Origin of the sequence: Caloramator sp. CAR-1, from assembly GCF_030546345.1 — a bacterium.
Taxonomy (GTDB): domain Bacteria; phylum Bacillota; class Clostridia; order Clostridiales; family Caloramatoraceae; genus Caloramator; species Caloramator australicus.
Genome location: NZ_JAUONW010000018.1, coordinates 1 through 57,671, shown reverse-complemented (window position 1 = coordinate 57,671; position 57,671 = coordinate 1). Strand labels below are relative to the sequence as shown.

At 32.9% G+C, this 57,671-nt stretch carries 56 protein-coding genes (1 of these 56 running past the window's edge); 9 read left to right on the top strand and 47 right to left on the bottom strand.

All coding sequences use genetic code 11. The features are described from left to right. Both Q3V94_RS06265 and Q3V94_RS06260 read left to right on the top strand, forming a co-directional pair. Positions 1-1,632, top strand: partial view of a [Fe-Fe] hydrogenase large subunit C-terminal domain-containing protein gene (locus Q3V94_RS06265; RefSeq protein ID WP_303526035.1) — the 3' portion only. 78 nt of this gene lie to the left of the window's left edge; only the last 1,632 of its 1,710 coding nucleotides appear in the window; the start codon falls outside the window, past its left edge; its stop codon occupies positions 1,630-1,632. Beyond that, positions 1,629-2,801: a SpoIIE family protein phosphatase gene (locus Q3V94_RS06260; RefSeq protein WP_303526034.1), complete on the top strand. Its 1,173-nt coding sequence runs from the start codon at positions 1,629-1,631 to the stop codon at positions 2,799-2,801. Before Q3V94_RS06265 ends, Q3V94_RS06260 begins: the two co-directional genes overlap by 4 nt. Before the next feature lie 170 nt (positions 2,802-2,971). Here Q3V94_RS06260 and Q3V94_RS06255 read toward each other — a convergent pair whose 3' ends face one another. The 10 genes from Q3V94_RS06255 to Q3V94_RS06210 form a co-directional block, all read right to left on the bottom strand. Next, a complete protein-coding gene (locus tag Q3V94_RS06255; protein WP_008907454.1) occupies positions 2,972-3,205 on the bottom strand; it encodes a DUF3343 domain-containing protein in 234 nt (77 codons plus the stop codon). Between the two features lie 4 nt (positions 3,206-3,209). Beyond that, the gene (locus Q3V94_RS06250; RefSeq protein ID WP_008907455.1) at positions 3,210-3,422 is read right to left on the bottom strand and encodes a sulfurtransferase TusA family protein; all 213 of its coding nucleotides are present in this window, start codon (positions 3,420-3,422) and stop codon (positions 3,210-3,212) included. Further along, complete coding sequence (gene yedE / locus Q3V94_RS06245) at positions 3,412-4,497, bottom strand: YedE family putative selenium transporter (protein ID WP_008907456.1); 1,086 nt, start codon at positions 4,495-4,497, stop codon at positions 3,412-3,414. Before yedE ends, Q3V94_RS06250 begins: the two co-directional genes overlap by 11 nt. 185 nt (positions 4,498-4,682) lie before the next feature. Then, a complete protein-coding gene (locus tag Q3V94_RS06240) occupies positions 4,683-6,404 on the bottom strand; it encodes a S8 family serine peptidase (RefSeq protein WP_008907457.1) in 1,722 nt (573 codons plus the stop codon). 112 nt (positions 6,405-6,516) lie between these two features. Then, positions 6,517-7,266 carry a pyruvate formate-lyase-activating protein gene (gene pflA, locus Q3V94_RS06235; protein WP_008907458.1) on the bottom strand — a complete coding sequence of 250 codons (750 nt, stop codon included), beginning with the start codon at positions 7,264-7,266 and terminating at the stop codon, positions 6,517-6,519. A gap of 3 nt (positions 7,267-7,269) precedes the next feature. Next, positions 7,270-9,495, bottom strand: a complete 2,226-nt coding sequence (pflB, locus tag Q3V94_RS06230) for a formate C-acetyltransferase (RefSeq protein WP_303526031.1) — start codon at positions 9,493-9,495, stop codon at positions 7,270-7,272. A 250-nt stretch (positions 9,496-9,745) separates the two neighbouring features. Further along, positions 9,746-10,954, bottom strand: a complete 1,209-nt coding sequence (locus tag Q3V94_RS06225; RefSeq protein WP_008907460.1) for an ABC transporter permease — start codon at positions 10,952-10,954, stop codon at positions 9,746-9,748. A gap of 11 nt (positions 10,955-10,965) precedes the next feature. Further along, entirely contained in the window at positions 10,966-11,658 is a 693-nt protein-coding gene (locus Q3V94_RS06220) for an ABC transporter ATP-binding protein (protein WP_008907461.1), read from the bottom strand. After that, positions 11,655-12,743 carry an efflux RND transporter periplasmic adaptor subunit gene (locus Q3V94_RS06215; protein WP_303526027.1) on the bottom strand — a complete coding sequence of 363 codons (1,089 nt, stop codon included), beginning with the start codon at positions 12,741-12,743 and terminating at the stop codon, positions 11,655-11,657. Before Q3V94_RS06215 ends, Q3V94_RS06220 begins: the two co-directional genes overlap by 4 nt. Before the next feature lie 10 nt (positions 12,744-12,753). Then, positions 12,754-13,191 carry a MarR family winged helix-turn-helix transcriptional regulator gene (locus tag Q3V94_RS06210; protein WP_008907463.1) on the bottom strand — a complete coding sequence of 146 codons (438 nt, stop codon included), beginning with the start codon at positions 13,189-13,191 and terminating at the stop codon, positions 12,754-12,756. A gap of 247 nt (positions 13,192-13,438) precedes the next feature. Between Q3V94_RS06210 and Q3V94_RS06205 the strand changes: the two genes are divergently transcribed. Further along, complete coding sequence (locus Q3V94_RS06205; protein WP_303526023.1) at positions 13,439-14,500, top strand: (Fe-S)-binding protein; 1,062 nt, start codon at positions 13,439-13,441, stop codon at positions 14,498-14,500. A 19-nt stretch (positions 14,501-14,519) separates the two neighbouring features. Here the strand turns inward: Q3V94_RS06205 and Q3V94_RS06200 are convergent, their stop codons facing one another. From Q3V94_RS06200 to Q3V94_RS06175, 6 genes are all read right to left on the bottom strand, one after another. Further along, entirely contained in the window at positions 14,520-14,687 is a 168-nt protein-coding gene (locus Q3V94_RS06200; protein WP_303526020.1) for a hypothetical protein, read from the bottom strand. Positions 14,688-14,700: 13 nt separating this feature from the next. Continuing rightward, complete coding sequence (locus Q3V94_RS06195) at positions 14,701-15,255, bottom strand: Uma2 family endonuclease (RefSeq protein WP_274767009.1); 555 nt, start codon at positions 15,253-15,255, stop codon at positions 14,701-14,703. Positions 15,256-15,354: 99 nt separating this feature from the next. After that, entirely contained in the window at positions 15,355-16,584 is a 1,230-nt protein-coding gene (locus tag Q3V94_RS06190; RefSeq protein ID WP_303526015.1) for a glucoamylase family protein, read from the bottom strand. A 113-nt stretch (positions 16,585-16,697) separates the two neighbouring features. Then, complete coding sequence (gene ispD, locus Q3V94_RS06185) at positions 16,698-17,375, bottom strand: 2-C-methyl-D-erythritol 4-phosphate cytidylyltransferase (protein ID WP_303526014.1); 678 nt, start codon at positions 17,373-17,375, stop codon at positions 16,698-16,700. Positions 17,376-17,386: 11 nt separating this feature from the next. Next, complete coding sequence (locus Q3V94_RS06180; RefSeq protein WP_303526012.1) at positions 17,387-18,496, bottom strand: PIN/TRAM domain-containing protein; 1,110 nt, start codon at positions 18,494-18,496, stop codon at positions 17,387-17,389. Positions 18,497-18,600: 104 nt separating this feature from the next. After that, positions 18,601-19,074, bottom strand: coding sequence for a CarD family transcriptional regulator (locus tag Q3V94_RS06175; RefSeq protein WP_274767005.1), 474 nt, complete (start codon positions 19,072-19,074; stop codon positions 18,601-18,603). Between the two features lie 208 nt (positions 19,075-19,282). Here Q3V94_RS06175 and Q3V94_RS06170 point away from each other — a divergent pair, with 208 nt between their 5' ends. After that, positions 19,283-19,678, top strand: a complete 396-nt coding sequence (locus tag Q3V94_RS06170; RefSeq protein ID WP_274767004.1) for a DUF1573 domain-containing protein — start codon at positions 19,283-19,285, stop codon at positions 19,676-19,678. A 21-nt stretch (positions 19,679-19,699) separates the two neighbouring features. Here Q3V94_RS06170 and disA read toward each other — a convergent pair whose 3' ends face one another. The 12 genes from disA to fusA form a co-directional block, all read right to left on the bottom strand. Further along, positions 19,700-20,764: a DNA integrity scanning diadenylate cyclase DisA gene (disA, locus tag Q3V94_RS06165; protein ID WP_008907540.1), complete on the bottom strand. Its 1,065-nt coding sequence runs from the start codon at positions 20,762-20,764 to the stop codon at positions 19,700-19,702. A gap of 2 nt (positions 20,765-20,766) precedes the next feature. Beyond that, positions 20,767-22,131, bottom strand: a complete 1,365-nt coding sequence (radA, locus tag Q3V94_RS06160; protein ID WP_008907541.1) for a DNA repair protein RadA — start codon at positions 22,129-22,131, stop codon at positions 20,767-20,769. A gap of 88 nt (positions 22,132-22,219) precedes the next feature. Next, positions 22,220-24,676 (bottom strand): ATP-dependent Clp protease ATP-binding subunit, encoded by a 2,457-nt coding sequence (locus tag Q3V94_RS06155; protein ID WP_008907542.1) that lies wholly within the window; start codon positions 24,674-24,676, stop codon positions 22,220-22,222. A 12-nt stretch (positions 24,677-24,688) separates the two neighbouring features. Next, positions 24,689-25,702: a protein arginine kinase gene (locus Q3V94_RS06150; protein ID WP_008907543.1), complete on the bottom strand. Its 1,014-nt coding sequence runs from the start codon at positions 25,700-25,702 to the stop codon at positions 24,689-24,691. Between the two features lie 12 nt (positions 25,703-25,714). After that, positions 25,715-26,236, bottom strand: coding sequence for a UvrB/UvrC motif-containing protein (locus Q3V94_RS06145; RefSeq protein WP_008907544.1), 522 nt, complete (start codon positions 26,234-26,236; stop codon positions 25,715-25,717). 24 nt (positions 26,237-26,260) lie between these two features. Beyond that, complete coding sequence (locus Q3V94_RS06140; RefSeq protein WP_008907545.1) at positions 26,261-26,716, bottom strand: CtsR family transcriptional regulator; 456 nt, start codon at positions 26,714-26,716, stop codon at positions 26,261-26,263. Between the two features lie 303 nt (positions 26,717-27,019). Continuing rightward, the gene (gene fetB / locus Q3V94_RS06135; RefSeq protein WP_303526010.1) at positions 27,020-27,802 is read right to left on the bottom strand and encodes an iron export ABC transporter permease subunit FetB; all 783 of its coding nucleotides are present in this window, start codon (positions 27,800-27,802) and stop codon (positions 27,020-27,022) included. Further along, on the bottom strand, positions 27,799-28,425 hold the full coding sequence (locus Q3V94_RS06130; RefSeq protein ID WP_303526009.1) for an energy-coupling factor ABC transporter ATP-binding protein: 627 nt from the start codon (positions 28,423-28,425) through the stop codon (positions 27,799-27,801). Before Q3V94_RS06130 ends, fetB begins: the two co-directional genes overlap by 4 nt. Positions 28,426-28,437: 12 nt before the next feature. Then, complete coding sequence (locus Q3V94_RS06125) at positions 28,438-28,746, bottom strand: PadR family transcriptional regulator (protein WP_303526008.1); 309 nt, start codon at positions 28,744-28,746, stop codon at positions 28,438-28,440. A 116-nt stretch (positions 28,747-28,862) separates the two neighbouring features. Further along, positions 28,863-29,015 carry a hypothetical protein gene (locus Q3V94_RS06120; RefSeq protein WP_274767001.1) on the bottom strand — a complete coding sequence of 51 codons (153 nt, stop codon included), beginning with the start codon at positions 29,013-29,015 and terminating at the stop codon, positions 28,863-28,865. A gap of 4 nt (positions 29,016-29,019) precedes the next feature. Then, positions 29,020-29,253, bottom strand: a complete 234-nt coding sequence (locus Q3V94_RS06115) for a hypothetical protein (RefSeq protein ID WP_008907550.1) — start codon at positions 29,251-29,253, stop codon at positions 29,020-29,022. 109 nt (positions 29,254-29,362) lie between these two features. Continuing rightward, a complete protein-coding gene (gene fusA / locus Q3V94_RS06110; protein WP_303526006.1) occupies positions 29,363-31,453 on the bottom strand; it encodes an elongation factor G in 2,091 nt (696 codons plus the stop codon). Between the two features lie 243 nt (positions 31,454-31,696). Here fusA and lepB point away from each other — a divergent pair, with 243 nt between their 5' ends. After that, positions 31,697-32,221, top strand: a complete 525-nt coding sequence (gene lepB, locus Q3V94_RS06105) for a signal peptidase I (RefSeq protein ID WP_008907552.1) — start codon at positions 31,697-31,699, stop codon at positions 32,219-32,221. Positions 32,222-32,235: 14 nt separating this feature from the next. On the opposite strand, the gene phoU is transcribed toward lepB, so the two are convergent. The 6 genes from phoU to Q3V94_RS06075 all read right to left on the bottom strand — a co-directional run bounded on the left by phoU (position 32,236) and on the right by Q3V94_RS06075 (position 38,280). Continuing rightward, positions 32,236-32,889 (bottom strand): phosphate signaling complex protein PhoU, encoded by a 654-nt coding sequence (phoU, locus tag Q3V94_RS06100; RefSeq protein ID WP_303526002.1) that lies wholly within the window; start codon positions 32,887-32,889, stop codon positions 32,236-32,238. A gap of 16 nt (positions 32,890-32,905) precedes the next feature. Beyond that, positions 32,906-33,661, bottom strand: coding sequence for a phosphate ABC transporter ATP-binding protein PstB (gene pstB / locus Q3V94_RS06095; RefSeq protein WP_008907554.1), 756 nt, complete (start codon positions 33,659-33,661; stop codon positions 32,906-32,908). 11 nt (positions 33,662-33,672) lie between these two features. Continuing rightward, positions 33,673-34,539: a phosphate ABC transporter permease PstA gene (gene pstA, locus Q3V94_RS06090; RefSeq protein ID WP_008907555.1), complete on the bottom strand. Its 867-nt coding sequence runs from the start codon at positions 34,537-34,539 to the stop codon at positions 33,673-33,675. After that, positions 34,539-35,444: a phosphate ABC transporter permease subunit PstC gene (pstC, locus tag Q3V94_RS06085; protein WP_303526000.1), complete on the bottom strand. Its 906-nt coding sequence runs from the start codon at positions 35,442-35,444 to the stop codon at positions 34,539-34,541. Before pstC ends, pstA begins: the two co-directional genes overlap by 1 nt. Before the next feature lie 53 nt (positions 35,445-35,497). Continuing rightward, entirely contained in the window at positions 35,498-36,391 is an 894-nt protein-coding gene (locus tag Q3V94_RS06080) for a PstS family phosphate ABC transporter substrate-binding protein (protein ID WP_303525999.1), read from the bottom strand. 116 nt (positions 36,392-36,507) lie between these two features. Next, positions 36,508-38,280 (bottom strand): GGDEF domain-containing protein, encoded by a 1,773-nt coding sequence (locus Q3V94_RS06075; RefSeq protein WP_303525998.1) that lies wholly within the window; start codon positions 38,278-38,280, stop codon positions 36,508-36,510. A 159-nt stretch (positions 38,281-38,439) separates the two neighbouring features. Between Q3V94_RS06075 and Q3V94_RS06070 the strand changes: the two genes are divergently transcribed. Genes Q3V94_RS06070 through Q3V94_RS06060 form a run of 3 tightly spaced genes read left to right on the top strand, consistent with a single transcriptional unit; the run spans position 38,440 to position 42,839 of the window. Continuing rightward, positions 38,440-40,536: a methyl-accepting chemotaxis protein gene (locus Q3V94_RS06070; RefSeq protein WP_303525997.1), complete on the top strand. Its 2,097-nt coding sequence runs from the start codon at positions 38,440-38,442 to the stop codon at positions 40,534-40,536. 58 nt (positions 40,537-40,594) lie between these two features. Further along, complete coding sequence (locus tag Q3V94_RS06065; protein WP_303525995.1) at positions 40,595-42,670, top strand: YcdB/YcdC domain-containing protein; 2,076 nt, start codon at positions 40,595-40,597, stop codon at positions 42,668-42,670. Beyond that, a complete protein-coding gene (locus tag Q3V94_RS06060; RefSeq protein WP_303525993.1) occupies positions 42,657-42,839 on the top strand; it encodes a hypothetical protein in 183 nt (60 codons plus the stop codon). Before Q3V94_RS06065 ends, Q3V94_RS06060 begins: the two co-directional genes overlap by 14 nt. A 205-nt stretch (positions 42,840-43,044) precedes the next feature. On the opposite strand, the gene Q3V94_RS06055 is transcribed toward Q3V94_RS06060, so the two are convergent. The 6 genes from Q3V94_RS06055 to Q3V94_RS06030 form a co-directional block, all read right to left on the bottom strand. Further along, positions 43,045-43,842 carry an ABC transporter permease gene (locus Q3V94_RS06055; protein WP_303525992.1) on the bottom strand — a complete coding sequence of 266 codons (798 nt, stop codon included), beginning with the start codon at positions 43,840-43,842 and terminating at the stop codon, positions 43,045-43,047. Then, a complete protein-coding gene (locus Q3V94_RS06050; protein WP_303525990.1) occupies positions 43,826-44,608 on the bottom strand; it encodes a hypothetical protein in 783 nt (260 codons plus the stop codon). The genes Q3V94_RS06055 and Q3V94_RS06050 overlap by 17 nt, the downstream gene beginning before the upstream one ends. Then, a complete protein-coding gene (locus tag Q3V94_RS06045) occupies positions 44,608-45,567 on the bottom strand; it encodes an ATP-binding cassette domain-containing protein (RefSeq protein WP_303525987.1) in 960 nt (319 codons plus the stop codon). The genes Q3V94_RS06050 and Q3V94_RS06045 overlap by 1 nt, the downstream gene beginning before the upstream one ends. Before the next feature lie 17 nt (positions 45,568-45,584). Then, on the bottom strand, positions 45,585-46,406 hold the full coding sequence (locus tag Q3V94_RS06040) for a GNAT family N-acetyltransferase (RefSeq protein WP_303525986.1): 822 nt from the start codon (positions 46,404-46,406) through the stop codon (positions 45,585-45,587). Positions 46,407-46,601: 195 nt separating this feature from the next. Further along, positions 46,602-47,423 (bottom strand): hypothetical protein, encoded by an 822-nt coding sequence (locus tag Q3V94_RS06035; protein ID WP_303525985.1) that lies wholly within the window; start codon positions 47,421-47,423, stop codon positions 46,602-46,604. Positions 47,424-47,496: 73 nt separating this feature from the next. Then, positions 47,497-49,728, bottom strand: a complete 2,232-nt coding sequence (locus tag Q3V94_RS06030; RefSeq protein ID WP_303525984.1) for a vitamin B12-dependent ribonucleotide reductase — start codon at positions 49,726-49,728, stop codon at positions 47,497-47,499. 265 nt (positions 49,729-49,993) lie between these two features. Here Q3V94_RS06030 and Q3V94_RS06025 point away from each other — a divergent pair, with 265 nt between their 5' ends. After that, positions 49,994-50,608 carry a DNA-3-methyladenine glycosylase gene (locus Q3V94_RS06025; RefSeq protein WP_303525983.1) on the top strand — a complete coding sequence of 205 codons (615 nt, stop codon included), beginning with the start codon at positions 49,994-49,996 and terminating at the stop codon, positions 50,606-50,608. Between the two features lie 37 nt (positions 50,609-50,645). On the opposite strand, the gene Q3V94_RS06020 is transcribed toward Q3V94_RS06025, so the two are convergent. From Q3V94_RS06020 to Q3V94_RS05990, 7 genes are all read right to left on the bottom strand, one after another. Beyond that, positions 50,646-51,410 carry a histidinol phosphate phosphatase gene (locus Q3V94_RS06020; protein ID WP_303525982.1) on the bottom strand — a complete coding sequence of 255 codons (765 nt, stop codon included), beginning with the start codon at positions 51,408-51,410 and terminating at the stop codon, positions 50,646-50,648. Between the two features lie 82 nt (positions 51,411-51,492). Next, the gene (locus Q3V94_RS06015; protein WP_303525980.1) at positions 51,493-52,761 is read right to left on the bottom strand and encodes an SLC13 family permease; all 1,269 of its coding nucleotides are present in this window, start codon (positions 52,759-52,761) and stop codon (positions 51,493-51,495) included. Positions 52,762-52,771: 10 nt separating this feature from the next. Then, positions 52,772-53,164 carry a (deoxy)nucleoside triphosphate pyrophosphohydrolase gene (locus Q3V94_RS06010; RefSeq protein ID WP_303525978.1) on the bottom strand — a complete coding sequence of 131 codons (393 nt, stop codon included), beginning with the start codon at positions 53,162-53,164 and terminating at the stop codon, positions 52,772-52,774. Positions 53,165-53,239: 75 nt separating this feature from the next. Next, complete coding sequence (locus Q3V94_RS06005; protein ID WP_303525976.1) at positions 53,240-54,640, bottom strand: aspartate aminotransferase family protein; 1,401 nt, start codon at positions 54,638-54,640, stop codon at positions 53,240-53,242. Further along, positions 54,630-56,051: an acyl-CoA reductase gene (locus tag Q3V94_RS06000; protein ID WP_303525974.1), complete on the bottom strand. Its 1,422-nt coding sequence runs from the start codon at positions 56,049-56,051 to the stop codon at positions 54,630-54,632. Before Q3V94_RS06000 ends, Q3V94_RS06005 begins: the two co-directional genes overlap by 11 nt. After that, positions 56,051-57,175 carry an acyl-protein synthetase gene (locus Q3V94_RS05995; RefSeq protein ID WP_303525973.1) on the bottom strand — a complete coding sequence of 375 codons (1,125 nt, stop codon included), beginning with the start codon at positions 57,173-57,175 and terminating at the stop codon, positions 56,051-56,053. Before Q3V94_RS05995 ends, Q3V94_RS06000 begins: the two co-directional genes overlap by 1 nt. Before the next feature lie 358 nt (positions 57,176-57,533). Beyond that, positions 57,534-57,671 (bottom strand): zinc ribbon domain-containing protein (locus Q3V94_RS05990; RefSeq protein WP_303526094.1); only part of this gene is annotated, 138 nt, incomplete at its 5' end.

Sequence of the window (57,671 nt, the reverse complement as noted above, 5' to 3'; positions counted from 1 at the left end):
ATATCTTTTAATAATGATCAGGCTCAAGTAATTGAGGATAACTGCATACTTTGCGGAAACTGTCTTAAAGTATGCACTCAGAATGCTAAAAACGTTGCAGATGAAATAGGAAAAGTAAAAGAATTTATAGAAAAAAAGTATCGTGTTTATGCAAGCATTGCACCTTCCTTCCCCTCTGCATTTAAATCCCATAATCCACAAGCGCTGTTTTTTGCCCTTGAAAAACTTGGTTTTTTTCATATAGAAGAAACAGCGATAGGAGCTTTTGCAGTATCAAGAGAATACGAAAAACTTATTAAAAAAAATAATATGAAAAATATTATAACAACAGCATGCCCGGTTGTTGTGTCCCTTGTCGAAAAATATTATCCAAGTGCTATAGAATATCTTGCCCCAGTTGTATCCCCTATGATTGCCCATGCAAAGATGTTAAAGCATACTTATGGAGAAAATATAAAGGTTGTATTTATTGGACCCTGCCTTGCAAAGAAAAAAGAATATATGGATGGAGAGAATGACTATTTAATCGATGGTGTTGTTACCTTCGATGAACTAAAAAAATGGTTTGAAGATGAAGGTATCAATTTGAATGAGTTTCAAGATGAAAATATTAAAAATGATGAAACTCTTATTGAGAGATATTATCCAATAGTTGGGGGTATATTAAAAACTATAGATAAAGAAAGCAGTTACAAATTTTTAAACGTAGATGGTTTGGAAAGCTGCATAGAAACTGTTGATGCAATAGTTAAAGGAAATATTAATGGATATTTTATAGAGATGAACAGCTGTAAGGGTGGATGCATTAACGGTCCATGCAATAATAACAGCAGCTTTATTGAAGCCTATGATGATTTTTTGAATTATGTAGGTAATACAAATACAATAAGCAATTTGAAAGATATTAAAGTTAATGTTGATTTATCAAAGGTTTTTTATAATAAAGAAGTAGAAAATAATATACCTGATGACAAAACCATCAGAAATATATTGAAAAAAATAGGTAAGTTTAAAAAGGAAGATGAACTTAACTGCGGTGCCTGCGGATATTCAAGTTGCAGGGAAAAGGCAATTGCAGTTTATAATAATAAGGCGGACCTTAATATGTGTCTACCTTATATGCGGCAAAAAGCTGAGTCCATATCTAACATAATTATTAACTCTTCTCCTAATGCAATACTTGCTTTAAACAGTGAGCTTTATATTCAGGAGGCTAATAATTCAGTATATAGAATTTTTAATTTAGAAAATATACATTTAGTTAGAAAAAATGTGTTTGAATTCTTTGATTGCCCTGATTTTGCAATTGTAAGGGATACTGGAAAGGACATTTTAAATCAAAAAATTTATTATGATAAGTATGATGTTACTGTAGAACAATCGGTAATATATGCAAAGGACCATGATGTAATCATAGTAATAATGAAGGATATAACAAAAGAAGAAAAAAATCAAGAACAATTGAATAAAGTTAGAAAAGAAACTATTGAAATTGCACAAAGAGTTATTGAAAAACAAATGAGAGTTGCACAAGAAATTGCAAGTCTTCTTGGAGAGACTACAGCAGAGACAAAAGTAGCATTAACTAAACTAAAGGACACAATGGTAGCAAAGATGGGTGAAGACAAATGAACTTTTTTGTAGATGCAGATTATGAGAGTCTTAACAAATATAATGAGGAGCTCTGCGGAGATAAGGTTGAAATCATAAGAAGCAAAGAATCAGTTATTGTAGTTCTTGCTGATGGGCTTGGAAGTGGAGTTAAGGCTAATATACTTTCAACTATGACTAGCAAAATAATAGGAACTATGCTCTCTATGGGCTCAAGTATAGATGAAGCAGTAGAAACTATAGCAAAAACTCTTCCTGTATGCAAGGAAAGAGGTATTGCCTACTCTACCTTTTCTATACTTGAGATATTCAGCAATGGGGACGGGTATATTGTAGAGTTTGACAATCCTTCAATTATAAGGCTTAAAAATGGGAAGTATGCACCTTTTATTAAACATGAAAGAAACATATATGATAAAAAAATATATGAAACCAAATTTAAAATAGATCTAGATGATACATTTATTATGATGAGCGATGGAGCAGTTCATGCAGGAATAGGGCAGATGCTGAACTTAGGATGGCAGTGGGAAAATATTAAAGAATATACAGAAAGAATATATAAAAAGGAACTACCTGCTAAAAACTTTACAAGGTTATTAGTTAATGTCTGTGACAATCTTTATGGACAAAAACCCGGAGATGATACTACAGTTGTTGTTGTAAGAATTAGAAATCCTCAAACCATTAATGTATTAATAGGTCCTCCTGTTGATAAAAATCTGGATGAATATGTTATTAAAAAGTTTATCGATAGCAAAGGTAAAAAGATTGTATGTGGAGGCACTACATCTCAAATAGTCTGCAGGGTTTTAAATAAAGAACTTAAGGTTAATTTTAACTACGTTGATCCTTCGATTCCTCCAGCTGCAGAGATTGATGGTATAGATTTAACATGCGAAGGTGTTCTTACTATGAGTAAAGCAGTTGAACTTGTAAAAATGTATATTTCATCAAAAGATACTTCAACAAATTTGTATTATCTTAATAAAAATGACGCTTCTTCAAAACTATCTAAAATGTTGATAGAAGAGGCTACTAATATACATTTTTTCGTTGGAAGGGCAATTAATCCTGCCCATCAAAATCCTGAATTTCCTCTCGATTTAGGATTAAAATTAAAGCTTGTTGATAATATGGCTGAATATTTAAAGTTTCTTGGAAAAGAAGTTACAGTAGAATATTTTTAAAAATTTATACATTCAAAATTGTTTTATTTATTAATACTAGTCATCTTTTTATTAATAGTGACATTTAAAAACCTCCTTCTTGGTTTATATTTCAATTCCTACCAAGAAAGAGGTTTATAATTTATTCATACAACATAGTTTGTATAAATAAATTAAATTATGGTAAATGTCTAATCCCTGTAAACAAGATTATATTGATTATTATTCCTCTTATAAATTGCATCCACTTCTTCTATTATAAAACCTGTTATATCTTCTTCATATTCAAAGGCTGCTGAGATGCCACAACTTGAACTTAAAACCCTTGGAGTTGGCATAAGCTTTACATCTATGCCTTTGTCCCTTAGAAACCTTTGAAACTTAAATGCTCCGTTTTGTGTGTAGAAAGTTACTATATATTGCATCTTGTCACCTACTTAAAGTTAAAAGTATTCCCTCATCATTTTCTACAACTTCAACATTATATCCGCTATTTTTAGCAAATCTTTTTATGTTTTCCCTTGCTGTTGCATTGTCAACCAAAACCTTAACTCCATCAGGCGAAGCTTCAATGGCCTTCTTTGTCAAAAGAACAGGCTCTGGGCAGGATCTTCCCCTTGCATCAACTAAATTACCCTTCAACTTTAACTCCCCCTTTAACTTTAACATTAACTTCCCTTTCTATGTTAAAGTATCCTATAAGTGCAACTATTATAAACCCTATAATAACCGCAATTTTCCCGTTTGGAGTAGGTCCATCTGGAGTTGAAGCAAGCTTAAAGTTATGGGCAAAGGCTGCTCCAACAAGCATTCCAAGAACTGTAATAGCAGAATCTATATTGCCTTCTCCTGCTAATATAAGTTGTCTTAATGGGCATCCACCAAGTAAAACTGATCCAAAACCTGCAAGTCCCATTCCAAGGAAGTTCCATAAAGCATCATTATGGGCAACAGGCTGCTTTACAAAACCTAATGTAAACTTTCCAATAGCAATATTGCCCAATAGTGCAGCAACAAAGATTGCAATAAATCCTGAAATTAAATACCAGTCTTTAAATAATATAAGGTCCCTTATTCCTCCAACCATACACATTCTTGTTCTTTGGGCAAACCCTCCAACTATAAGTCCAGCAACCAAAGCTAAAAATATTGGTGCATGCATAGAGCCTGGTCCCTTTTGACTAAAGAATATAAAGGTTGGCGCTGCTAAAAGCAATACTAATAAACCTATGTTAATTGCTGGTAATAAAAATCCTTCTGCTTTGTTTAAAGTATATGTTCTTTTTAATGTAAATCCTTTGTTTAAGAATATTATTCCAATATATATGCCTGCTGCAAAGCCTATAAGACCAACAACTGCATTTAAGTCTCCCCCTGCGATTCTTAAAACCATCCTTAATGGGCAACCTAAAAACATTAACGCACCTATCATAACTATAAAACCAAGAACAAATCTTACAAGTGGTGACGAGCCTCCCCTTGCATTAAATTCCTTTTTCCCATAGGACATCAAGAAGGCTCCTAAAACAATCCCTATAATTTCTGGTCTTATATACTGAACAAGTTCTGCCCTATGAAGTCCAAGCCCTCCCGCGATATCCCTTATAAAGCAGGCAATACAGATACCCATATTTACTGGATTGCCAAACTTTACAAGTAATACTGCTAAAAGTCCCACAATAAGACCATTGATAATGATTAACCTTTTATCCTGCATAACCATCCCCCTTTTTTATATTTTCAATTTAATTATATGGTAATAGATAAAACATTAAAAATCGTTAATTTTTATGAATATTAAGATAATTATTTATTTTATTGATAAAGTCTCAAATTGTTTGTAAAAATAAAATTTGTCCCCTTAGAGTTTTGTGCCTCTAAGGGGACAATAATTTTTACGTTTTATTTCCAACTTAAATTAAACCAATAATTACCTGAACCTTTATATGAGTATACTTTTATCTTGTAGGTTCCCGTTTTAGTGGGTAAATATCTAATTTGTTCTTGTCTTGCTGTTCCTTCTGATTTTGCTACAAGAGTTCCATTTGGATCATATAGATAAATATCAAAATCTATGCTTGTGGTATAATTTGAAATGATAAATGTTATTCCAACAGGCTTAGTTGTATCAGTTACATTAAATTGCCACCAATCAGTATTACCAGTTCCTGTTAAGCTGTCCTGAACAAATGTAAATCCAATGTTATCTGAGAAACTTCCACTAAAGCCTCCCGCCTGCTTTATACAATTATAAGGCAGTGCAATACCGTAGCCAAAATCTATATCTTTCCCAGATGGTCCAAAATCCTTTAAGTTTGAACTGGAATAAAGAATATTCTTAACTTGCGAATCTGTGAGTGAATAATTAGCATCTAGCATTAATGCTATAACCCCAGATATAAATGGCGTTGCCATCGATGTTCCACTATAGGTTACATAACTACTTGTTGTTCCTGCCTTTGCAGCCGTTATATTGCTTCCCGGTGCAGTTATATCAGGCTTTATTCGTCCATCTGCTGTCGGTCCTCTATTTGAAAATTCGGATAATACCCATCCCTTTTCTCCTGGATCATATACTGAACCTACAGTAATAGCATTTGCTGCAGCTGCAGGGGAACCTATAGTATAAGTTCCAGGCCCTTCATTACCAGCTGCAACAACCATTATGATTCCATTATTGACTGCATTATTTACTGCAACAGAAAGGCTATCCGTTCCATCAGAAGAGCCTGCTGCACCAAGGCTCATGTTCCCAATTCTTATATTATAGGTGTTTTTATTTTGTATCATCCAATTTATTCCTGATATAATACCACTTGTTGTTCCTGAACCAGAGGAATTTAAAACTTTAATACCTACCAGTGCTGCACCTGGTGCAACTCCCTTATAATTTGCATTACCCTCTCCTGTTCCCGCTGCAATACTTGCAACATGTGTTCCATGTCCATTATCATCATAAGGAGTAGTTCTCCCATTTATTACATCATACCAACCTATAACCTTTCCTCCATCTAAATCGACATGATTTGCATAAATGCCAGAGTCTATAATTGCTATAACTACATCGTTTTTAGAATAAGATGTTTTATTCCCATCTCTATCTCCATCAACTCCAAAATCAACTCGTGCATTATTAACTCCAGTCCATTGGGAAGAAGTATCAAGATATGCTTTTACTTCTCTATCTAGTTCTATCCTCTCAACAAATGGTATTTTTGAAAGCGCTTTAACTTGTGCCTTTGTCATTACAGCAGAAAATCCATTTAGAGCATGCTGCCATCTATCCTTCTCTTTAAACTTACCTACTTTATTCGCAATTTCATTTAGAACTTTATCTGAAGGATGCTCCTTTAATCTAACAATTACTGAAACTTCATCTGTTTCATTTAATTTAACCAAATCATCAAGGTCATCAGATATTTTGTTTCCATCCTTGTCTCCAAAAAATGGAGTTTTTTCGTTTAAATTAGTATTATCAATTTGTTTATCTACAATTTCTCCTGATTGTAACTCAACGGGTGTGCTTTGAATTACTTCACCTTCAGTTGCCTTTACAAAACTAGGTAAAAATAACATAAGCAAAAAAATTACCGTCAATAATGCTGATATCCTTCTTTTTTTCATCCAAACACTCCTTTATTAAAATTTATTCCAATTTACAATATATGTAAGTCAAAATGCATTTAGACCAACTTTCTTTTAAACAAAAAAAAGCTATGGCAAAGGCCATAGCAAATCACATAGCAATCTTATCAACAATTGCATGCTGTGTGGTCAAGTTTTGATTTAGAATCTCATATAATCTTTCCAATCTATCTTTATCAAGGGGAGGAACATTTTCTAATCTATATTTAATATTCATTTCCTTATACTTGTTAACACCGTGAACATGATAAGGCAAAAGCTCAATCTTTTCTACATTAGGGATTGTATTTATGAATTTTGCAAGTTTTTTGATGTGCTCCTCGCCATCCGTTATTCCTGGAACTACTACATGTCTTATCCAAAGCTTTGTTCCATCTCTTTTGACAGCATTTAAAAATTCAAAAAATCCGTGCCTATCTGCTCCTGTAAGCTTTTTGTGTTCTATATCGTCTATGTGCTTAACATCAAGGAGCACAAGGTCTGTCCATTTTAATATTTCATCATATTTTCCTATTCCATAACCTGATGTATCAAGGGCAGTATGAATTCCCTCCTGTTTACATCTTTTAAAAAAATCTATTACAAATTCCGGCTGCAGGAGGGGATCTCCTCCAGAGAGGGTAACCCCTCCCTTTGACCTTTGAAAATATATTTTATACCTTTTTACTTTATTTATAAGCTCATCAACGGTCATTTCTTGTCCGCCCTTTATATCCCATGTATCTGGGTTATGGCAGTAGGCACATCTTAATTTACACCCTTGCATAAACACTACAACCCTAATACCAGGTCCATCGACTAATCCCATTGTCTCTATAGAATGAACTCTTGCCTTTATCATAAGTTACACCCTTTCATGAAAGGTTCTCTTAATTACTTCAAGCTGCTGCTCCCTTGTTAATCTTGCAAAGTTTACAGCATATCCCGAAACTCTAATTGTAAGAGATGGATATTTTTCAGGATGTTCCATAGCATCCTCAAGCATTTCTCTATTTAACACATTAACATTTAAGTGGTGGGCACCTTGTCCAAAGTATCCATCCATTATAGCAACAAGATTGCTAATTCTATCCTCCATATTCTTTCCAAGGGCATCTGGAAGGATTGAGAAGGTATTTGAAACTCCATCCATGCATGATGAATATGGTATCTTTGCGACTGAGTTTAGTGAAGCCAAAGCACCGTTTATATCCCTTCCATGCATTGGGTTTGCCCCTGGTGCAAATGGTTCGCCCTGCTTTCTTCCATCAGGAGTTGAACCAGTTTTTTTACCATAAACTACATTTGAAGTTATAGTTAATACAGATAAAGTATGGATTGCATCCCTATATGTCTTGTGCTTTCTTAATTCATTTATAAACTTTTCAACAATTTCAACTGCAATTTTATCAACTCTGTCATCGTCATTGCCGAATTTTGGATAGTCACCTTCTATTTCAAAATCGACAGCAACTCCATCTTCCCTTATTGGTTTTACCCTTGCATATTTTATTGCACTTAATGAATCAACTGCAACTGAAAGCCCTGCAATTCCAAAGGCCATAAGCCTTTCAACATTTGTATCATGTAGTGCAAGCTGCAAAGATTCATAGGCATATTTATCGTGCATGTAGTGAATTACATTCATTGTATTTACATAAAGTTCTGCAAGCCAAGCCATCATTTTTTCAAATTTTTGCATTACATCATCATAATTTAAATATTCACCCTCAGGAAGTTCTACCTTGGGTCCAACTTGTTCTTTTAAGACTTCATCCTTTCCACCATTTATTGCATATAAAAGTGCCTTTGCAAGATTTGCTCTTGCTCCAAAGAACTGCATTTGCTTTCCTACCTTCATTGCAGACACGCAGCAAGCTATAGCGTAATCATCGCCAAATATAGGTCTCATTACATCATCATTTTCATACTGAACAGAATCCGTCTTTATTGAAATCTCAGCACAGAACTTTTTAAAGTTTTCAGGAAGATCAACTGACCATAAAACAGTCATATTTGGTTCTGGTGCAGGTCCTAAATTTATCAATGTATTGAGGAATCTAAAGCTCGTCTTTGTAACTAAAGTTCTTCCATCAAGGCCCATCCCTCCGATTGCTTCTGTAACCCAAGTAGGATCCCCTGCAAATAGTTCGTTGTATTCAGGTGTTCTTAAGTGTCTTGCTAGTCTTAGCTTAATAACAAATTGGTCAATTAGCTCCTGAGCTTCTTCTTCTGTTATTGCCCCGTTTCTTAAATCTCTTTCAATATATATATCAAGGAATGTCGAAACTCTTCCTAAGGACATTGCAGCTCCGTTTTGCTGCTTTATTGCTGCAAGATATGCAAAATATAGCCATTGAACAGCCTCTTTAGCATCCTTTGCAGGTCTTGATATATCATATCCGTAGGATTGAGCCATTTCTTTTAATTCTTCCAATGCCTTAATTTGTTCCGTTAATTCTTCTCTAAGTCTTATAACATCATCCGTCATTGCACCATTTAAATTTCTTTTATCTTCCTTTTTCTTTTCAATTAAAAAGTCCGCACCATATAAGGGTAGTCTTCTGTAATCCCCTATAATTCTTCCTCTACCATAGGCATCTGGAAGCCCTGTTATTACTCCTGTTTTTCTAGCAAGCTTCATCTCATCTGTATAAGCATCAAAAACACCTTGATTGTGGGTTTTTCTATATTTGGTAAATATTTCAACCATATTTGGATTAACTTCATAACCATAGACCCTTGCAGCATTAACTGCCATTCTAATTCCACCCCATGGATTTACAATTCTCTTAAGGGGTGCATCAGTTTGAAAGCCTACTATAACTTCATTTTCCTTATCTAAGTAGCCAGGTTTATATGCATTTATTCCTGAAACTGTATCAGTATCTAAATCGATTATCCCCTTTTTGATCTCTTCTAAAAGAAGCTGCTTTGCCTTGTCCCAAACTTTGTTAGTTCTTTCCGTCGGTCCTACAAGGAAGGATGAATCTCCCTCGTAAGGGGTGTAGTTCTTTTGAATAAAATCCCTAACATCTATATCTTCAGTCCATTTGCCTGCAACAAATCCATTCCATTCTGCAAACCTCATAATAAAACCTCCTATTAAATAATAATTCTTATCCGCATTCTTATTATATTATATTTTTTATTCTGTTGCAATACTTTTTTCTTTGATTTTCAACATTTTGTATTGCTGTTATATTATTTTAATTCATCTGTTATACTATTAACAAGTTAAAATATTCTAAATAATCTGATTATACTCAATAATAAAAAACACCTTAAATGTTAGAATTTAATTCTAACATTTAAGGTGAATGTCTTCTTATATGAAAATTTTATTCATACCTTAACGCCTCAATTGGATCAAGCTTTGATGCTTTATTTGCTGGATATATTCCAAAAAATATTCCAACGGCGCTTGAGAAGGAAAATGCAATAAGAACTGTTGTAATACTAACCTTTGGTGCAATGTTTAAAAAGCTTCCAATAGCAAAGGCTGCAAGTATTCCAAGCATCATACCGATTATTCCCCCTATTAGGGATATTATGAGGGACTCTATTAAAAACTGAATAAGTATATCCCTTCTTCTTGCACCTATTGCCTTTCTTATTCCTATCTCCCTCGTCCTTTCTGTTACTGATACCAGCATTATGTTCATAACTCCTATTCCACCCACTAATAAAGAAATCCCTGCAATTGCTCCAATTACTGCAGTAAATATTCCAAGTATCCTGTTAACCTGGTCAAGCTGTTTAACTAAATTTTCTGCTTTATATTTGTCCTTATTATGGTGAACCGATTCTAAAAGCCTTATAATATTTTTAGCAACTAAATCGCTATCCTTTGTGTTTTCAAGCAGAACCTCTATTTGATTTATGTTAAAAGTCTTTTCAAATATAGATTCTGAAACAGTTATGGGAATGTAGCAAAATATAGGCATATTTTCTGCAAAGCTTGCGGCAAGTGCTCCGTTTTCGTTTTTGTAAACTCCCACTATAAGTGCCCTTATTAGCTTTTCGTTGTTACCAATTTTAATCGTCTTACCAACGCAATCCTCGTAACCGAACAATTTCTTTGCACTTATGTTGTCGATAACCACAACAGCTTTTTTGGCTAAAACATCCTTTTCCGAAAGGAATCTTCCATAAAGTATATCAAGCTTATATATCTTATTAAAATCACTATTGGTTCCCATAAACACTGCCCTTTTTTGGCTTTTTTCCGTTTTTATAAGCCCAATCTGCTGAAAAAATGGAGCAGCATTTTTAACTTCCTTAATTCTTGTCTTAACAAGCTCAACATCTTTTGTGGTAAAATAATCTTTTTTAGTAAGGGACTTATTATTATCTACCTTTATTTCAACTATATTTACACCAATCTTTTCAAACTCACCAGTTATTGCACTTTGTCCACCTTGACCGATTGATACGATTGTAATAACGCTGGAAATGCCAATTATTATCCCAAGCATTGTAAGAAAAGATCTTAATTTATTGGCAAAAATTGACCCTATTGCAACCTTAAAGCTCTCATATATGTTCATAATACCACCACCTAATAGACAACCCTATTTTGAACTAATTTATCCTCAACTATCCTTCCATCCCTTATTCTAACTTCCCTCTTAGTATGCTGTGCAATATCCCTTTCGTGGGTAACCATTATAATAGTCGCCCCTTCATCATTTAAACTTTGAAATATCTTCATAACTTCAATACTGGATTGAGTGTCAAGATTCCCTGTAGGCTCATCCGCCATTATTATAGAAGGATTTAGGACAATTGCCCTTGCTATCGCAACCCTTTGCTTTTGTCCTCCTGAAAGTTCATTCGGTTTATGATGCAGTCTATCGGAAAGTCCTACCTTATCAAGAGCCTCCTTTGCCATCTTTATCCTTTTGGAATAGGAAATTCCTGCATATATCAAAGGAAGCTCAACGTTTTCTAAAGCAGATAATCTAGGCAAAAGGTTAAAGGCTTGAAAAACAAAACCTATTTCCCTATTTCTTATCCTCGCAAGCTCATCATCGCTTAAAGAGGATACATCAACATCCTTTAAAAAATACTTTCCCTTTGTTGGTCTATCTAAGCATCCTAAAATATTCATAAGGGTGGATTTACCGGAACCTGATGGTCCAACTATTGATATATATTCTCCCTTTTTCACCTCAAGGTTTACTTCCCTTAAGGCCTCAAACTCAATTTTGCCAGTTGAATATACTTTAACTAAATTTTCAAGCCTTATCATTCTTTCACTTCCTTTTCAAAAACCTTTGCACCATTTGTAAGGGTTGAAGGTGGATTTAAGATAACTTTATTCCCTTCTTTAAGTCCCTCTACAACTTCAACTTCAACATCTGATGTAAATCCAGTTTTTATCTTTACTTTATTTGCTATTCCGTTTTCCACAACATATACATATTCATTCCCATATTTATCTGTAATTACAGCTTCAGCAGGAACCTTTAATGCATTATCCTTTCTTCCAAGAATTATATCAACATCAACATCAAATCCTGACTTTAAGTTTTCATCCTGGTTTAATATCTTTACATAAGCTTTAATTACTGTATCTACTCCCTGCATTGATTGGACCTTTGTTGCAACAGGACTTATATAATCTAATGTCCCCTTATATGATTTATCATAAAATTTTACAATCACCTGTTGACCCTTTTTAAGATTTACAATATCATATTGATTTACATTTAAAGCAACATTTAAACTGCTTACATCTTCAACAGTTACAATAAGGCCTTGAGCCATCGCACCTTCCTTTGCATTTAAAAATGTTACAACTCCGTCTATATCACTTACTATAAATTTTTGCTGTTTCTTTATATTTTCTTTTATACTTAAAACATTTAATCTTGCTATTTCAACCTGTTTTTCTTGAATTTTAATTTGGTTGTCTAAATTTTGCCCTTGCTGAGTTTGTATATTCTGCCCTTGCATAGATGTATTTAACTTTTCTTTTTGTTCCTTTAAACTTTCAAGTTGAAGTTTTGCTATTTCATACTGATTTTCTGCAATTTTTAATTGATTTGTAAGGTCTTGAACTTCAAAATCAACAAGTTTTTGTCCCTTTTTAACCTTTTCCCCTTCTTTAACGTAAACTTTAACTACTTTATTGCCAAAGCCATAGTATTCCTTTTTATTTTTCGATTCGACTATTCCATTAGTAGAATAAAGTGAAATTAGTTCTCCCCTTTTTACAGTATCCGTTGTAACCTCTGTCCCTTTTTTGATTCTTCTACTTAAACCAAGTAATATTAATGAAAAAGCTGCCACTATAATTAGCAAAATAGATATTACTTTAACCGACTTTTTCATCTTATCACCCCTAATCATTTTTAATTATTTCATCAAGTTTTTTAAGCCCCTTTATTATTATTTCAAAATCTTCAGCCGAAATATCCTTTAGGACATACTCTAAAAATTCCTTAAATTTATTTTCAATATTTCTTTTTTCCAATTCAGCCTTTTCCGTTGGAATTATTATTACCCGTCTTCTATCATCTTTATCTTGAATTCTTTTAACATAGCCTTCCATCTCAAGCTCATCAATAATTCCACAAACTGTGCTGTTTGCAAGGCCAACTAATGAGCTTAATTCCTTTAAAGTCATTGGAGGGCTATTCATTATATGAAACATTACCTTCATAGCCGACTGACTTTTATTTTTGCATTTAAATGGAGGGCTAAATTTAGAAGCCCTCTTTACCTTCTTATTTATTGATGTTAAAACTTCAAGAATTTCTAATGCCTTACTGCTATTCATAACAACACCTTCGCCTTCGAATAATTCGATTACGAATTAATTTTACAACTTTTTCAAATTTACTTCAATAAGATACTATTCGGATTTTCGAATTATTAATTCCTTAATTCAGCATCATTTACTTCTAAAACTCATGTAAAATATTTTCTATCTATTGTTGAATTTGATAGTATTTGTTTTTTCTATACGTTATAAATTAAATTTCAGTTTATAATTATCATGTAAAATAAATGAAAAGGATGATTTTATGAAAACTAATATTTCTACTAAGATTATTCAAATAGCCAAAAAATACCATGAGGTATGTAAAGGATGTAATATATGCACAAATGGCTGCATATTACTAAAGGACTATGTAAAACATCCTAAAGAATTTTTAAAAAGTTTATACGAAGAAAAAAACATAGATAATAAACTTCCCTATTATTGTTTCTCCTGTAATGTTTGTAAAAATTTATGCCCAAATGAAGTTGATTTTAATAAACTTTTCATGGAAGCCAAAAAAGAAATATCAAGAGGTAAAAAAAGCCCCCACAAAAAACATTTTATAATACGCAATCATCAAAGGTTATCTAGTTCTAAAATTTTTTCTACTATAAAAGGGAAATCGGCAGTTGGATTTATGCCTGGATGCAGCCTTTCTTCCTTTGATCCGAACCTTGTTATTAAAATACATGATTTATTAAAAATCAAATATCAAAATTTATCATTAATTTTAAAATGCTGTGGTAATCCGTCCTATTCAATTGGTGAAATGGAAAGGTTTAATAGAATGTATAATTCATTAAAATCTTCATTAGAGGAAAACGGTATTGAACACGTTATAACAGCCTGTCAATCCTGCTATAAAACTATGAAAGAAAACTCTCCAAAATTAAAGGTAACTTCTCTTTGGGAGGAACTAAAAAGCTTTAACCTTCCAAAACTTAACACAAAGGATGAATTTTTTATATTCGACTCATGTTCTGCTGATGAAAATATAAAAAAAAGTATAAGGGAGATTGCTAAAAAGCTAAATATCAAAATTGAAAACAATGAAGTATTGACAAATTCAAAGTGCTGTGGGCTTGGTGGATGCGTTCATGCCATAAACAGCGACATTTTTAAATCTAATCTAAAGGAACATGAAGAAAATATTAAATCCGAAAAGGTGCTTACCTATTGTGCTGGATGCAGGGATGCACTATCAAATGTAAAGGATGCATTTCATATCTTAGAGCTTATTTTCAATAGCGATAATCTAAAGCCTAAGGCACCGACTAAAACCTCAAAGGCCTGGTTAAATAGATTAAAATTAAAAGCCCGTTAAGGGCTTTTAAAATTCCATTTTATTCCTTTACACTTCCTATTGTTAAACCACCAATTAAATACTTTGATAAATAAGCAAAAATTATCATAACGGGAATAGCTGTTAAAATTGCTGCAGCAGAATAAACTCCCCATTCTGTATTGTATTGCCCCTGAAGCGTTACAAGACCAAGGGGAAGAGTATACATTTTTTCATTATGACTAAAAAATATCCTTAAGATTTATATCCAACTCCTCAAATAAAATTGATTTTGCTATATCATCACCTTTATATACCCCAACTTGTTCATAAAAGCCTTCTTCATTTAACATATTAATCTCAATAGTTTTAAATTTTGGATTAATAAGCCAATACTCTTTTACTCCATATCTCATATACAAATTAAATTTTCTAATCCTATCATGAGATGTGTTTGATGGAGACATAACTTCAACTATTAAATCCGGAGCTCCAACGTATTTATTTTCCTTTATGCCATCTTTATTACATATAACCATCAAATCGGGTTGGACTTGATGGATGTTTTTATCATCCTCCTTTGATAATACTACATCAAAAGGAGCAATAAAAACTTCACATTCTTTACCCTTAAAAAACAAATTAAACTCTGTAGCTAAATTAAGTAAAGTCCTTTGATGTTCAGCTGATGGTGAAGATAAAAGATAGACTTCTCCATCTATATATTCTAATAAATCATCTCCATTATCTAACTTTAAAAATTCATCATAAGTAATCTTTCTATATTGAGGCAGCATTCTAACACCTCCAAAGGTGATATTAAAATCTTCTTTTTATAATTATATTATTACTAATTTTTACAAGTCAAACACAAAAAGAGGTGCACACGCACCTCTTTATAAACACATAGCTAAGTTTTCGTCTTTAACAGGCCTAAACTCTAAAAGCTCAAAGGCTTTTTTAACATGGTCATTTTTCATAAAGGTATTCCACACAAACCCTGTTATATAGTTTTCTATCATAATTAGAGTTATTCCTTTATCTATACCAACATAGTCTTCAGAAACCCAATAGCCCTTTTCTAAGTTAAAGGCATCTTTAAAGCCGTATTCCCCAAATATTCCCTTAATATTTTTATAGTAATATTCAAGGGCATCCATAGATTCCTTTGGAGTAAAAACAATAGAACCTGCAGCACCACATGGTGGAACCGTCCCATCTACTATATTCTCATTATTAAAAAGTCCTGAAGGAAGGGCACCATATCTACCCTCATACCCCTTTGGGCCATCACAGGCAGTAAGCCCCCATGAATTTTCATTAAAACCCTTAAATTTGTCCTTATTATCGATACAAAATTGTCTGTTTGCAAGGGTTGCCAATATAGAATTTTCAAACCAGTCAATACCTTTTCTATCTACTTTACCCCTAAAATCAAACCAGGCATGGGAAAATTGGTAGGTAAATATTGACCCAAGCCATGAATTTATAAATCTATATCCTTTATATTCAGCATAATTTCTAAAAAAGCTGTAATAAACTTCCTTATCGACAGGATGCGTAGGAGATGCTACTGCTAAAAAATATAACATTAGCTGTTCGGCATAGAAATCCCAATATCCTTCAAAGCCCTTTTCCGGGGTATAACCCATATAAAACCAGTTTTTATCCTTATCCAAATACCAGTTCCAATCGATTTCTTCATATAATTTATTTGCCTTTTTCTTTATTTCACCACCAAAAAACTCTCCAGCAAAAATAGCACCGCAAATGGCAATCGCTGTGTCTATAATTGAAACCTCACAGTTCCATATTCTTTCCCCCGTGTATATATCCATAAAATGATAGAAAAATCCATTAACTCTATCTAAATTAAGTAGAGTATCAAGGGTGCCGTTAACCCTTTCATATCCTTCTTCAAAGGATATCCATCCTCTTTTTATCCCTATAGGAATTGCAGTAAGTCCAAAGCCAACTGCAGCGATGCTTGCAACATTTGGATTTGAAGGTGCTCTGTCCCTAATAAGTCCATATCCCTTTGAATTTTTATCTATATTTGCTTCCTTCCAAAAATATTTAAAGGATCCTAACATCTCTTGATTTAAGATGAATTCCTTGATATTCATCGACTATCCCCCCATCCTAAAGCCGCAAATATACCATTATATTATATAACTTTAGTTTACATAAATCTATAAAATATTTTTGGCTACGATGCTTTTAATTACCAAAAAAGCTGCTACAAGTTTGTAGCAGCTAAACTGTTTAGTAGTATTATATCCTTTGGAGTTGTAACTTTAATGTTTTCATAGCTCCCTTCAATTATCTTTACCTTATAGCCTATTTTTTCAACAAGCTGGGTGTCGTCGGTTGCAATTATGTTATTTTCTATGGCATATTCGTGGGCCTTTAATATTAAGTCATATCTAAAGCTCTGAGGGGTTTGAATGGCGTATAATTTTTTTCTTTCAAGGGTTTCAACAGAATATCCATCCTCAACTATCTTTATAGTATCAATAACAGGAACTGCAACTGTTGTAGCCCCAAAGGATTTTGCAGCTTCTATGGATCTTTTTATTATGTCATCATCTATATTTGGCCTTGCACCATCATGGATTAAAACAATTTCTGGATTATTACAAGCTATAAGTCCATTGTAAACTGAGTTTTGCCTTTCAATGCCGCCCTCCGTAATTTTAACCTTTTTAAAGCAATATTTATCTAATATATTAATTTTAAAATAATCAACCTCATCCTTTGCGACAACAGCAATTATCTCATCCACATAATTTGATTTTTCAAATTTTTCAAGGGTTATTGCTATAATTTCCTTGTTATTAACCTTTGCATAGAGCTTATTAAATCCAAGCCCCATCCTTTTACCCTTTCCTGCTGCAACTACTATAGCCGATATCAAAATATCACCTCTTATGACGCATTCTTAAGTTTTGCAAATATCATTCTTCCTGCTGCAGTCTGCAGAACAGACGTTACAACAACATCAACAACTTCACCGACGTATCTTTTACCGCCTTCAACAACGATCATTGTTCCATCGTCAAGGTAAGCAACACCCTGTCCTGCTTCTTTACCATCCTTTATAATATGGATGTTCATCTCCTCGCCTGGAATTACAATAGGCTTTACTGCATTTGCAAGCTCATTTATGTTAAGGACAGGAACCCCTTGAACTTCAGCAACTTTGTTTAAATTAAAATCGTTGGTTATTATCTTTCCATTGTATATTTGGCAAAGCTTTAAAAGTTTGCTGTCAACCTCTTGAATATTATCAAAGTTTTTCTCAACTATTTCAACGGTTAAAGGTATCTCCTTTTGAATTAAATTTAGAATATCAAGCCCCCTTCTTCCCCTTGCCCTTTTTAAATTATCGGAGGAATCGGCGATATGCCTTAACTCCTCAAGAACAAAGGAAGGTATTAAAATGGGACCTTCTAAAAATCCTGTTTTTAGAATATCCAGTATTCTTCCGTCGATTATAACGCTAGTATCTAGTATCTTTGGCTGAGATATGCCAACCTTTTCTCCCTTTCTTTTTTCCTTCCCAAACCTCTTTAAAAATGTAAATACATTATAAAGTTCTTCCTTTTTCTTTAATGTTATGTCAATTCCTAACGTTGCAAATACAATATTTACAATAAAAGCTAAGGAACTTCCTATAGCAGATAAAATGGTATTGCCAGTTAAAAATCTTGCAATAGGCGAAATTAATAGATTTGCAATTATAAGTCCTATAATAAGTCCTAAAACGGCAAGTATAATATCGTTTGTTGGTATCTTTTGTATTGCATTTTCCAGGATTTCTGTAATCTTAAAAATAAGTCGAATTAAATAAGGGGATAAAATATAAAAAATAAGACCTAATAAAATAATACAAACTGCTATGAATCCAAAATAATAAATGTTGTTTCTTGACACGAGAGCATTTACGGCATTAACCTTAATAAGTATTTCAGATGCAGCATATCCTAAAACTAACCCAACTACTGTCAAGAACCACCTAAAAATCCTTTCTAACATCAATTCACCTCCTACAAAATATCCCAGTATATTATATACTAATATACCGTATCAATCAAAGTTTTTCAACACAAAAAAATATGACAATTTTTTAATTTGCAAAATCAAGCTTTTAAATTTTCAAGAATAAATTTTTTTGTTTCTTTAAAGTCCCTTTGAAGAACAAGACAAATTTCACTGCAGAAGGTATTTAATATTTTTTCAAAGTTATTCTTATCAAAATTTGAAGGTTTTTTTCTTTTAAAATTCATATCCATGCATTTTATAAGTTTTGCCATCTCTATCGGATCTGCTTTTTCTAAAGTAGATTTATAAAGCTTATATCTATCGATGCATTTGTTAGGTAGATCCCCTTTAAACTCCTTTAATATTCTTAAACAATCTTCTAATTTTACCCTTTCAATTACTCCTCTAATTTTATTTTTTTCATCAACGGGAAGATAAATACATATATTATCAATTACAAGTTTTATTTCATAGTATCTCTTTCTAATTCCGTTAACATTTTTTTCTTGTATATTTGTTATTACTCCCCCACCAAAATTCTTAACAAAAACTTTATCACCAATTTCAAACATATTATCACCTTTTTTACATTATTACCAAACTTACAGGATTAAGGCAAACTAAAAAATATCTTGATTTTTATAAACTACCTATTATTATTTTATTTAGTTAACTTAAAAATGGCTCTTTTAAGCTGAAATTTATTATAATGTATTTGACATTATATTGTCTGAATATTTATAATATTATTAAACAATATTCAACAAGGAGTGGAAGCAGATGAAGGATATAATCGTAGATGAATTTCAAGCCACCGTTCAAGATTCACTAATTAGACATAGAAGCATTTTAGATATAATAACAAAACTCTCTGAATCAAATTCTAGAATAAATAGAGCAGTTGCAAAGGCAGTTACCAATCACGGATGCATAAAAATAAATGCTCAAAAACAACAGATACCCGACGATGCATCCCTTGACAATATAACCGAATTTTTAAGCTATCAAATCGAAGGGAAACTTTGCGACAACTGCAGAGAAGTCCTTGAAGAAGAGATAGGAAATAACCTATATTACCTTGCTGCTTTATGCAATGCCCTTGACCTTAACCTGTTTGATATTATACTTGAACAAAAGGAAAAGATAGAAACATTAGGAAAGTTTAGCATGTTATAAAGGCCCGGATATTCCGAGCCTTTATATTTTTCTATTTAATATAACCTGTTCTTGAAGTTTTTTTAGCCATTCCTTTATGGATCTTGCCCTTGCCTCACCTATTCCTTCAACAGCGTCTAAATCTTCTATGCTTGCCTGAAGAATCTTTTTAAACTGTCCAAAATTTTTAACCATATTTTCAACAACTATCTGCGGCAGCTTTGGAATCTTATTCAAAATCCTATATCCCCTTGATGAAACCATCGTATCTAACATTAAATCAGGATTATAGCCTAAAAGTTTACATATAACAGACAATTCCAAAATCTCCTCAGAAGATAAGGCCTTAATTGACTTAAATACCTCGTTATAATCCTTTGTATCTATAGCATAATCCCTTAGTATTCTAATTTCATCCTCTTCAACTTCATCTATAAGGTCGTTAAGCTGAAGGGAAATAAGCCTTCCTTCGTTTCCAAGCTCCACAACGTATCTTTCAATTTCATTTACTATCCTCATAACCATCTCGCTTCTTTGGATGGCAAGAACTACGTCATATACAGTTACTAAATCTTCGAATTCTAACGCAGAAAGGTTCGTAACCGCCTCATCAAACACCGATTTATACCTTTCAAGGGTTTGAATAGCCTGATTTGCCTTCGTAAGAATCATGTTCGTATCTTTTAATACATATTTAATATTTCCTTTAAATACGGTAATTAAATTTCTTCTTTGGGAAATAGCAATTGCAATATTTCCTGTTTGTTTTGCAAATCTGTCGGCGGTTCTATGCCTTGTGCCAGTTTCAGCAGTTGGAATGCTGGAATCTGGGATTATCTGTGTATTTGCGTAGAGTATCCTTTTAAGATCTCCGCTTATGACAATAGCCCCATCCATCTTGGCAAGTTCATATAAATATGCTGGAGAATATTCACTATTTATATAAAACCCACCATCAAGGAGCTTGCTTATTTCTTCTTCATCCCCAATTACTATGAGTCCTCCAGTTTTAGCCTTTAATATATTTTCAAGTCCTTCCCTCAAAGGTGTCCCTGGTGCCAAAAGCTTTAAAACATTCATTAGCTCAATTTCTTTAGCATCTCTCATAACTATCCCCCTAGAACTTCTTCTAATGCTTCGTATATATTTTCAACAGGAACAATTTGGATTCCTTTTATAATATCGAGTCCTTTCATATTTTCTTTAGGAATGATGCATTTTTTAAATCCCAATTTTTGTGCTTCTAATATTCTTTTATCTATTAAATTAACTCCTCTAACTTCTCCCGTCAATCCAACCTCTCCAATTATCACAACTTCGTTATCTATTGGAAGATTTTTAAAGCTGGACGCAATAGAGCATAAAACTCCAAGGTCAATGGCAGGTTCGTCGATTTTTATTCCCCCAGCAACATTTACATAAACATCATAGGTTTGTATGTGCATTCCAACCCTTTTTTCAAGAACGGCAATTAAAAGAATAACCCTGTTATAATCAAGCCCCGTTGTCATCCTTCTTGGCATACCAAAGCTTGTTTGGGAGGTTAGTGCCTGAACTTCAATTAGAATTGGTCTTGTTCCTTCCATGGAACATACAACACATGATCCAGGAACGTCTTTTGGTCTTCCGGATAAAAGTATTTCGGAAGGGTTTTTAACCTCCTCAAGACCAAACTGCTTCATTTCAAATACGCCAATTTCATTAGTTGAGCCAAATCTATTTTTAACAGCTCTTAATACTCTGTAGGTATTATGTCTTTCCCCTTCAAAGTAAAGGACTGTATCTACCATATGTTCTAAAACCCTAGGACCGGCAATAGACCCCTCTTTAGTAACGTGTCCAACTATAAAGGTAGCTATGTTTAAATTTTTTGCTATATTCATCAAAACTGCAGTGGCCTCTCTAACCTGACTTACACTTCCTGGAGCCGACTGTAGCTCTGGTCTATAAACGGTTTGAATTGAGTCTATCACAACAACATCGGGCTTTAGATTTGTAATAGTTTCTTCTATATAGCTTAAATTGGTTTCTGGAAGAACCAAAAGATTTTCCGAAAGGACATTTAACCTCTCTGCCCTAAGCTTTATCTGTTTTGAGGATTCTTCACCAGAGACATATAAAACGATGTTGCCACTCTTTGCAACATTGTTTGCCATTTGAAGAAGAAGGGTGGATTTTCCAATCCCAGGGTCTCCTCCAACAAGGACTAAAGACCCCTTAACTATTCCTCCTCCAAGCACTCTATCTAATTCTTCAAGATAAGTTGAATATCTTATCTCTTTTGTTATCTCTATATCCTGTATTTTCAAAGGCTGAACCTTATTATAAGCGGCTGATTGAATTTTACTCAGTTTTTCAGCCTTAACTTCCTCTATAAATGTATTCCAGCTTCCGCATCCAGGGCACTTCCCCATCCACTTAGGAGATTCATATCCGCACTCTTGGCATATATAAACAGTTTTTACCTTTCCCATTCTATCACTTCCTATTTTAGTTAGCAATTACATTATATTTAATATTGTTGTTCATGTAAAGAAATATATACAAAAAAGAGAACCCCCATTATGAGGATTCTCCCTTTTCAAAAATTATTTCATTATCTACAACCTTCATTACAACTTTATCTCCGCGCTTTATATTTCCCTTTAGCATTTCCTCTGAAAGTTTATCTTCAACAGCTTTTGTTATGGCTCTTCTCAGAGGTCTTGCACCATATGTTGGGTCAAAGCCTTGTTTTGAAAGGTGCTTTATTACATCTTCATCATAACTTATTTCAACTTCAAGGTCCTTTAACCTATTAATTACACTCTTTAACATGAGCTCTGCAATTTTTTCAATATCCTTATCCTCTAATGGATGGAATACAATAATCTCGTCGATTCTATTTAAAAACTCAGGTCTAAAGGTCTTTTTCAAGTCCTCCATTACGTTTTGCTTCATCTTTTCGTAGGAATCTTCCTTTTCCTTTTCTGTAGTTGCTGCAAAACCAAGGGTTTGCTGCTTTTTTATGGTCTGTGCACCAACGTTGGAGGTCATGATAACTATCGTGTTTCTAAAGTCCACTGTCTTTCCCTTTCCATCGGTTAGTCTTCCATCCTCAAGGATTTGAAGCAGTATATTAAATACATCCGGATGGGCCTTTTCAATCTCATCAAATAAAACTACTGAATATGGCTTTCTTCTAACCTTCTCTGTTAATTGGCCTCCTTCTTCATATCCAACATATCCTGGAGGAGAACCTATAAGTCTTGATACCGTATGCTTTTCCATATATTCCGACATATCTATTCTTATCATTGCGTTTTCATCACCAAACATAGCCTCAGCAAGTGCCTTTGATAGCTCTGTTTTACCTACCCCTGTAGGACCAAGGAATATAAAGGAACCTATTGGACGCTTTGGATCCTTAATTCCAACTCTTGCACGCCTTACAGCCCTTGCAACAGCCTTAACTGCTTCATCCTGTCCTACAACCCTTTGATGAAGTATTTCTTCAAGTTTTAAAAGCTTTTCTGATTCTGTTTCAGTAAGTTTATTAACAGGAATTCCAGTCCATCTTGAAACAACATTTGCTATATCCTCTACTGTAACAACAGGAACTTCACTATCCTTTTGATTTTGCCAATCCTTTTTAATCCTTTCAAGTTCATTTTTAATCTCATTTTCTCTGTCCCTTAATTTCGCAGCCTTTTCAAATTCTTGTGTATTTATTGCCTCCTCCTTTTCCTTTCTAACCTTTTCAAGCTCTTCTTCAAGGTTTTTAACATCAGGAGGTGCAGTTAAGTTCTTTAGCCTTACCTTAGCTGCTGCCTCATCCATAAGATCTATTGCTTTGTCTGGTAGGAATCTATCGGTAATATATCTATGGGATAGGTTTACAGCAGCCTCTAGTGCTTCATCAGTTATTTTAACCTTATGATGTGCTTCGTATTTATCCCTCAATCCTTTAAGGATTAATATAGACTCTTCAGTTGATGGTTCACCAACCTGAACTGGTTGGAATCTTCTTTCAAGGGCTGAATCCTTTTCAATGTATTTTCTATATTCATCAATCGTAGTTGCACCGATAACTTGAATTTCACCTCTTGCAAGGGCTGGTTTTAATATGTTAGATGCATCAATGGCACCTTCTGCAGCACCTGCACCAACTAATGTATGGATTTCATCTATGAATAGAATTATATTTCCTGCCCTTCTAATCTCGTCCATTACCCTCTTTATTCTTTCTTCAAATTCGCCTCTATATTTTGACCCTGCAACCATTCCTGATAGATCTAAAGTAACAACCCTTTTGTTTTTGAGTATCTCTGGAACGTTGCCCTCTACAATCCTTTGGGCAAGACCTTCAGCAATGGCAGTTTTTCCAACCCCAGGTTCACCTATAAGGCAAGGATTATTCTTTGTTCTTCTTGAAAGTATTTCAATTACCCTTTCAGTTTCATTTTCACGACCGATAACAGGGTCGAGCTTTCCTTCCCTTGCAAGCTCCGTTAAGTCCCTTCCGTATTGGTCAAGGGTTGGTGTATTTGTTTGTCTATGCCTTGTTCCCGGACCTGGTTTTCCTTTAAATCCCTGTCCTAATTCACCTACGTTTAAAGAATTTAATATCTCGTTTCTCGCCTTTACAATATCAATGCCGAGCTTTGCAAGAATTGCTATTGCAACTCCTTCGCCCTCCCTTAAAAGAGCAAGCATCATATGTTCAGGGGCAACGAAGTTATGGTTTAAATTCCTTGCTTCATTCCTTGCAAGCTCAATTATTCTTTTTGTTCTTGGAGTTAAAGGTATCTCGTGAAAGTTGAAGAACTCTTCACCTTTTCCTTCTATTTCAATTATCAAATTTCTAATCTTTTCATCATCTATTCCAAGATCCTTTAAAACCTTTGACGCCTGACCACCCTCTCTTATTATTCCAAGCAAAAGATGTTCTGTTCCTATATAGTTATGGTTTAATCTTTTAGCTTCCTCTGCTGCAAGCTGCAAAACCCTTTGGCTTCTTTCTGTAAATCCATTAAACATACGCATCCCTCCTTATCTTAGTGTTTCTCTAACTATTTTAGCTCTTATAATATCCCTTTCCTTTGTGTCAAGGTCTCTTCCTTCAATAAGTTGTAACGTTGCTGGTTGAACGTTAACTAAAAGGTCGTTTAATTTTTTTACATCTATATCCTTAATTATTCCCATTTCTATTCCTAATCTTACCTTTGACATTAGATTTAAACACTCTTGTGTTGATAGCATTCTTGAATATTTCAAAAGACCAAGGGATCTATAAATGTCGTCCTCGATTTCAGCCGCCTGCTTTTCAAAGAGCATTTCCCTTGTTTTAATTTCTTGATCTATTATTTTTTTAGTTACTGCAATTAAGTTGTTTATTATCTCATCTTCAGTAAGACCAAGAGTTACTTGATTTGAAATTTGATAAATGTTTCCCATAGCATTACTGCCCTCACCATAAATTCCACGCATAGTCATACCAACTTGAACTACTGTGTTAAATACATTGTTTATATTTTTAGTTAAAGTAAGAGCTGGAAGGTGAAGCATTACCGACGCTCTAATTCCTGTTCCTACGTTTGTCGGGCAGCTTGTTAGGTATCCTAACTTTGCATCATAGGCATATTGGACCTTTTCTTCTATAAGGTCATCTAATTTGTTTGCATAATCATAGGCATCCTTTACTTTAAATCCAGGATATATAACCTGAAGCCTAATATGGTCTTCCTCATTTATCATTATAGAAACGTTCTCTTCTCTATTTAAAAGGACTGCTCCCCTTTGATATTCATTTACAATATCCATGCTTATAAGATGCTTTTCAACCATCGAAAGCCTTTCAAGGGGCTTTAATTCCCTTAACTTTATTAGCCTAAACTCGTGGGCTATAGCAGAATTGCTGTTTAAAACAGAATCTGCTACATCCTTTATTACTTTATTTGCCTCATCTTGATTTAACTTTTGTGGGAAGGGAACACCATCAATATTCCTTGCAAGTCTTATTCTGCTGGTTAGAACTATATCGCTACCATGGTTTTTGAATAGCATTTTACCACCCCCCTATTTATCTAGCTTTGACTCAAGCTCTTTGATTTGGTCCCTTAATTTAGCAGCCTTTTCATATTCTTCGTTCATAACTGCAACTCTTAGTTCTTCCTTTAACCTTTCTATATCCCTTTTTATCTTTAAAATTCCTCCCGTCCTCTTTGGAACCTTTCCCGTATGCTGAATATTTCCATGAACCCTTTTAATGATAGGAGTAATTTCTGCATTAAAGGTTCTATAGCAATTTGCACATCCCATCTTGCCGGTCCTTTTAAAATCATCAAAGCTCTGATGGCAGACAGGACAGGTTACAGGCTCAGGAATCTGATATGGCGAACCCATCATTTCAAAGAATCCTTCGAGTATGTTTTGGAAGGACATAGGTGATGCAAAGTTAAAGGGGTTCATTATATCGATATTAAACTCGTTGTTTTCCCTTGCACATTCCTCACAAAGATGAAGTTCCTGTTTAACTCCGTTTATTATTTTTGTAATATGAACATTGGCTTCCCTTTGATTGCAATTTTGACAGAGCATACAAATCCCTCCTTTGGGAATTTTTTAGATTATTGATATTAGAACTGTTTTTAAAATATTCGCCCTTATTTTATCCTTCAAATCCGGCGGAGCATTTATAACTTTATCGTTTAGAGCAATTTTAAGAATTGTTGCCTCCCTTTCAGTTAAATAACCTCTATCCTTAAAAAACTCAATATATCCTTCCGCCTGTTGCTGGGTTATTTCTTCTCCTATATTATTCCAAATTGCGTCCTTTAAATAATCGTTATCGTTAATTCTTATTTTTGTGATTTTGATAAATCCTCCGCCACCCCTTTTGCTTTCAATATAATATCCTTTATCTATAGTAAACCGGGTTTCTAGGACATAATTAATCTGAGATGGCGCACAGTTAAAAAGATTAGCAAGTTCATTTCTTTGTATTTCTAAAAAATCATTTTCGCTCTTTTCCAGCATGGTCTTTATGAAGTTTTCTATTATATCCGATAGTCTTGCCATAGCACCACCTCTTCTTATTTTGTTTTACTTTGACTTTGACTTTCTTTGACCTTTCAATTACTATTTTATACCATATAAATTATATTGCAATAATTAATTTTTTCATAGAATAGACAATTTTTATGATTATCAATAAAATATTAAAATTATTTTGCTATTTTAAATAAAATCTCAAAATTTCTTTATTTTTTATTTGTAATAATGTTAACCAAAATAAAAAATACAAACAAAAACTTTAAAAAAAATTAAGCCGGCAATGTAATACCAGCTTAAACATAATAGCCAATTATTAAGCACATCATGTCAATCTATTATAAGCTGTGCCTCTTCGTTAAAATAAGTTTTATACCCAAGCTGAAGAAACATTATAACTGTTATTGCAACGCAACCTAATATACCAAGCATTATAGCTATTTGATATTTTATAGCAGTCAACGGAGATGTCCCTGATAATATTTGTCCCGTCATCATACCTGGTAAAAAGACTATACCCATTCCTACCATAGAGTTTATTGTGGGAAGTATTGCAGAATCAAAGGTATTATCTATTATTTCCTTAACTGCCATTTTAGGGGTTGCACCAAGCATAAGAGCCATCTCTATTTCATCTTTTCTCTTTTTAATGTCATCAACAAGCCTATTTACACCAAGGGCAACTCCTGTCATTGAATTTCCAATTAGCATGCCTGCAATGGGGATAAAATATCTTGGATCATACCAAGGACTGATTCTTATAATTACAAATAAAAAATATAAAAGGCTAAGAAGGCTCCCTATAACCATTGATATTGCAACGACTTTTTTTATTTTGAAATTCAATTCAACCTTTGATCTTTTGTATATATTATATATGCTAAAGATCTCCATAAAAATTAAAATTAATAAAGTAAATAAGGGATTTGGATTATTTATTATATAAACAAGAACAAACCCCATAATTATAAGCTGAAGGGTCATTCTGATAGATGATATCACTATTTCCTTCTCCCTTTTTATTCCTCTTTTTCTTACTATAAGCAAAAGTATTACAATAAATATATAGGCTGCTAATAGCTGATAAACATTTATATCTATAATATTTTTCATAACTTCACCTTCCCATCAAATATCTCAACAACTCTTTCACTAAAGTTAGAAGCTATCTTTTTAGAATGGGTTACTACAACCAACATCTTATTTTTGCCTTTAATATATTCTATAACCCCCTTCATTACTTTCTCTTCCGTTCCTTCATCCAAAGCAGATGTTGGCTCATCTAAAAGGTAAACATCAGAATCTAACAAAAGTATTCTACCAATGGCTAACCTTTGTTTTTCTCCTCCCGAAAGATTTTGTGCAGACTCATCAAGCTCTTTTTTTAAACTTACAAGTTCTAAAATCTCCTTTAATTTTTCATCCTTTACTAAAGGTTTTTCAGAGAATTTCAACCCTATCAAAAGATTATCCCTTATATTGCCATTGAAAATAATAGGATTTTGAGGAAGCATAGTAACCTTTCTTCTTATCTCAATTGTGTCCCAATCTTTTAGTGCCCTTCCTTTAAAATAAATCTCACCTTTATCAGGGGATATTAGTTTGTTTAAAAGTTTTAGTAAAGTTGTTTTGCCACTTCCGCTTTCGCCAACGATGCATGTTATTTTATTCCCTTGAATCTCAAGATAATCAATATCTAATATATTCTTGTATTTTAATTCAACGATTTTAAACATAGCCCCTCCACCTTATTTAAAAATTTCTTCATAAAGTTCCTTTGCTCTTTTTTTAGCCTCTTTAAGAGCCTCAATTCCTTCTTTAGTTATTGAATAATACTTTCTTATTTTACCATTTATTAGTTTATCCTCTCTAACTAAAAGCCCCTCCTTTTCCATAGAGTGCAAAATAGGATACAAAGTCCCTGGCCCTATATTATATCCATGTTCTTTTAATTCCTCCATCATCCATGAACCAAAAAAAGGTTCTTTATAGGCATGATACAGTATATGCACCTGTATAAATCCTAAAAATAATTTTCTAAGGATTTTATTGCTCAATTTATCACCCCTTAATTATCGTATTTCGATATCGTATTATAATATTATCATAATCTTAATATAAAATCAATGTAAAAAAGGGTTTGAGGATTTATTGAACCTTCAAACCCAAAGTTCTATTTGTCTAATTCTTCATTAATTTTTTCTACTCTTTTTCTTTGTTCATCTGGACTCATCCAGCTATTAAAGCTTGGGATGAATTCTCCAAATCTTTCAAGATTGAAGTTAAATTTAAACCTTTTCCCCCTTAATTTCTTATTAAATTTCATTTGATCACCTTCTTCTTGCAATTAAGTGATATTTATTATCATCGTGTCCTCCCTTTTGTGTGACGTCAAATCCATTCATATCAAGTATCCTTCTTATTTCCTCTGTTTGATGAGCATCTGAACCGTCAACTGTTATTACAAGTTCATCATCGTCGTTTAAAATTGAAAGCATATCATAAAGTTTATTTGTGTCAGATGGTCCAATTATTTTCCCAAAGTTAATCCTATAATCAGACATTAAAATCCCTCCTTTGAATATAGTTTTTACAGTTTTTAAAATTAAATGCTGTTAAATGCTTTCAAAATTATATTGGGCAGGTATTTTAAAATACCTGCCCAAAAATATTTTATTCTTCCTCTTCTTCCTTTTCCTTTTGCGCATTTTCGATAATCTTTTGTGCGATGTGAGCTGGAACTTCTTCATATCTTTCAAACTTCATTGTAAAGCTTCCCCTTGCCTGAGTCATGGATCTTAGATCTGTTGCATATTTGAAGGTTTCCGCCATCGGCATTTCAGCCATTATAACCTGCATTCCATCCTTTTGCTCCATTCCAAGAACTCTTCCACGGCGCTTGTTTATATCACCAATAATATCTCCCATGTATTCATCCGGCACTGTAATTTCAAAATGCATTATAGGTTCTAATAATACTGGGTCTGCCTCCTTCATTCCCTTCTTAAAGGCAAGGGATGCTGCTGTTTTGAAGGCCATTTCAGAAGAGTCAACAGGGTGATAGGAACCATAGTGTAATGTTGCCTTTAAGTTTATAACAGGATAACCTGCTAAAACTCCCTTTTTCATAGCTTCTCTAAGTCCCTTTTCAACTGCAGGAATATATTGTCTTGGAACAACACCACCAACTATTTGATCGACAAAAACAAGATCTTCAGTTTCATGTTGTGGCTCAAACTTGATAACAACATCACCATATTGTCCGTGACCACCAGATTGCTTTTTATATTTTCCTTGAACATCGGAGGTCTTTCTTATTGTTTCTCTATATGGAACCTTTGGAATGTCAAGCATTACTTCTGCACCAAACTTATTCTTTAGCTTGCTTGCTATAACTTCAATATGTAATTCCCCAAGACCAGATATTATAAGCTCTGAGTTTTCAACATCCCTTGATATTTTAAATGTTGGATCTTCTTCAAGTAGTTTATGGAGTCCTGTTGAAATCTTATCTTCATCATTCTTTGATTTTGGTTTTATTGCCATTGATATTGCTGGTTCTGGGAAATCTATTTTTTCGTAAATTATCGGCTTTGCTGCGTCGCACAATGTATCTCCAGTCATAGTGTATTGAAGCTTTGCAACAGCTCCTATATCTCCAGCAGAAAGTTTTGTTACTGCAGTTTGATTTTTACCTTTTAATATGTATAGTGTGCCTATCTTTTCTGTCTTATCTTGAGTAGCATTATATATGCTTGAATCAGAAGAAATTGAACCGGATAAAACTCTAAATATCGAAAGCTTACCTACAAATGGGTCGGCAATCGTCTTAAACACAAAGGCTGAGAATCTTTCATCCGGACTGGACTTTCTAACTTCGTCCTCATTAGTCTTAGGATTCTTACCCTTAAATTCAACCCTATCAGCAGGGGAAGGGAAATAATTTATTATACAATCAAGCAATGTAGTTAAAGCTACATTTGAAATCGCTGAACCGCAGAAAACCGGTGCAACATCGCAGTTTAATATACCCTTTCTTAGTCCTCTTAAAATTTCTTCGTCAGAAAGTTCGCCTTCGCTTAAGTATTTGTCAAGAAGCTCCTCATCAGTTTCGGCTACCGATTCCATTAATATATTTCTATATTCTTCAACAACTGACTCAAGGTCAGCTGGAATTTCCGCTTCAACCATCGCTTTTGATTTTGGATCATAAACAAGAGCTTTTCTTTCTAATATTTTAACAACACCCTTAAAATCTGCTTCTTTCCCTATTGGAATTTCAAGGGCAGCAACCGAAAGGCCAAACTTATCCTTAATCTGCTTAAATGTCTTATCAAAATCAGCATTTTCTCTATCCATTTTATTTATAAAAAATGCTCTTGGAATCTTATATTTATTTACATACTTCCATGCCTTTTCTGTCCCAACTTGAAGACCCGATGCTGCACAAACTGTTATTATAGCAGAGTCAACTGCCCTTAAACCTTCTAAAACTTCACCAACAAAATCGAAATATCCTGGAGTATCAACAAAATTAATTCTATAATCATTCCAGTCACAAGGTGCAATAGCAGTTGAAATTGAGATCTGTCTTTTCTTTTCTTCTGGGTCATAATCACAAACTGTTGTTCCATCTTCAACTCTACCCATTCTATCTGTTGCCTTGCAGTCATATAATATAGCCTCAACTAAGGTGGTTTTTCCCGTTCCACCATGTCCAATCATACCTACATTTCGTATGTTTTCAATCCTATACTCCCTCATAACAAATTCCTCCTTACGACTATATAAGTCCTTATTTTATATATTCTCCATTATTTCCAAAATTCCTTTTAAAATTGCAAAAAATTTTCGACAATTTTGAATATTTTTTGCATTAAAGATAGGCATTATTATTAATAATTAACTAAAATTTAATTTTTTAAACAACATTTTAAAAATTTATCATTTTACACTACAGATTATATGATATATAATTTTGTTAGTAGCTCAAAAGGAGGTCATAAAATGAAGGACAAAATTATCAATGAGATAAAGGAATGGATAGTATCAATAGTAGTTGCTGCTGTAATAGCCTTTACTATAAAGGCCTTTATATTTGACATAGTGCAGGTTTCAGGTCCATCTATGATTCCAACCCTTCATGATAACGATAGGGTTGCTATAGAAAAAATTAGTCTTTATACTAAAAAATTTACCCGGGGAGAAATAATAATCCTTGATCCTGGCAATTCAGGCAGGGGATTATATATAAAAAGAATTGTTGCACTTCCTGGTGAAAGGCTTGAAATCAAAGAAGGATCAGTTTTTATAAACGGCAAAAAGCTTCAGGAGGATTATTTATCCCCTGGAACCCAAACCTACGCTGAAACTGATATCGACATGATAATACCTGAAGGCTACGTTTTCGTTCTTGGAGACAATAGAGAAGTCAGTGAAGATAGCAGATATATTGGTCCAATTCCTATTGATCACATAAAAGGACATGCAATTTTTAAAATCTACCCATTTTCAGATATAAAAAAATTATAGGGTGCAAGGCACCCTTAATTTATCTCCTCAAGTTTTCCAGTTACCATGTATATAATTCTTTCACAAACATTTGTAGTGTGATCAGCTATTCTTTCTAGATATCTTCCAACAAACATAAGCTTTGTTGCTTGCTTTGTAATTGAAGGATCCTTAACTATCATTTCTAAAAGTTCATCAATGATCGCCTGATAAATATCATCAACCTCTTGATCCATCTGGGCAACTTTTTTTGCAAGTTCTATATCCTCTTTAACAAAAGCATCAAGACTTAATCTAATCATCTCTTGTGCGATCTTTGCCATCCTTGGAATGTCAATCAAAGGCTTAATCAACGGTTCTTTGCCTATCTCTAAAGTTATTTTAGATATATTAACCGCATGATCCCCCATTCTTTCAAGATCAGTAATTATTTTAAGGGCTGTTGCTATGGTTCTTAAATCCTTTGCAAGAGGCTGTTGAAGGGCTAAAAGCTTCATGCAGTCCATTTCAATTTCAAGATCCATGGCGTCTATTTTATCATCCTCTTCAACAATCGTTTTAGCAAGCTCTAAATTTTGTTCCTTTAAAGAAGTTACCGCCTTATCAACAATCACTTCTACAAGGGAACCCATTCTTAATACCTTGTGTTTAACCTCTTCAAGGTTTTGTTGAAAATGCAACCTTGTCATAAAAATCTCTCCTTTTTTAACCGAATCTTCCAGTGATATAATCTTCCGTTCTCTTATCCCTTGGGTTTTCGAATATTTTTTCTGTAGTATCGTATTCTATAACCTCACCGTTTAAGAAAAATGCCGTCCAATCTGAAATTCTTGCTGCCTGCTGCATAGAGTGGGTTACTATAATTATAGTATAATTCTTTTTAAGCTCAAGTAAAAGCTCCTCTATTTTTAAAGTTGAAATAGGGTCAAGGGCGGATGTTGGCTCATCCATTAGAACGACTTCTGGCTGCATTGCAATTGCCCTTGCAATGCAAAGCCTTTGCTGCTGGCCTCCGGAAAGTTCTAAGGCTGATTTATATATTTTATCCTTAACTTCATCATAAAGGGCAACAGCCTTTAATGTGCTCTCAACAACCTCATCTAAGACTTCTTTTTTGTTAACTCCATTTTTTCTAAGTCCATATACAATATTTTCATATATGGTCTTTGGAAATGGATTTGGTTTTTGAAAGACCATACCTATTCTTCTTCTTAGCTCAACTGGGTCTAAATCGCCTGAATATATATCCTGACCTTGGAATAAAATTTTCCCTTCAACCCTTGTATTTTCAATAAAATCGTTCATTCTATTTAAAGTTCTTAAAAATGTTGATTTTCCGCATCCTGATGGTCCTATAAAGGCGGTTATATTATTTTTATATATATCCATATTTATGTCCTTTAATGCTAAGAAATTGCCATAGTAAAAATTTAAGTTTTCTACTTTAATTACGCTTTCCATAGTGTCCTCCTTTAGTCTTTCATTCTAATTTGATATTTATTTCTTAATATAATAGCAATTGAGTTTATGCCAAGAAGAATAAATAAAAGCACTATAATTCCTGCAGCTGCAACATTTTGAAATTCCTTTTTAGGCATACTTGACCAGTTGAATATCTGTATAGGCAAAACTGTAAACTGATCAAAGGGAGTTTTTGGAATAAATGAAACATAAGCAAGGGCACCTACTACAATTAATGGTGCAGCCTCGCCTAATGCCCTTGATAGCCCAAGTATAGTTCCTGTCAAAATTCCTGGCAGAGCATAGGGTAAAATTACTCCAGTTATAGTCTGCCACTTTGTTGTGCCAAGGGCATAAGATGCCTGTTTTAAGGATTCTGGAACGCTCCTTAATGCCTCTTGTGAAGAAATAATTATAGTTGGAAGTATCAATAATGACATAGTTAAAGCACCTGACAATATACTTCTTCCAAACCCAAGCAATCTAACAAAAACAGCAAGTCCAAGCATTCCATAAATTATTGCTGGAACACCTGCAAGATTTGCTATATTTAATTTAATAAATTCAGTAAATTTATTATCCTTTGCATATTCCTCTAAATATAAAGCCGTCCCTATTCCAACGGGGAATGAAATTAAGGCAGTTAAGATAATGAGCCATAAACTCCCAAAAAGTGCAGGATAAATGCCAGCCTTTTTAGGGAATCTTGATGGGAAATTAGTTATAAAATCCATAGATAACCACTTTAATCCCTTTGATAATATACTAAATAGAAGAATACTCAATATAAATATTCCAAACAAAGTGCATAAAAATATCAAAGTATGAAATATTTTATTTTTTAGTTTTCGCCTTTTTGTAATATCCTGTTCCTTCATCAATATGCCCTCCTATACTTTCTCATAACATATCTAGAAATTAAGTTCAATGTAAAGGTTATTAAAAACAATAAACTACCTACGGCAAACAAAGTCCTATAACCAATTGATCCATAAGGAACATCCCCCATGCTTATCTGAACGATGTAACCTGTCATAGTTTGTATGCTCTCAAGGGGATTTAAAGTTAATTTAGGTGTTGAACCTGCCGCCATGGCAACAATCATAGTTTCTCCAACTGCCCTTGATATAGCTAAAATAAACGATGCAATAATCGTCGGCAATGCAGTTGGAATTACAATATCCTTTGATACTTCGTATTTTGTCGCTCCAAGGGCATAGGCACCAAGTCTTAAAGAATCAGGAACAGCCATCATAGCATCTTCACTTAAAGAGGAAACCAAAGGAACAGTCATGATTCCTACAGCAATTCCCGCACTTAAGGCATTATAAACGCTTGTTTCAGGAAAGATAGCCCTTATTAAAGGAGTTATAGCGGTTAGTGCAAAATATCCATATACAATAGAAGGAATCCCAGCAAGTATTTCAATAGTTGGTTTTAAAACTTTTCTTACTTTTTTAGGAGCATATTCACTTAAGTAAACTGCACTTCCAAGGCCTATTGGAATAGAAATTATACTTGATATAACAACAATTAGTAATGTTCCGACAACCAAAGGCAAAACGCCAAACTTAGGAGGCTCAAAAAGGGGCGTCCATTCCCTTCCTGTTAAAAACTCAATTATAGACACCCTTTTAAAAAACAAAAAGGTTTCCTCAAAAAGAGAAAAAATAATCCCTAAGGTTGTTAATATCGATATAAATCCTAAAACTGTTAACACATTTTTTATTATTTCTTCATTTTTTTTAATTCTTTCTTTGCTCTCAAATTCTATTCTCTTCATCCTGCTCCCCCTTCTTCTAAATGGGCATAGGCACCCATTAAAGGTGCCTTAGATTACTTTATTTTGTTTAACTGTTCTGTATATTTTGCATCCTCCAATGGAACATACCCTACCTGCTCTACTAAATCCTTAGCATTTTCAAGGTAGAACTTTACAAAAGCCTTTAGTTCAGGTCTTTCCAGAGACTTTGTATTAACGTATATAAATAATGGTCTTGAAAGTGGCTTATAGCTTCCATTTCTGATATTTTCAGTTGTTGGCTCTACACCATTTACCTTTAAAGCCTTTAGGTTATCCTTATTTTCTTCATAGTATGAATGTCCAAAGAAGCCCATAGCATACTTATCTCCTGCAATGCCTTGAACTAGAACGTTGTCATCCTCACTTGCTGTATAATCTGTTCTTATTCTCTTTTCTTCTCCATTGATTTCTGCAGTAAAGTAATCAAATGTTCCTGAGTCTGTTCCTGGACCATAAAGCTTTATCTTTTCCTTTGGCCACTCTGGTCTTACATCACTCCAGTAAACAACCTTTGAGTCCTTATCCCAAATCTTTTTTAGCTCTTCTGTCGTTATATCGTCAATCCAATTATTATCCTTATTTACAACTATTGCAATTCCGTCATAAGCAACTTCAAGTTCCATCATATCTATTCCATTTGCCTTAGCCTTTTCTGCTTCTTCGCTCTTAACCTTTCTTGACGCATCGTTTATATCTGTTTCTCCAACAACAAACTTTTTAAAACCTCCACCTGTTCCTGAAATACCAACAGTGATGTTAACATCAGGATTTTCCTTATTAAATTCCTCTGCAACTGCCTGAGTTATTGGATATACTGTGCTGGAACCGTCGATTTTAATAGTTCCTGCTAACTTTTCTTGTCTTGCACAAGCTGAAAATGACAATGCTGTCGCAGCTATTAAAACAGCTGATATTATTTTCTTCATATTTGTTATCTCCTTTCAGTTTTCTTTTTACAATTAAATTTTATAACTTTCAATTGTTAAGAACCATCAAAATTATGTTAAGTCTATGTTAATTAATATTTTACATTTTTATTTTGCTAGGAAATTTCAATTTTAATACCACTTTTATTAACTAATTTACAGCTTGACTTACATTCTATCTTAATCTTGCTTAGAATATTTGCCACCATATGGGGAGTTTTTAACTTTTTAGCATCGCATATCAATCCTGCAATGCATAGTGAAAGCAAATTAAATTTTTGCAGCTCACCCTGTCTATTTGGAGATATTACATAGCCTTTAGCAATATCCTCAAGGGTATAAAATCCCTTTATATGGGTATCAAATTTTTCTGCTATTTCTGTGCAAATTTTGTTTATAAACTCAAAATCATCCTCCTCAATAATTGCAATATAATCATCTCCGCCTATATGACCTAAAAAGTAATTATCTTTTAAATATAGTTTAAGACAATCCGTTATTATATTGGATGTTAATTTAATAACTTTATCCCCATTTTCAAAACCGTAAGTATCGTTATATGCTTTAAAGTTATTAATGTCAAAATATAATATTGACACCTTCTTCCCTTTTGTTATTACATCTGAAAGTGTGTTTTCTATCAAAATATTTCCCGGAAGTCCAGTGAGTGGATTTGTATGTCTTGCATAGGTAAGTTCCAGATCCATCGTGCATTCTAATAGTCTTCTTATACTAACAACACCGTAGTATTCTTCATTTCTTTTTACTATCACATAGTCATAAAGCTTGTCCTCTTGACGCGACATAGCAAGATGTGTTACTTCTGCAATTGGAACGTTATAATCAACAATCAATGGATTTCTATCCATAATAAGTTCAACGCTTTTGTTTAAATATAAAGCATTGCCATAGATTGAAGATAACAGCATATTTATTCTGTTTTTCATAACAAGACCTATAGGAATTTTATTTTGAACCACTACAAGGCCGTGGCATAGTGAATTATTAAACATTTCTTTAACCTTTACACATTTCATATCCTTTGTAATTGGCTCATCAAACCTTGCAATTTTCCCAATTGGGAATGTCTTTGAGGTATAAAATATGTTTTTATTATTTTCATTAATCTGTCCCTTTATAAATTCTTTTATATCTGATTGGATATCTTGAATTGTTTCAGATGGTCTTGCTATTAAATAACCTTGAACATACTCAATACCTAAATTAATTAAGGTTACTAATTCATCCTTTGTTTCAACCCCCTCAGCTATAAGTTTCATATTTGTTAACTTGCACAAATGGGCAAAATTTCTGCATACCGCCTGTTTAAAGCTATCCTTATCTATATCTCTTATAATACCCATATCAAGTTTCAAAAACTGAGGTTTAGTTTCCGTAATTAACTTTATTCCAGAATATCCAGCTCCAGTATCATCAATGGCAATTTTATAACCCTGTTTTATATAATGTTCCAAAACCTCCCTAAATGCTTTATAGTCATCTATTGCCGTTTTTTCAGTTATTTCAAAAATAATCATGTTAGAGTCTATGTTGAATTGTTTTAGATAATCCCTGGTAAAGCCATTTCTAAAATTTCTATCACGAATTATTCTTGGATCTACATTTAAAAATAAATATTTATCTATATTTAGTTTAGATGCTCTTTCAATAGCAAGGCTTCGACAAAGATATTCTAAATCCCATAAGTTGCCATACCTTTCAGCTGCATCAAATAGTAAATCTGGTCTTTCAAGGGGTAAACCTTTAGGCCCTCGTGAAAGGGCTTCATAGCCTATTATTTTAGAATTCATAACATCGATTATAGGTTGAAAAAATGTTCTTATGCTTTTATTCTTTATTATTTCTTCCAAAATAATTTTATCCTCCATACAATCACCACCTAAGGCGATTGTATCTCTTTAACGTAAAATAAAATTTTTATTTTTGTTAAATGTATGTTAATAAAGTAAAATTATCTTCATTTTTGTTGAGAATAGTCGAAAATCCTTGTTATTATGTAAATGTAAAAATCTCCTTGGAGGTGTCCTATGAGATTGCTTTTTTTCAATAAAAAAAATGAAAAATTAAACATTAAATTAGAATGGAAGTCATTTCTTAAAAAGTTTAAGAAAATACCAATTCCCAAGCTACAAATAAACTCCATTAAATCAAAGCTAATATTAACACTGATACTCCTTACCATCTTCCCCCTTCTAATTTCAACCTTTGTCTCATCAATAATGATAAAAAAGTCAGTAAATCAAAATTACCTCGATAGTTTAAAAAGTGCATCCTCTAACTTGAGCAGAACAATAGATGAAAAATATGTATACTATGAAAGCCTTATAACTATCCTTTCAGATGATAAAATAATTAAAAACAACGTTGGGAAAGATGATGAATTGGTTTTAGAAGCACTAAAAAATTTTTTAAAATCTAACATAAACATAAAACAGACTTTTTTAATTTATAAAAATGGTAGGATTCTTTCTTTCCCTAAGGATAAATGGCAAATCCCTAATCATACTCAAATACTACACAATACTTTAAATAATTTTAACAATGCACTATGGAGCAATATTGAAACAAAAAATAATATGCTTCTTGTTACTATTACAAAAACATTTTATGATGCAGATAATAATCAAATTGGAATTATCGGCTTTACTGTAGATATCTCGGAAATTCAAAGGATTGCCAATTCATTGTTGCCAACTAAAACAGGACATATAATTATCCTAGATAAAAACAATACTATAATATCTTCTAAATATAAAAATCTTTTGGGAAAATCATTAATTGATGTTTTGGGTAAAAAGTCTAAGGATTTACTTAGCATCAACTGGATAAAAGACATGCTTAATAATAAAAGCGGACACATAGAATACAATTTTTTAGGAAGTAAAAAATCAATTTATTTCTTAAATAATTTTAAACTTAATTGGAAAATCATTGCTTTTATTGATGTTTACGAAATAAATTCAAATACAAGAACTCTAACGTCCATCGTTATATTTGTTTTAATAATCTTTGGATTAATTTCATTAATCATTGGTTCAAAGATGTCTCATACAATAGCATGCCATATTAAAGATATTTCAAATTGCATGCAAAGAAGCGGAACCGGGGATTTAACTGTTCTATCAGATATTAAAACTAATGATGAATTTGCTCAGCTAGGAAAATATTTCAACGATATGATTGAATCCATGAGGAAGCTTGTTTCTTCTATTAAAGATGCATCATCGATAACTCAAGCTTCATCAAACCTTCTATCTGAAGATAGTAAAAATCTATTATCACTTTCGGATAAAATAAAACTTTCAATGGATAATATAATTGATGGAACTGAATGTCAAAAAAATGAGATAAATAATATCGAAAAAATCTCTTCAGAATTCTTAGACGTGGCAATTGTTCTTAATTCTTTAAGCTCTGAAATAAAGGGTGAAAACATCGATATAAATGATAACACTAAAGCCGCAATAATTTCATTTAATGAATTAAATGAAAAAAATAAATCTACCAATGAATCAATAAAAACCATAGAAAATAGAATTAACCTTCTTAATAACAGCATTGAAAACATAAATTTAATCTTAAACATAATAACAAACATTTCAAAACAAACTAATCTTCTTGCTCTTAATGCCTCAATTGAGGCTGCAAAGGCAGGAGAATTTGGCAGGGGTTTTGCAGTTGTTGCAAATGAAATAAGAAGCTTATCTAATGAGACGGCAAAATCTGCAGAAAATATAAGGCAAACGATAAATCAAATTAAAGATATCTCCAATTTAACCATAAACGATATATATACTGTAAAAGAAAACATCGAAAATCAAAATCACGCACTTGATAAAACCGGAGATTCTTTTGCAAAACTTCAAAAATCAATAAACAATATTTCAGTAACTATTGAAGAAATAATAAAGAAAATAAATTCCCTTTCAATAAAAACCGATGGTTTAAAAGAAAGTATTAAAAATATATCCATTGTTTCAGACGGGTTTAAAGAAGTTGCAGAACACACAGAAAATCTTTTAAATCAGCAATTAAATGAAATATCTAATATAACTAAGCAAACAACAAGCCTTAATGAAATAACCAATCATTTAACAAATATCATTGAGCAATTTACTCTATAATATGCAACATTTTCCAGATCCCCCTCGTCTAATAATTAGATGAAAGGGGGAATCTTTTATGAAAAAATTTTTATCAAGCTTGCTTTGTTTTACATTAATTTTCAGTTTATTTTCCTATACAAAAGCAGCTTCAACAACTAAAATAGACTTAAAAAATGCTATTTTAATTGCAAAATCCAGCTTTGAGTTTGATGACAGAGACCTTAAATTTACTTACAACTTAAACAGTAATGAAAACAAAAGCTTTTGGAATTTATCTTGGACAGGGAAAAATAAACAGATAAATATTCAAGTTAATGCTCAAAACGGGGATATTATTTCTATGTATAGGTATGAAGGAGAGCAAACAATAACAAATAAAATCCCAAAATACTCAAAAGAAAAAGCAAAAGAAGTTACAGAAGGATTGATAAGGAAGCTCGTTGGCGAGAAATTTAAAGAATTCGTTTATGATGAAGCTAATTCTAACTACTTATATTACAATCCTAATTACGATTTTAGATACACAAGAAGGATTAACGGAATAGACTATAAAGATAACTTTATCAGTGTATCTGTTGATAAAAACAATTTAAAGATTATGAGCTACTATTTTGAATACGATTATGAAGGTGTCCCTACAAGTCAAAATATAATAACGTTAGAAAAGGCAAAGGAAATCTTTGAAAGCAAAATGGGGCTTGAGCTATCCTATAAAGTTTTTTATGATTATGAAAAAAATGAAAGAAACGTTAAACTGATTTACACTCCAAAATCTAGCGTGTATCCTATAGATGCTGTAACAGGCGAAATACTTAAAAATCCAATTTATATCTTTACAGAAAACAGCCAAAAGGATGCTGCAGGTGCTTTACCAACCTTAACACCTGAAGAAATTAAGGCAATTGAAGAAAATAAAAAATTAATATCGAAGGAAGAAGTAGAAAATATACTAGTTCAAAAGCTTGGCCTTAATAAGGAATTAAATATGGAATACATTAATTTAGGACATGATTTATACTCTGATAGATACATCTGGACAGTTTATTATTCTAAAACATCACAGGATAAATCAAACTATTACTATTTTGGTGCAACAATTGATGCTCTTACTGGAGAGATTTTATCCTTTTACAGAAACTTTCCCAATATAGAAAACTACAAGGAACCAAAATATACAAAACAAGATGCTAAAAAAATTGCAGAGGATTTTATAAATTCCCTCTCGAAGGATAAATTTATAAAATGCCAATATAGGGAAGTTTTAAATGTTGATGAGAAATACGTTTATTCTTTTGAATATAGAAGAATTGAAAATTCTATTCCGGTTGCAAACGAAGGATTTACAATAAGCATTAGCCCATATACAGGCGAAGTTTTACATTATTATCAAACTTGGAGTGATATAGTTTTCCCAAAGGTTGAAAATATAATCTCAATCGACAAAGCCCACAATATACTTTATAGCAAAAATAATTTCAAATTAAACTATATGAAATACTTTGATTACGATTTTAAAATGAACAAATACTTCATTAAATTAGTATATAGCTTTACATCATATAATTTTATGATTGATGCAAAGGAAGGAATATTGCTTGACTACAGCGGGAAACCTCTAAAAGAAGTAAAAAAGATTTCCTACAGCGATATTAAAAATTCACCATATTATAATGATATAAATATATTGATTGATATCGGCATTATTGATGATGAAGGAGAAAATTTCTATCCGAATCAAATGATAAGGCAAAAGAATTTCATCAAATATATTGTAAAATCATTAGAACCAAATTATATAATTTATAGGGAGGATACAAAGGAAGAATACGAAAATTATTACGAAATAGCAATTAAAAAAGGAATCATCTCATCAAAGGAAAAGAATCCAAATGCATATGTAACAAGGCAAGATGCTGCAAAGTGGATAATAAGGGCAATGGGCGTTGGATTTATTGCTGAGCTTTCAAATTTATATACTTTAAATTTTAAAGATAGCAAACTAATACCTAAAAATTATAAGGGTTATATAGCGTTAGCAAACGAACTTAAAATAATTACTCCAATCAAGGGATACTTTATGCCAAGACAATCTGTAACCCGCGGCGAAGCTGCAAAAATGCTTGTAAATTATTTAAAGGTTGAAAAACAGTAGGGCTTTATGCCCTATTGTTGTTTTATCAACAGGAAGAATAATTTATTCTTCAGATGAATACAGAAGGGCAAATTTCATGATACGTGCCCTTAAAGAATACACCCTTTTAAATGAAGAAAGAAAAATAGTCCTAGATAATATATTTAAGGGAAGTGAATTTAATGGTTAATGATGTTATAGTAAATAAAATTCAAACTATTGATCGATGCTTAAAACGTATTAATGAAGTTTATGAAAATAATCCTGAAAACTTAAAAGACTACACAAAACAAGATTCTATAATATTAAAATCTTCAGAGGGCAAGCGAAGCCTGTATTGATTGAATTCAAAAATGTAATATTAAAATACATTAAAAGGTGAGGATACCCTCACCTTACATTTTTGCTTCCATTATATTGGCAGATTCGTATCTTTTTAGTCCCGAATAAAATACTTTAAAGGAAATAAAAAGCCAAACTAACGCTGCCAAAATTACTAAAATAATACTTAATAAGTTAAAATTATTAAATATCCTTATTGGAAGATATATTGAAAATCCAACAGGGAGAACTGAATAAAACAAAAATCTAAAAAAATTATCAAAAATACCCTCTGGATAAGTTGCAAAGGCCAAAAAGAACATATCTAAAATCCTTTTTGTGCTCTCTACATTGCCTAAATAAAAGGCTAAAGAATTAAGTAAAAGAATTAATGAAAAATAAATTATAGAACCCGTTACGGTAAATAGTGTAAATAAAAATGCACCTTTTAAATCAAATCTTCCGGCCAAAATAAGTAAAATATATCCATAAATTAAATCACCCCAAGATGAAACCTCCATTTTAGATGCGCAAGTATTTAAAACTATATCTGCAGGTTGTAAAATATAACTATCCAATCTTCCTGATATAATAAAGTCTGAAAGTTCCCTTACATTTCCAAACAAAATATAGGTAAGTCCAAAACTTGATGATGCTAACCCCCATAGTATCAATACATCATCAAAGGAATATCCGCCAATGATATTTACATTTCTAAATATTATCCACCAAAATATCAGAAAAGAACCATTGTTTAGAATCATACCAAAAATTTGCGTTAAAAAACTTATTTTATATTCTGAGCTGCATTTCAAGTTAAATTTTACATAAGAAAACAGTATTTTAAAATGTCTTCTAACCTCCATTAACATTTAGCATCTTTACCCCCCTTCTATGAATTGTAAGCATCAGAAAGAGGAACATAAGTATATATATAACTTGTCCGAGAAAAGTAAACAAAAAATCATTCAAGTTAAACATAACTACAGTTTTAGAAACATGATACATTACAAACGACCAAGGCATATAGAAATTAACCTTAAACATCCATTTTGGAAGTAAGCTAATAGGATACAAAAGCCCTCCAAATATAAACACGATTTTTCCGTAAATCCAAGCATATGGCATATTTTCCTCCACCCAAAGGGCAGATAAGGAAATAGTAATATGAATTATATGATTTAATATCACTCCACATAACATTATAATCATAGAAAAAAACAGATAATAAAATTCATAACCCTTAATAGGACCAACCAAAGCTATTCCAACAGCAAAGGAAATAAAGCAGCTTATAAAAAAATCTAAAAGATTTCTTCCCAATGTGTCAAACAAAATATATAAGGTGTAATTATAGGGTTTATTTATTTTATATGCAATATCCCCACTTTTAATATCCTGTGCAACGTTTCTATGAATTCTATTATAATTCAACGTAAAGCTTTCTCCCACTATCAAATACCACATCATCTCTTGAAATGTAAAACCCGTCTTAATGTTTTGAGCATAAAGCTTTTTCCATAAGAAAAAGAAAATTATAACTATAATTACAGTAAAAACATTTCCAATTATGAAGTCTTTAAAATAAGTCACATTGTTTTTTATACTTATTTTAAAAATCTTCAAATACTTATTCATTAAACCTCCCCCCTTATGCTGTAAATTTCAGCTATAATATCCTCAAGGGGCCTTGATGAAATAGAGATGTCTTCTACCTTCCCAAGTTTAAAAATCTTTAGCAGAATATCGTCAATATCCTTATCTTCCGTGTCAACCTCTAACTTTACGGCATTATTTGTCTTAGATAAGATCTTTACATCTTCTAAATTAAAATCAATATCCTCTGCATATCTTAATGAAATAATCTTTTTATTATCATAGTTGTATTTTAAACGCTTCATATTATCATCCATAATAATTTGTCCAAGATTTATTATAATCATCCTTTTACAAAGCTTTTCTATATCACCAATATCATGGCTTGTTAAAAATATGGTGGTTTTTTCCTCTTGGTTAATCCTTTTGATTAAACTTCTTAAATTTTTCTTTGCTACAACATCAAGTCCTATTGTAGGTTCATCTAAGAAAATAACCTTAGGCTTGTGAAGAATTGATGCCGCAATTTCGCATTTTATCCTTTGTCCTAGAGACATCTTTCTAACTGGAATGTCTAAAAGGTCCTTTATCTCTAAAATTTCAGAAATATAGTCAACCCTCTTTTTTAGCTCCTTATCCTCCATTCCATATATGCTTCCTAAAAGTTCAAAAGTATCTTTAGGCGGAAGGTGAAACCAAAGTTGCGACTTTTGTCCAAATACGGTTCCAATTTTATAGGTTAGTTTTTTTCTATCTCTTTGGGGGTCCAATCCTAAAACCCTTGCATAACCACTAGTTGGGTTAAGTATTCCTGTTAACATCTTTATTGTTGTAGATTTCCCAGCTCCGTTTGGGCCTATAAAGGCGAGTATTTCACCTTCCTCCACCTCAAAGCTAATTCCTCTTACTGCCTCAATCTTTAAATATTCCCTTTTTAAAAAACCCTTTCTTTTTGCTGCTATAAAGTCCTTTCTTAAATCCTTGACAGTTATTACACCCATAAAATCCCTCCAATTAACTACAATTCAATTATCATGTAATCATCGTAAAACTCAAATCCTAAGGCTTCATATGCTTTTACTGCTGAAGTATTATTCTTTCTTACCATCAGCGTTGGAATTTTTCCTCTTTCGATAATTATTCTGCAAAGCTCAGAAACTACTGCCTTGCAGTATCCCTTTCCTCTTTCTTTAGGCGTTGTATAAACCCCTCCAATTTGTGAAATTTCATCAGTTGTAGCTTGAATACATGCCGTCGCAACCATCTTACCATCTTTAATAGCAAATAGATAATCCTCCTCAACAGGCCTTTGGACTAAAGTTTTTTTAGCTTCTTCTACCGATGCATCATCCCTTCCAAAACCTATTTGGCTTGCCTCCACTAAGAATTCAGCAGCTAAATCCAAATCAAGTTCATAATAATTCTTTATCTCTATATCCTTGCATTGAAATTCTATAAGATTTTTATTGATATAATAAGCATCATCACTAATATTTCCAATCGATTTAACATCCTTTAAGTTTTTATACAAAGGCTCAATAACTCTTCTCATGCCAAGAAGATATTTAAATTCCCTATCCTTCATAAGCTCTACAAAATAAGGAATAGCTCCTTCGCTCTCATAATGTGGAATACAACTTCCTAAGTTATAAAAGGGTAATATGCCCTTTAATTCACTCTTTTCAAAATATCCATAATAATCCCCACATCTTCTTAATTCCTTGTTATTCTCAATTCCAAAATATTTTATATTGCCAATCAAAAATGTAGTTTCAATGTGATTTCTTTTTAAGTATTCCTCCACTATTTTTCTGTCGATTTCAAACAACTTCCTAATCATAACACCCCTCCTAAAAAGTTAATAAAAAGTCCCCACGAAGCCACCTTAAAGTGACTCCGTGGGGATCCCACGTGTAGGAGATAAACTCTCCCTGCGCAGCTCGGATAGCCCTTATGCGCACTCACTTGTTAATATTATATTATACATCTATTGCCAAATATGTCAACAAAAAATAAAATCCCTGCAGGGCAGGGATTAATTTAATGATGATAATCTTGATTTAATATCTTCTATCTCCTTTTGAAGTTTTGCAATTCTATTATCTAATTCTTTAAATTTCCCTTGATATCTTACCATAAGGCTCTTGCTAAGACCTGTTTTAGGGTCCTTTTCTTCTTGGTTTAAAGAATTAATTTCCTTTTCAAGGGAGTTAACTTCCTTCATACCATTTAGATATTCTATTTCCATATTCTTTTCCATTTCTGCTATCTTAAGTTCTTTTTCTAAAACTTCCAATCTCATAGCAGCAATTTCTGCTTGTTTATCCATTCTATTCTTTTCCATTATTTTTTTCTTTTCAGCTATCTTTACTAAAAGCTCTTTTTGTTTTTCATACATAGCCTTTTTAGTATCATCAGTTGTTTCAGAAATCTTTTTATCTATTTCTGCAAGTTTTGCATTTAATTTTGTTTCAATTTCCTTTACGATTTCAGCATATTTTGCATCCTTGTTTGTTATAAATTCCTTTAGCTTTGTCATTTTATCGTTTATTTCTTTTACCTTCTTTTGATAGTTTTCCTCTACCTTTTTAATCTTTTCATCAATGCTAATACCTTCACTATTTTTCTTTTCTTCAACCTTTGCTGCTTCCTTCTTTAACTTTTCTATGAAATCTTCCCTTTCCTTAAGTGCCTTTTGTAATTGCTTATTCAAAACATCAAGCTTTTGTTCAAGTTGTTTAACTATTTTTGAGTTTTGTAAACCTACCTTTTTAGCATTGTTTTCCTTTGCAAAAGATGTGCTAAAAGATGCCAATACAAAAGCAGCAGCTAATGCAAGAGAAATTAATCTTTTCACTGCCAATCTCCCCTTTTTATTTTTATTTTTATTATATCACAGTTTTTAATTTGATTAAATATTTAGTTAAATTTTAACCGCATTTTGAATAGCCACAGTTAGGACAGATTACGCATCCACCTTCATGGGTGATTGGGTTGCCGCATTCTGGACAAAGTATTTTATTTTCTTTTGTTTCGATTAAATTTTTTATTTCCATATCAGCACTAATGCTTTCTTTAATCTTTTCTAATTCCTTTAAATTAACTAGCTTTTCTATGGTTTTTGCAATAGCATCTGGACAGGATAAAACCTTTATATCTTTATTCGTCGCCATTTGTCTTAATGTAGAATGACATCTTATACCCTTTAGCTGCTCTATTATTTCCTTAACATCCATCCCACTTCTTAAGGCAATGGAAACAAGCCTTGCAGTTGCTTCCGATTGTGAAGGGCAGCCCCCTGCTTTACCAAGATTAGTAAACACTTCGCATATTCCATTTTCATCGTAATTAACTGTAATGTAGAGATTGCCACATCCAATTCTAACCTTTTCTGTTATGCCCATAGTAACCTCGGGTCTTACCCTAGGCTTTGTGCTGCTATCATCATTTTTCTCCTTCAAACCAACATTAATAACCTGTCCTTCTCTGCTTCCATCCCTATATATTGTAACACCCTTACATCCTAATTTATATGCAAGAAGATAAACAGTTTTGACATCCTCTATCGTGGCATCCTTTTTAAAGTTTACCGTCTTTGATACTGCATTATCAGTCCATTTTTGAAAGGCCGCCTGCATTCTAATATGATAAACAGGGCTTATGTCATGGGCTGTTACAAAAATTCTCTTAATATCTAGCGGAATCTCTTCAATCTCTTGAATGGTTCCATGTTCTGCGATTTTGTCCATAAGCTCCTTTGAATAAAGGCCTCTTTCCCTCATCACTTTTTCAAATAAATAATGAACTTCAACTAATTTTTCATTATCAAGAACATTTCTCCAAAAGGCTACAGCAAATAACGGCTCTATTCCTGACGAAACTCCGGCGATTATGCTTATAGTTCCTGTTGGAGCAATTGTTGTTGTAGTTGCATTTCTTAAAGGCGGTCCTTCTTTATATATACTATTATAAAACTCTGGGAAGGGACCCCTTTTCCTTGCAAGATACTCACTCGCTTCCTTTGACTTTTCATTAATAAACTTCATAAGGTTATCTGCAAGGTTAACTGCCTCCTCTGAATTATAGGGGATTCCAAGAAGGATTAACATATCTGCAAAACCCATAACTCCAAGACCTATTTTTCTTGTTTTCTTAGTCATTCTCTCAATTTCAGGAAGGGGATAAACATTAACATCTATCACATTGTCAAGAAAGTGCACTGCATCAAAAATGGTCTTTTCTAAAAGCTCATAATCGATTTCATATTTTTCTCCTACCTTTTTGACCATTTTAGCAAGATTTATAGAGCCTAAATTGCAGCTCTCATAAGGAAGGAGAGGCTGCTCCCCACATGGATTAGTGCTTTCAATCTCACCAAGGTTGGGCGTTGGGTTCTTTTCATTCATCCTATCCAAAAATATTATTCCGGGTTCTCCATTTGTCCAGGCCATTTTGACGATAAGGTCAAACACTTCCTTTGCATTTAATTTTCCCTTTACTGTCTTAGTATTAGGATCTATAAGCTCGTAGTCTTCTCCTTTAATTGCTGCCTCCATAAATTTTTCTGTAAGGGCAACGCTTATATTAAAATTGTTTATTTCCTTATTATCCTCTTTGCATTTTATAAACTCCATAATATCAGGATGGTCAACCCTTAATATAGCCATGTTAGCTCCCCTGCGGGTTCCCCCTTGTTTTACTGCCTCTGTTGCTGCATTGAATACCTTCATAAAGCTTACGGGTCCTGATGCTACACCACCTGTTGTTTTTACAGTTGAGCCCTTAGGCCTTAGCCTTGAAAAACTAAAGCCCGTTCCTCCACCTGACTTATGTATAAGTGCTGCGTTTTTTATTGAATCAAATATTCCCTCCATAGAATCCTCAACAGGCAAAACAAAACACGCCGAGAGCTGTCCTAAAGGACGACCTGCATTCATTAATGTAGGAGAGTTAGGAATAAATCTTAAGCTTGTCATGAGGTTATAAAACTTTTCCTCAGTTTCTTCTACACTTGCATTTTCATCGTAAAGCTTATCTGCTTTTGCTATAGTTCTCGCAACCCTTCTAAACATTTCATCAACCGTTTCAATTACACTGCCATTTTCATCCTTTGCGAGATACCTTTTTTCTAAAACCTTAATGGCATTCTGGGTAAGTTCCATATTATCACCTCAATATATTGTATGTATTATTGCATAAAATATACTACATATTGTATTTTACCATTTTATTCTTCCAATGCAAATTTCAAAATCATCCTTTAAGCTTAAAAATTACCCAAATAATTTATTATTTTAATTTTTATAAAGAATTTCTAAAGAAAATATTTTTTCGTAATTTATTTATTAGAATCACAGATAGTATATTGAAAAAATAAATATAACAAATTAAAATATCTGATAGAAAACACAAGAAAGGACGTAGAAGATGAAGCTACCGGTTGAATTTTATAGTAGAGATACAATAACCGTTGCAAATGATCTTTTAGGGAAGCTCCTTGTAAGGAACATTAATGGAAATAAATTAATTGGAAAAATCGTTGAAGTTGAGGCATACCTTGGTCCTATAGACAAAGCATGTCATTCTTATAATTTTAAACGAACACAAAGAAACGAAGTGATGTATGGTCCTGCTGGTATAGCCTATGTTTATTTTATCTATGGAATGTATTACTGTCTTAACTTTGTTACCGAAAGGGAAGGCATGCCCTGTGCTGTATTAATAAGAGCATTAGAACCTATAGAAGGACTTGATACAATGGCTTTAAATAGATTCGGTAAAACTTACAGTGAGCTGACAAAATCTCAAAGAAAGAATTTAACAAACGGGCCTGGGAAACTATGTAGAGCCTTTAATATAGATAAATCATTAAACGGACATAGCCTGCTTAGCGATGAAATTTATGTTTTGGATAACCCAGAAGACTTTGAAATTGTTGCAGATAAAAGAATAGGCATAGATTATGCAGAAGAGGCTAAGGATTATGAATGGAGATTTTTTATAAAGGGCAATCCATATGTATCAAAGGGAAAGACAAAATAACTATAAAGCCCCAAAAATTTCGGGGCTTAAAAAAATTTTAGATGTATTCCATCTGCCTTTCCTTAAAGTAAACTACTTTTAAGTTGCTCTTTTCTACTAAATCTAACGCTATATTAAAGTTGTTTCCAATGTCCGATGTATTATGTGCATCCGAACCTATTGTAACATATTTTCCACCTAATTCATTAAATCTTTTTAGGATTGTAAGGATATTTTCAGCTGCCTTTTTATCATTAATTCTTCTTGTGTTTACTTCTATAGCCTTTTCCCTATTGCTTAAAATTTTTAAAACCTCATCTATATAATCTGAATATATATCATAGTATATTTCCGTATCCTCAAAGGGTGCATATCTTGCAATATAGTCGATATGTCCTAAACTGTCAAAAAAATCGCTTTCTTTAACGCATTCATACATAAACTTAAAATATTCCTCATATGCTTGATTTTTATCCTTTTCTGCATAAAAATAATCCTGATATATATCGATTCCATTGACAACATGGATAGACCCTATAACATAATCAAAGGGATTTTCAAGGGCTATGAATTTGTTTTCATCTGTGCAATCGGTTCTAAGACCTAATTCTATACCGAGTAATACTTTGTCATTTCTTAAAAAACCATATTCTTTAAAATATGTTTTAACATCAAACTGAAAATTCCCTTCAACTGGGTATTTAAGGTCCATATGTTCTGTGATTATCAAGCCAATACCGATATCCTTTGCCTTTTTTATTGCATCTTTAAGTTTCATCGATGAATCCGTTGAAAATTCCGTATGAACATGACAGTCAAACATACTAATACCTCCAATTTTAGACCTAAAAAAATTATATCACAAACTAAAGCTGCCTCAAAATAGTTTTTGAGGCAGCTCAAAGTTATCTCCAAATAATCCACGTTAATATATAACCTGTTATAACAGCTGTTAATGTAAATGGCACGCTCAATTTCATAAAGTCCGATGCTTTAACTTCATATCCTTCCCTTTTTAATATTCCAAGACCTGTTATGTTGGCAGAGGCACCTATAGGAGTTATGTTTCCTCCCAATGTTGCACCGACCAAAAGACCAAAGAAAAGTAGATACGGCTCAACTCCCATTCCCTTTGCTATGTTTGATACAACTGGAAGCATCGTTGCCGTATAAGGGATATTATCAATAAAGGCAGAAACTATAACTGAAAACCAAACCAAAATAGTATATATCAAAAACAAATTACCTTTTCCTATTTTCAAAAATAACTTACTTATATCATTTATAACCCCTGCCTCGCTTAATCCGCCGATTACAACGAATAAACCTATAAGCAGCAGTATTGTTTCATAATCAATCTGAAGCAATGTTATATTAAGAGCATTGTTATTTTTATTTATAACAAGTTCCTTAAAAAGTCCTATAGCAAGAAGCGTTATACAAATCAATCCATTTGTTATATTAGGTTTGTTTGGTATAAAGGATGCAATTATAAGTAAAAGCACCATCGAAACTAAAAGATAGGTTGGAAAATAATCCTCAACCTCCTGTTTTTCTTCAAGATGGATTGGCTGATTGTATTGTCTAAAGAATAGCAGAAGAATAATCAGTGTCGCTGCTGCCCCTAATTCTACTATCCAAAATATTCCCGGCCTTCCCTTAAAGAAGAAAAAGTCTATAAAATCCATCTTGGCATATCCACCTAATAAAAGAGAAGTTGTGTCTCCAACTAAAGTTGCTGCACCTTGAAGGTTTGATGAAATTGCAATTGCAATTATCATATAAACCGGCGATATATTTAGCTTTTTGGCAACCCCCATCGCAACCGGTGCAATAATAAGGACAGTTGCAACATTGTCTATAAATGCAGAAACAATCCCTGCAAAGGCTGCAAGGGATACCACAGCCCATTTTATGTTAGGAACCCTGTCGATTATAACATCAGCCATTAGGGCCGGCATCTTCGACTCAATAAATAAATTAACAATCCCCATAGTTCCGCCTATCATTAAAATTATGTTCCAGTCTATATAGGTTAGTGCTTTATTAAAAGGCACTATGCCTATTATCATAAAAAGAACTGCTGAAAGCAAAGATATATATGTTCTATACTTTGGGAAGGATAAAAGTAAAACATACGTTGTGATAAAGATTATTAAAGCGATTAATTTCATTTTTTGCCTCCTATTCTTTAGTCTTTAGTTCTTCCTGTAACTTCTTTGCAATTGGAATATCAGCTGGCGCAAGATCATAGTTTAATAAATCATCAATTGATACCCATCGTGCATCATCATGAACAGAAAGTTTATAATCATAGCTTAAAGGTTTAACTAAAAAGGATATCAATTTAATTTTACCATTATCATATTCATGGACAACTTCCTCAAAGGGCTTTATAATTTCAATATTCATCTTTAGCTCCTCGTAAATCTCCCTTTTTAAGCATTCCTCATAGGTTTCATTTTCTTCTAATTTTCCTCCTGGAAACTCCCACTTCCCTTTAATATTTCCATCCTTTCTTCTTGCAATAAATACTCTATCATTATCAATGATAATAGCTGCTGTAACCACCTTCATAATTTTATCCCCTTTTGTTAGAAAAAAATTTCCCTAAGCTCAACTTTTGCCTTTGAAGTTCCATACATTCACATCCTATCGCTTGAATAAGGACTTTAATACTTGCTTTCCGCTTTCAAAACCAAGACTTAAGAAACTGGAATTTTTATTGAATATATCCTCAAGGGCATTAACCAATCTGTCAAGTTCCTCATAAGATATCGTAAGTGGCGGCTCAAGCCTTATTACATTTGGATTATTTAAAGTATAAGCGGTTATAATCCTATGTTCATTCATTAACTTACCCGCAACTAAAGACGCAAAATACTCTTTAGAAACCTCTGAAAGTTTACCTGCCGTTATAGTATTTAAAATCCCCTTTGGCTCTTCAAATTCGATTCCTATCATAAGGCCTTTTCCTCTTACTTCCTTTATTACAGGATATTTTTCCTTTAGGTCGTTTAATCTTTTTAATAAATATTCTCCCTTTTCCCCTGCTTTCTTTGGGAGGTCATTCTCGATGATGTATTTCATTGTAGCAACTCCAGCTGCACAGGCTATTGTATTTCCTCCAAAGGTTGATGTATGTAAAAATGCCTTATCGATACTTCCATAGGCCTTTTTCCAAATTTCTTCTTTTGTAATATACCCACCGATTGGCATTATTCCTCCACCTATGGATTTTGCAAAGCACATTATATCGGGAACTACACCTTCTTCTTCACAGGCAAACATAAAACCTGTTCTTCCAAAACCGGTTTGTATTTCATCAACTATTAAATATACTCCATATTTATCACATAGCTCCCTTACTTTTTTAAGATATCCTTTAGGTGGAACTATTATTCCTCCTTCTCCTTGGATTGGTTCTAGTATAAAGGCTGCAACATCTCCCATCTTTAGAGCATCCTCAAGGGCCTTATCATCACCAAATGGAATTGGGTATGTTTCAGGTAAAAGGGGTTTAAAGGGCCTTTGATATTTTTCCCTTCCTGTTACCGAAAGGGCACCAAAGCTTTTCCCATGAAAGGAATTTAAGCAGTAAACAATCTTACTTTTTCCACTTGCTATTTTGGCAAGTTTTAGAGCCCCTTCAACGGCCTCAGCACCGCTGTTTGCAAAAAATGTCCTTTTCAAATCCCCAGGAGTTATTATAGCAAGGTTCCTTGCCAAAACCCCAGCAAGATTATAGATGGATGCTTGTAAAATATTAGGAAGTCCTATTACCTTTTGTATCTCTTTGAGTATCTCAGAATTATTATGCCCAACATTCAAAGCACCATAACCACCTAAAAAATCTATATACTCGTTTCCCTCTTCATCATAGACCTTTGTCCCTTCAGCCTTAACAAAATGCTTATCAAAATCCAAAAGCGATAAAAGCTGAACCGCACTTGAATTTATGTATTCCCTGTAATTTTCCCTAACATCGCTTCTTTTTAAAGCTAAAGCATCGTCTATCGTCAAAAATTCTTTATATTTTTCTTTAATTTCCATCCTTTATCCTCCTCTTAAACCATATTGTAAGTAAATCCCTAATGTTAAACTTGTAGTTTACCCTATCCTGCCTACTTACTACAAAGGTAAGCTCCTGTAAATTGAAAAGTCCGTCATGGCTTGTTCCAGGATAATGTAAAGACATGTCTCCGATTTGAGTAATTATGCTTACCCCCATAAGTGTGACCTTTTCAATAAACTCCTCATCCTTACCATTATATCCCATAGTCTGCAGATATCCAATAAGATTTTGATCTATATAGCTTATAATTTCATCTTTGCTAAAATAAGGGCATACATATATAAACCTTGAAAAGCATCTATCCACATCATATTTTGTTGGGAAAACTTTGCTTTCAACAACAGTATAGTCGGCATTATTTGATGAATATATCTCTCCTGTCTTAGAAAGTCCATGCTTTAAAAGAACATATTGCCTATCCTGAATAGTTTTAACGGTATCCCACGGATTTGAGTAGGATTTTGGATATTCCTTAGAAAGCTTTTCAAGGGAATTAGCAAGATACTTGCAAAACTTTTGTGCATCTAAATCCTTGCTTATAAATATAATTCTTGGGGATAAGCATGCCCTTTGTTCCCAAAGTATAATGTCCCTTGCCGCATATTCTGAAATCTCATCATAATCGTCAATCTCATCGATAACCTGAAAGCTAACCTTCGGGCCGTGTTCTATAAAATGAACATTATATTTAGCACAAAGATTTGCCATAAAGTTTCTTGAGTTTTCTCCTCCCCAGTGAATTACCGCATTAACATTTTTAACTATACCTTCATAAATATCTGATCTTGAACTATCAAAATAAATTATAGATAACCTATCTTTAATAGACTCGTCTATTTCTACTAAACTATTGTAAAAGGCATAAGCAAAATAAGGCTCATCAGCTGAAACTTTTACAATATTGCAGTTTTTTGATAAAAGCCCCATAGAAACGCTGACTGGAATTACAACAAAGGCATTGCCTGATACGTTATGAAAAACCACTCCCCTTGGTTGTCTATGGACTTTTCCATAGTATGTATCTATCCACCTATCTAACACTTCTTCATCTTCTAATTCTTCCTTTAAAAGCCTCTTTACATTTTCCTTTAAAAGCATTTGCATTGTAATTTCTATTTCTTTATATATAAGTTCCTCCGATTGATTAATTATTTTTGAAAGCACCTTAACATGTTCCTTAGAATATTCTCTGTCAAGCCATTTTCTAGCACATTTATCCAATATCTCTATTGTTTTTTCAGTCTCGATATCATGGACTTTTATTTTATTATTTTTCAATCTTTCTATTTCATTTAATATTAAATTTTCATCTGAGAATCCAATTTCTAAATCAAAGCCATTGATATTCCTTCTAACATAGCCCTTTGAAACTGTCATAGGTATTTTCATTAATTGTCACCCCCTAAAGTGGCACCACATCCCTTAGCTTCGGTTCCTTTTACTCTTCCTATAATCTTTATAGTCATCCCTTCAGTATTACAAATAGGACATCTATTATAATCAACTATCTCTCCTATATCATCCACTAATATAGAAGCACCTGCAAAGCCTTCAGTTCCATAGGCATTAAGAACCTGAATAAGACCCCTATCCCCTGACCTTTTAAGTGGCTTTAGTGTTTTAAAATCCCTTATAATAACCTTAGCCCATTTTGGAACATGGAAAATATAATCCCTGTATTCCTTTGAATAATGTCCCGTCATTGTAAAACTATTTTCGGTAAAGGAATATGTATCAGTAAAGTTTTCCTCAGGTATTCCAAGAAATTTTGAAACATCTTCAACAAATCGCCATCTTTCAATCATAGTTCCAATATTGATATTTCCCTTTCGTCCATCCCAGCCACCACCACCTGTGTGAACAATTGCCTTTTCCCCAAGCTCTACTGGTTTAATTTTTTCTTTAAGGCTTAATACTGTTTTATAAAAAAGCGGTGTAGATCCACCAAGGGCTGCATAATGATCCTTTTTGTCATGTTCCATAATATATCTTATAAACGAGTCAACATCAACAGAAAATCCGTTTTGTGATGGCTTTAAAAGAAATATAGTATCATCTCTATAAGTAAATATGTCAAGAATATTTCCAAGATATGACTCTAAAGTTTTCCCTAAAAATTCTCCTCTACCAAAAGCTTTCATATCCTCAGCTAAAGGAAAAAAGGTGCATTCATAATCGTGCCTCTTTCTAAATATTTTATCGTCCTCTTCAACAAAATTTCTTAAAACCTGTATATCATTTTCAGTTCTTCCTACAATACTTGGATCTCCGCTGGTGCTGCTTGATACTGTCCATTTAAATATCCCATCTAAGTTTTTTCTTAAAAGCTTTGTAAAAAGCCCGTTAGATCTTTTAAAAACAGTTGTGACTAAAAAAGGAACATAATCAATATCATCTTCATATTTTAAATCTGTATATGGATTAAAGCCCTGTTGCTGGCATACTAATCTATATGCTTCACATTCTTCATATTGCCCAATCAAATTATTTTTAAAATCCTCAAAAAATCCCATATTATCCTCCCTTCTGTGCACAATTTGTGCATATTTATTATACCAATATTTAGTATATTATGCAATAAAATAGCATTATGTCCATAAGTTAATTTTGCAAATAAAAAAAGCGCAAGTACAAGCCCTTGCGCTATACGATCTATATTCCTGTTATTATTGTTTCATTCCCGATTATTTCTTTTATAAAGTAATAATCACCGTATTTTTTGGTTCTTATAATAACTTTAACATCTTTGTATGGACCAGATGATGTTTGTGAACTACCCCCACTTATAGAAGTGGTGGCTTCGTGGTCAAGGTAACTTCTGTTACCAGATTACCCACGCTCAAAGGGCTGTTCCTTCCCCATATATACCAATCACATGGCTAATTTTAGCAAATTCTTGCTTGCATTTATATCTCTATCATGAACTGCACCACACTTTGGACATTTCCATTCTCTCAATGCTAAATTCTTTACATCAGGATTTTTATATCCACATTCACTACATGTTTG

Excerpts from the sequence above, each read along its gene's own strand:
- Q3V94_RS06065 (WP_303525995.1), top strand. The coding sequence starts at position 40,595 with ATGAAAAAATTTTTATCAAGCTTGCTTTGTTTTACATTAATTTTCAGT.
- Q3V94_RS06145 (WP_008907544.1), bottom strand. The coding sequence starts at position 26,236 with ATGCTCTGTCAAAATTGCAATCAAAGGGAAGCCAATGTTCATATTACA.
- Q3V94_RS06220 (WP_008907461.1), bottom strand. The coding sequence starts at position 11,658 with ATGATAAGGCTTGAAAATTTAGTTAAAGTATATTCAACTGGCAAAATT.
- Q3V94_RS06040 (WP_303525986.1), bottom strand. The coding sequence starts at position 46,406 with ATGATTAGGAAGTTGTTTGAAATCGACAGAAAAATAGTGGAGGAATAC.
- lepB (WP_008907552.1), top strand. The coding sequence starts at position 31,697 with ATGAAGGACAAAATTATCAATGAGATAAAGGAATGGATAGTATCAATA.
- Q3V94_RS06175 (WP_274767005.1), bottom strand. The coding sequence starts at position 19,074 with ATGTTTGAAATTGGTGATAAAGTTTTTGTTAAGAATTTTGGTGGGGGA.
- Q3V94_RS06005 (WP_303525976.1), bottom strand. The coding sequence starts at position 54,640 with ATGGAAATTAAAGAAAAATATAAAGAATTTTTGACGATAGACGATGCT.
- Q3V94_RS06205 (WP_303526023.1), top strand. The coding sequence starts at position 13,439 with ATGAAAACTAATATTTCTACTAAGATTATTCAAATAGCCAAAAAATAC.
- Q3V94_RS06045 (WP_303525987.1), bottom strand. The coding sequence starts at position 45,567 with ATGGGTGTAATAACTGTCAAGGATTTAAGAAAGGACTTTATAGCAGCA.
- pflA (WP_008907458.1), bottom strand. The coding sequence starts at position 7,266 with ATGATAAAGGCAAGAGTTCATTCTATAGAGACAATGGGATTAGTCGAT.
- Q3V94_RS06255 (WP_008907454.1), bottom strand. The coding sequence starts at position 3,205 with ATGCAATATATAGTAACTTTCTACACACAAAACGGAGCATTTAAGTTT.
- Q3V94_RS06140 (WP_008907545.1), bottom strand. The coding sequence starts at position 26,716 with ATGGCAAGACTATCGGATATAATAGAAAACTTCATAAAGACCATGCTG.
- Q3V94_RS06055 (WP_303525992.1), bottom strand. The coding sequence starts at position 43,842 with ATGTTAATGGAGGTTAGAAGACATTTTAAAATACTGTTTTCTTATGTA.
- Q3V94_RS06015 (WP_303525980.1), bottom strand. The coding sequence starts at position 52,761 with ATGAAATTAATCGCTTTAATAATCTTTATCACAACGTATGTTTTACTT.
- Q3V94_RS05995 (WP_303525973.1), bottom strand. The coding sequence starts at position 57,175 with ATGGGATTTTTTGAGGATTTTAAAAATAATTTGATTGGGCAATATGAA.
- pstB (WP_008907554.1), bottom strand. The coding sequence starts at position 33,661 with ATGGAAAGCGTAATTAAAGTAGAAAACTTAAATTTTTACTATGGCAAT.
- Q3V94_RS06200 (WP_303526020.1), bottom strand. The coding sequence starts at position 14,687 with ATGTATACTCTTCCCCTTGGTCTTGTAACGCTTCAGGGGCAATACAAT.
- disA (WP_008907540.1), bottom strand. The coding sequence starts at position 20,764 with ATGAGAGATGCTAAAGAAATTGAGCTAATGAATGTTTTAAAGCTTTTG.
- Q3V94_RS06010 (WP_303525978.1), bottom strand. The coding sequence starts at position 53,164 with ATGAAGGTGGTTACAGCAGCTATTATCATTGATAATGATAGAGTATTT.
- Q3V94_RS06075 (WP_303525998.1), bottom strand. The coding sequence starts at position 38,280 with ATGGAGGATAAAATTATTTTGGAAGAAATAATAAAGAATAAAAGCATA.
- pflB (WP_303526031.1), bottom strand. The coding sequence starts at position 9,495 with ATGAGGTTTGCAGAATGGAATGGATTTGTTGCAGGCAAATGGACTGAA.
- Q3V94_RS06030 (WP_303525984.1), bottom strand. The coding sequence starts at position 49,728 with ATGGAACTTACCCAGAATGCCATTAAGGTTTTAGAAAAAAGGTATCTC.
- pstC (WP_303526000.1), bottom strand. The coding sequence starts at position 35,444 with ATGAAGAGAATAGAATTTGAGAGCAAAGAAAGAATTAAAAAAAATGAA.
- Q3V94_RS06120 (WP_274767001.1), bottom strand. The coding sequence starts at position 29,015 with ATGAAATTTAATAAGAAATTAAGGGGGAAAAGGTTTAAATTTAACTTC.
- Q3V94_RS06115 (WP_008907550.1), bottom strand. The coding sequence starts at position 29,253 with ATGTCTGATTATAGGATTAACTTTGGGAAAATAATTGGACCATCTGAC.
- Q3V94_RS06195 (WP_274767009.1), bottom strand. The coding sequence starts at position 15,255 with ATGCTGCCTCAATATAGAAAGATTACTTATGATGAATTTTTAAAGTTA.
- Q3V94_RS06210 (WP_008907463.1), bottom strand. The coding sequence starts at position 13,191 with ATGAATAGCAGTAAGGCATTAGAAATTCTTGAAGTTTTAACATCAATA.
- pstA (WP_008907555.1), bottom strand. The coding sequence starts at position 34,539 with ATGAAGGAACAGGATATTACAAAAAGGCGAAAACTAAAAAATAAAATA.
- fetB (WP_303526010.1), bottom strand. The coding sequence starts at position 27,802 with ATGAAAAATATTATAGATATAAATGTTTATCAGCTATTAGCAGCCTAT.
- Q3V94_RS06070 (WP_303525997.1), top strand. The coding sequence starts at position 38,440 with ATGAGATTGCTTTTTTTCAATAAAAAAAATGAAAAATTAAACATTAAA.
- Q3V94_RS06020 (WP_303525982.1), bottom strand. The coding sequence starts at position 51,410 with ATGTTTGACTGTCATGTTCATACGGAATTTTCAACGGATTCATCGATG.
- yedE (WP_008907456.1), bottom strand. The coding sequence starts at position 4,497 with ATGCAGGATAAAAGGTTAATCATTATCAATGGTCTTATTGTGGGACTT.
- Q3V94_RS06215 (WP_303526027.1), bottom strand. The coding sequence starts at position 12,743 with ATGAAAAAGTCGGTTAAAGTAATATCTATTTTGCTAATTATAGTGGCA.
- phoU (WP_303526002.1), bottom strand. The coding sequence starts at position 32,889 with ATGACAAGGTTGCATTTTCAACAAAACCTTGAAGAGGTTAAACACAAG.
- radA (WP_008907541.1), bottom strand. The coding sequence starts at position 22,131 with ATGGGAAAGGTAAAAACTGTTTATATATGCCAAGAGTGCGGATATGAA.
- Q3V94_RS06240 (WP_008907457.1), bottom strand. The coding sequence starts at position 6,404 with ATGAAAAAAAGAAGGATATCAGCATTATTGACGGTAATTTTTTTGCTT.
- Q3V94_RS06130 (WP_303526009.1), bottom strand. The coding sequence starts at position 28,425 with ATGTTTAAAATCGTTGAATTAAAATACAAGAATATATTAGATATTGAT.
- Q3V94_RS06170 (WP_274767004.1), top strand. The coding sequence starts at position 19,283 with ATGAAGGATATAATCGTAGATGAATTTCAAGCCACCGTTCAAGATTCA.
- Q3V94_RS06080 (WP_303525999.1), bottom strand. The coding sequence starts at position 36,391 with ATGAAGAAAATAATATCAGCTGTTTTAATAGCTGCGACAGCATTGTCA.
- Q3V94_RS06000 (WP_303525974.1), bottom strand. The coding sequence starts at position 56,051 with ATGAAAATACCTATGACAGTTTCAAAGGGCTATGTTAGAAGGAATATC.
- Q3V94_RS06190 (WP_303526015.1), bottom strand. The coding sequence starts at position 16,584 with ATGAATATCAAGGAATTCATCTTAAATCAAGAGATGTTAGGATCCTTT.
- Q3V94_RS06155 (WP_008907542.1), bottom strand. The coding sequence starts at position 24,676 with ATGTTTAATGGATTTACAGAAAGAAGCCAAAGGGTTTTGCAGCTTGCA.
- Q3V94_RS06025 (WP_303525983.1), top strand. The coding sequence starts at position 49,994 with ATGAAGCTACCGGTTGAATTTTATAGTAGAGATACAATAACCGTTGCA.
- Q3V94_RS06150 (WP_008907543.1), bottom strand. The coding sequence starts at position 25,702 with ATGCTATTCAAAAACCATGGTAGCGATATAGTTCTAACCAGCAGAATA.
- Q3V94_RS06050 (WP_303525990.1), bottom strand. The coding sequence starts at position 44,608 with ATGAATAAGTATTTGAAGATTTTTAAAATAAGTATAAAAAACAATGTG.
- Q3V94_RS06225 (WP_008907460.1), bottom strand. The coding sequence starts at position 10,954 with ATGAACATATATGAGAGCTTTAAGGTTGCAATAGGGTCAATTTTTGCC.
- fusA (WP_303526006.1), bottom strand. The coding sequence starts at position 31,453 with ATGAGGGAGTATAGGATTGAAAACATACGAAATGTAGGTATGATTGGA.
- Q3V94_RS06260 (WP_303526034.1), top strand. The coding sequence starts at position 1,629 with ATGAACTTTTTTGTAGATGCAGATTATGAGAGTCTTAACAAATATAAT.
- Q3V94_RS06180 (WP_303526012.1), bottom strand. The coding sequence starts at position 18,496 with ATGTTAGAAAGGATTTTTAGGTGGTTCTTGACAGTAGTTGGGTTAGTT.